Genomic DNA, 57,671 nt, shown 5'->3' with positions numbered 1-57,671 from the left:
AAACCCGCGGCGATATCCTGACCATCGGCGCGGTGCTCGCGGTCTACTTCGCCTCCAACGGCGTCGAGGCGCTGCGGGTGGCGCTGAACCGTGCCTACGCCGTGATCGAGCCGCGGCGCTGGTACTGGCTGCGGCTGGAGTCGATCGGCTACACGCTGGTCGCGGCGTTCACCTCGCTCGCGATGGCTTTCCTGATCGTGCTCGGACCGCTGATCATCGAGGCGGCGCGGCGCTATATCCCGTTCTTCGTCGAATCGAACGAGAGCCTGCTCAACACCGCCCGTTACGGCGTCACGATCCTGGCGCTGGTCGTCGCGCTTTTCATCCTGCACGCCTGGCTGCCGGCGGGCCGTCGCAGCTTCACGCAAATCCTGCCCGGCATCATCTTCACCATGGTGGCCTCGCTGCTCTCGGGCATCGGCTTCGGCATGTACCTCGCACGCTTCGCCAACAACTACGTCACGATGTATGCGGGGCTGGCCTCGGTGGTGATCGCACTGGTGTTCCTGTATTTCATCGCCGCGATCTTCGTGTTCGGCGGCGAGTTGAACGCGGCGATCATCAAGTCGCGGTTGCCGCACGGCGTGTCGCTTCATGCAGCGCAGTCGCGAGCGCCCGCGGGGACACAGGCTTGACCAGGAAGCCGTCGGCGCCGGCAGCGCGCGCTGCGGCCTCGTCCTCGGCCCGGCCGGAAATCCCGACAATCACGATGCGGCCGTGCGGCGGCGGCAGCGCGCGGATGCGCTTGATCGCCTCGATGCCGCCGATGCCGGGCAGCACCATGTCCATCAGCACGGCGTCGAAGGCGCCCTGCACGAGCCGGTCGGGCGCGGCCTCGCCCTGACCGACGAATTCGGCGTGGTGACCGAGTTCGGTCAGGATCGTGTTGAGCACGACGCGGCCGAACGGATTGTCCTCGACACTGAGCAGCCGCAGCCCTTGCGACAGCAGCGCCGCCGCGCTCTCGCCGGAGGCGGTGCCGGCCGGCCCTTCGGCGGGCGCCAGTTCCACCTTGAGCGTGAAGGTGGTGCCCCCGCCGGCGCGCCGGTCCGCGACGATGTCGCCGCCCATGGCGCGCGCGAGCTGCCTGACGGACGACAGGCCGAGCCCGGCGCCGCCGAACCGCGCGGCGATCGAGACGTTGGCCTGCGAGAACGGCCGGAACAGGCGCTTGACCTCCGATAGCGTCAGGCCGATCCCGCTGTCGGAGATCGCGAACGCGACGCCGATCTTGTCGCCGGACCTTCCCTTCACCGTGCCCACCGGAACGATACGCAGCTCAATGCTGCCCTGCTCGGTGAACTTCACCGCGTTGTCGATCAGATTTTCCAGCGCCGCGCGCAGGCGGACGGGATCGCCGACCGCGAAGGCAGGCAACTGGTCGGAGACCTCGACGGAAGCCTGCAGCCCCTTGGCCGCCGCGCGGCCGGCGAGCGAATCCGCTGCGTGACGCGCCAGCGTGCGCAGGTCGAAGAAATCCTGCCGGATCTCGAGCCCCGGCCCCTCGCTCCGGGCGGCGTCGACGAACAGGGTCGCAAGGCTCGCCAGATGCTCGGCGCCGGCCTTGATGGTATCGACCCAGCGCCGCTCGCGCTCGCCGAGATCGGATGTCGCGAGCAGATTGCTGATCGCAAGGATTCCGGTGAGCGGCGTCCGCACCTCATGGGCAAAGGCGGCAAGTGCAGTATCGACCATGCCGGGACCGGCCTTCGGGGCCGGCTTCGGCACGGCCCGCTTGCGGCGCGGCCTGGCGGCCACCTTGGCGGCGCGGGCCTTGGCCGTTCGCGTCTTGGCGGCACCTGTCTTGGCAGTTCGTGTTTTGGCAGTTCGTGTCTTGGCAGCACGCGGTTTGGCGGCGCGCGCCTTCGGCGGCGTCCTTTTGGATGGCCGCTTGCTGCGCCGTGCGCGCGATTTTGACGCCATGGTCTCCGTGATCCCCGCCCCGGTCAACAACATGGCATGCCAGGCGGGCCGGAGTCACGGCGACGTTTACGGCGCGCCTGCGCAAAACGCCATGATGCGATCAAATGGCCAAAATCTACTGCAAACCGACCAGGCGGCGGATATCGGCCGGGCTCGCCCCAGCCGCCCGCAATTCGCGCAGTCCGGTCGCCTGGGTCGATTTCGACAGCTTTTGGCCGGCCGCGTCTCGGATCAGCCGGTGGTGCCGGTAGTTTGGCGCGGGCAGGCCGAGCAGTTCCTGCAACAGCCGATGCACGCTGGTCGACCAGAACAGGTCAACGCCCCTGACGACATCGGTAACGCCCTGCAGGGCGTCATCGATCACGACCGAGAGATGGTAGCTGGTTGGGGTCTCCTTGCGCGCCAGGATCACGTCGCCCCAGGCCTCAGGCCGGGCCACGACGTCTCCGCTCTCGCCAGCCGGCCCCTCGCCCGCTTCCAGCCAGCGCAGCTCGCCGGCGTGCGCGCGGGCTGAGGCCATGTCGAGCCGTAACGCGAACGGCGCGCCCTGCCCGATCAGCCGGTCGCGCGCCTCGGCCGACAGCGATTTGGCTAGCCCCGGATAAAGCGGCGCGCCGTCCGGATCGCGCGGCCACGCGCCCCCGGCCTCGCGCTCCGCGACCAGCCGCGCGATCTCGGCCCGGCTTTCGAAGCTCGGGTAGACCAGCCGCTGGGCCGACAGGCGGTCGAGCGCCGCGCCATAGGCGGCGAAATGCTCTGACTGCCGCCGCACCGGGGTCTCCCAGGCGATGCCTAGCCAAGCCAGATCCTCGTAGATCGCCTGCTCGAATTCCGGCCGGCAGCGCGTCGCGTCGATGTCCTCGATCCGCAGCAGCAAGCGTCCGCCGGACTGCCGCGCGAGGTCGTGGTTGAGCAGCGCCGAATAGGCGTGGCCGAGATGCAGGTAGCCGTTCGGACTCGGCGCGAAGCGGAAAACGGGTGGCATGGTCATCGGTCACGCGTCATTGCCGGACTTACCCCGGCGACTCTGGTTCATGCGCCCGGACAAGACTCTGTTACGATAGGAGATCGATGCGCGGGTCAAGCCCGCGCCTGACAAGCCGATGCAGACCCCGCAAATGCTGATTCACCTCGAAACCCAGGCCGACCTCGACGACGCGATCCACAAGCTGGTCGACCAGGACCGCCGCCTGCGCCCGATCCTGGAGCTGACCGGCATGCCGGCGATCCGGCAGCGCGAGCCCGGATTTGCCGGGCTTGCCGCGATCATCTGCGGCCAGCAGCTCTCGACCGCGAGTGCGGCGGCGATCTGGGGGCGCGTCAGCACGGCATTCGACCCGTTCCACCATGACGCGATCCGCAAGGCGCGGACCGACCGGCTCGGCCGGCTCGGGCTGTCGGCGGCCAAGATCAAGACGCTGAAGCACATCGCGCGCGAGCTCGCCGAGGAGCGGCTGAACCTCGACGTCCTTGCCAATGAGGAGGCCGATGCGGCGCACAACACGCTGACCGCGCTGCCCGGGATCGGCCCGTGGACCGCCGATGTCTATCTGCTGTTCTGCCTCGGCCATGGCGATGCCTGGCCCGCGGGCGACCTCGCCGTGCAGGAAGCGGTCAAGATCGGGCTCGGCTTGAAGGAGCGGCCGACGCCGAAGCAGATGGCGCCGCTTGCCGAGCCATGGCGTCCGCTGCGCGGCGCCGCAGCGCATCTGTGGTGGGCGTATTATCGCGTGCTCAGAAATCGCGAGGGCGTGATCGCCGGTGCAAAGTAGTCGTCGAGAAAAACACACCAACTGCGTGATCGCGTGATATAGAATCAGCAGCGATATAGTTTTTCAATTTGCCGGCCTCGCCCATTTTGCACGCGCAGCACGTCCTTATTGCAAGGAGACGGACCTGATTTCTCTCCGTATCCCGCTGACGCTTCTCTCGATATCCCTGGGCGCGATCGCCGCGGTGTGGTGGTGGCTCGGCATCCCGGTCAACCTCCCGCGCGCGCCGATCGATCCGAACGACAAGGTGCAATGCATCTCGTACGCGCCGTTCCGTAACAATCAGACATCACTTTCGCCGGCGACGCAGGTCTCGCCGGAACAGATCGCGGAAGACCTCGCGCAACTCGCGAAGATATCCGACTGCATCCGCACCTATGCGACCGATCTTGGTCTCGATCAGATTCCCGCACTCGCGGCCAAGGCTGGGCTGAAGGTCATCCAGGGCATCTTCCTCGATCGGGACCGCAAGAAGAATGCAACGCAGGTCGCCACCGCGATCCGCCTCGCCCAGGAATATCCGGAAACCATCATCGCGCTCGTGGTCGGCAACGAGGTCTTGCTGCGCAAGGAAATGTCGGCTTCCGACCTTGCCGCCACGATCCGCTCGATCAAGGCGCAGGTCTCCGTGCCCGTCACCTACGCCGACGTCTGGGAATTCTGGCTGAGCAATCGCGAGCTTTCCGACGCCGTCGACTTCGTCACGGTTCACATCCTGCCCTATTGGGAAAATGTTCCAATCCGGGCGGAAGATGCCGCTGCTCATGCCGACGAGATGCGCCGGCAGATCGCGGCGGCTTTTCCAGGCAAGGAAATCTTTATCGGAGAAATCGGCTGGCCCAGCGAGGGGCGCATGCGCGAGTCCGCGCTGCCGTCGCGTATCAATCAGGCGCGAGTGGTTTCGGAGGTCCTCGACCTTGCCCGGCGCGAGCATTTCCGCGTTAACCTGTTCGAGGCCTATGACGAAGGATGGAAGCGGGAGATCGAGGGCACAGTCGGCGGCTCCTGGGGCCTGTTCGATTCCGAGCAGCGCATGCCGAAATATCCGCCGGGCCAGCCGGTCAGCAATTTTCCGCTCTGGAAGCTGCAAATGTGCAGCGGAATGGCGCTGGCGATCCTGGTATTCGGCGCGGCATGGCTGACCTTGCGCCGCAAGCCGAGAAAACCCGCATTCGCGTCATGGCTTGCGGTCGCGCTATCGGCGACCACAGCCGGAATCCTGTTTGGCGTCGCCGAGCAAAGATTGGTCTATGAAAGCTACGGAACGGGAGGCTGGCTGGTCTGGGGCTCGCTTCTGATGGCGGCCACGGCTTCGCCGGTGTTGAGCGCCAACGCCCTGATGTCGGGCCGCGCACCGCCCAGCTTTTTCGAAGTGTTGGGTCCGAAGGGTCACCACACTGAATCGGTGCTGGTGACCCTGCACGGACTGGCCTTGATGATCACCGTCGTGATCGGCACGGCGACCGCAATCGGTCTCGTGTTCGACCCGCGCTTCATTGACTTCCCCTTTGCGCCTCTCACCATGGCGGCGGTGCCCTTTGCGGCCGTGACGCTGCTCAATCCTCCCACCAAGGGAATCCGCCCACTGGCGGAGTCGATCTTTGCCGGCATTTTCATTGCAACGGCGATCTACACAGGATTCAACGAAGGGGCGGAGAACTGGCAGTCGCTGTGGACCTGCGCGGCCTTCCTTCTACTCGCGGTGACGCTGTTGCGGGCGCGTGCCTGACAACGCGACCTAGAGCGTTTCCCGTTCCGATGGAATCGGAACGGCGCTCTAGATTCTTGTTTTGACGCGTTTTCTTCACGCGAACCAGTATCCACTTCGCTCGAAAACGCTCTAGCCGCGCAGCCTGACGCGATCCTCGCGCGCGCAGTCGGTGACGAAGCCGATGACGGCGCGCACCGCGGGAAGCTCGACCAGATCGGGATGGGCGAGCAGCCAGAGATCGGAAAGGCTCGAGAGCTTTTGCGGCGCGACCCGCACCAGATCGGGGTAGTCGGCCCCGACCAGGCAGGACAGCGCGCAAATCCCGAGCCCGGCCCGCGCCGCCGCGAGCATGTCGCCCTGCGATGAACAGCGCATCACCAGCGTGCCCTGTCGGGTGATGACGTCGCTCCAGCGCGCCAGATGCGCGTTCGAGGCCTGGTCGGCAAAGCCGATCACATGGTGGCCCCGCCACTCGTCCCGCCGCTCCGGCAGCTTGCGGCCTGCCGCATAGTCGCGGGAAGCGTAGAAGCCGGTGCCGAGCCGCCCGATCTTGCGCCCGATCAGGTTCTCCTCGCCCGCATCGACCGGCCTTAGCACCACGTCGGCCTCGCGGCGGCGCACGCTGGCCGGGAACGGGTGGGTGATGATCTCGAGCTGGATGTTGACGTGATCGCGCAGGAACGGGCCGAGGCGCGGCATCAGCCAATGCGCGGCCAGCGTCGCGCCGATCGACAGCTTCACGACGCCGCGCGCCTGCCCGCCGGTAGCGGACGCGGCCGCCTCCGCGCGCAAAGCCGCCGCGGCCATCGCTTCGGCATGCTCGCGGAATTTGCGGCCCTGCGATGTCAGCGACAGACCGTCATTGGAACGCGCGAACAGGCGTGTGCCGAGTTGCTGCTCGAGCGCCGCGACGTTGCGACCGACGGTGGGGTGGCTGATGCGCAGCCGCCTTGCCGCCCCGGCGAGGCTGCGTGTCTCCGCCACCGCGACGAATGTCTTGCAAAGCTCCCAGTCCATGCCGCTCCCCTTTCTGCGACATCGTTCATTTCTGGTCGATCCGATGTTCAATATTGAACGCCATGACCGAGCCGTCCAGCCTTATATTGCCGCGCCAAGATATTGCCGCGCCAAGAGAGCCGCCGCTCCAGTCATCATAACAAATCGCGATCCGCCCCGACCGCCGGCCGGGCGACGCGCATGGAGGATCCGAAAATGTCGCTGCCCGCTTCGCTCGCCAACAAGCTTGAACTGCCGGTCGTCGGCTCCCCGCTGTTCATCGTCTCGGGGCCCGAGCTCGTGATCGCGCAGTGCAAGGCCGGCATCGTCGGCTCGTTCCCGGCGCTGAACGCCCGCCCGGCCGAAAAGCTCGACGAATGGCTGACCCAGATCGAGAACGAGCTCGGCGAGTACCAGGCGCTGCATCCGGAGACGAAGGTCGCGCCCTACGCCGTCAACCAAATCTGCCACGCCTCCAACGACCGCCTGATGCGCGACATGGAAACCTGCGTGAAGCACAAGGTGCCCGTGATCATCACCTCGCTGCGCCCGCCGTCCGAAATCGTCGAGGCCGCGCACTCCTATGGCGGCGTGGTGTTCCACGACGTCATCAATGTAAAGCACGCGCGCAAGGCCGCCGAGCAGGGCGTCGACGGCCTGATCCTGGTCTGCGCCGGCGCGGGCGGCCATGCCGGCACGCTGTCGCCGTTCGCGCTGGTGCGCGAGGTCAAGCAATGGTTCAAGGGCACGATCCTGCTGTCGGGCGCGATCTCCGACGGCTGGAGCATCGCATCCGCGCTCGCGCTCGGCGCCGACCTCGCCTATATCGGCACCCGCTTCATCGCGACCGCGGAAGCCAACGCGGATATCAGGTACAAGCAGGCGCTGACCGAATACGCCGCGCACGACATCATCTATTCGAACCTGTTCACCGGCGTGCACGGCAACTATCTCGGACCGTCGATCGCGGCGGCAGGCCTCGATCCGGGCAACCTGCCGGTCGCCGACAAATCCAGCATGAACTTCGGCTCCGGCGGCAACATGAAGGCCAAGGCTTGGCGCGACATCTGGGGCTCGGGCCAGGGCATCGGCCAGATCACCGACGCCCCGCCGGTCGCCGAACTGGTGGCGCGGCTCAAGTCCGAGTTCGCCGCGGCGCGCAGCGACTTTCTGCGCACCAGCGCCTGACGCTGTTTCACAAAGTCCGGGAGTGAACCATGAAACGAGCGCAACACGCGCTGGCAGCCGCGCTTGCGGTCTGCGCGATCGCCGGCACGGCCGCCGCCGACAACGGCAACGAAGCGATCCGAATCGGCCAGACGCTGCCCTATAGCGGACCGGTCTCCGGCTTCGGCACCATCGGCCGCGCCCAGGAAGCGTTTTTCGCGAAGGTCAACGCGGAGGGCGGCATCAACGGCCGGCAGGTGAAATTCATCACGTTGGACGACGCCTATTCGCCGCCGAAGACCGTCGAGCAGACCCGCAAGCTGGTGGAGCAGGAGGAGGTGCTGATGATGTTCGGCTCGCTCGGAACCGCCACCAACAACGCCGTGCACCGCTATCTCAACAGCAAGAAGATCCCGCAATTGTTCGTGCTGAGCGGCGCGACCAAATGGGCCGACCCGAAGACCTATCCGTGGACCATGCCAGGCATGGCGTCCTACGAATCTGAGGGCGTGGTCTATGCCAAATATGTGCTGCAGGCCAAGCCCGACGCAAAGATCGCGATCCTTGCGCAGAACGACGATTTCGGCCGCGACTATGTCGCCGGCTTCAAGCGTGCGCTCGGCGGCAAGGCCGCGAGCATGATCGTCGCGGAAGCGAGCTACGAGACCTCAGCGCCCACCATCAGCTCGCAGCTCGCGACCCTGAAGGCGTCCGGTGCCGATGTGCTGTTCGGTGTCGTGCTCGGCAAGTTCACGCCGCAGATGATCAAGGGCGTGGCCGAGATCGGCTGGAGGCCGGACCTGTTCTTCGTGCCGACCTCCGCGTCGTCGATCTCGTTCCTGGAGCCCGCCGGGCTCGAGAACGCGGTCGGCCTGATCTCGTCCAGCAACCAGAAGGACACGATGGATGCGCAATGGGCCGATGATCCCGCCGTGAAGGACTATCTTGCCTTCATGAAGCAGTACCTGCCCAATGCGGACCTCAGCAACTCGAACTACTCGGCGGGCTATCATTATGCGACATTGCTGATGGCCGTGCTGAAGGCCTGCAAGAACGATTTCAGCCGCGAAAACATCATGCGCCAGGCGGCGTCATTGCGCGACGTTCCGCTGCCGCTATTGTTGCCGGGCATGACGGTATCGACCGGGCCGGACGACTACCTGCCGTTCCAGCAGTTGCGGCTGCGCCGGTTCAACGGCAAGAGCTGGATCAGCTTCGGCGAGATCCTGGACGATCGCTAGAAGACGAGGCGCGACATGATCATCAGCGGCGAAAGACAGATCAGCTACGGCGACATTCACGCCCGCATCGCGCGGGCGGCCAGCGGCTTCCGGGCGCTCGGCGTGCAGGGCGGCAAGCCGGTCGGCATGATGCTGCGCAACGATTTCGCGCTGTTCGAGGTGGTCGCGGCTTCGGCCGCGCTCGGCAGCCCGGTGGTGCCGATCAACTGGCATCTGAAGGCCGACGAGGTCGCCTACATCCTGTCCGACAGCGGCGCCGACACGCTGGTCTGCCACGCCGATCTGCTGCCGCAGATCCGCGACGGGCTGCCGCCGGCAATCAAGCTGCTGGTGGTGACGACGCCGCCGGAGATCGCCGCGGCCTATGGCGTGGCGCCGGCGCTCACCCGCGTGCCCGACGGCATGACCGACTGGGACGTCTGGCGGGAGACGCACCAACCACTGACCGACGCACCGATCGGCGCGGCGCCGATGTTCTACACGTCGGGCACCACCGGACTGCCGAAGGGCGTCAAGCGCAAGCCGATACGGCCCGAGCAGCAGGCGGCGGCCGCGCGCGTCGGCGCCATCACCTATGGCGTCAAGCCGAACGAGGATCAGGTGATCCTGATGAACGGCCCGATGTATCATTCGGCGCCGCACTCCTATGGAATGCTCGCGTTCCGCAACGGCTGTGTGATCGTGCTCGAGCCGCGCTTCGATCCGGAGGATCTGCTGCAACTGATCGAGCGCCACCATGTCACGCACATGCATATGGTGCCGACGATGTTCGTGCGGCTGTTGCGGCTGCCCGAGGAGACGCGGCGCCGCTACGACCTGTCGTCGCTGCGCTTCATCGTCCATGGCGCGGCGCCCTGCCCTGTCGACGTCAAGCGCGCGATGATCGAGTGGTGGGGACCGGTCATCAACGAATATCTCGGCTCGACCGAGACCGGCATCCCGGTCTGGCATTCGTCAGCCGAAGCGCTGGCCAAGCCCGGCACCGTCGGCCGCGCGATCGAAGGCGGCATCGTCAAGATCTTCCGGCCCGACGGGACGCAATGCGACGTCGGCGAGCCCGGCGAGATCTTCATGCGTCAGACGTTGATCTCGGACTTCGACTATCACGGCAACGCCAAGGCGCGCGCCGAGGCCGATCACGACGGACTGATCAGCGTCGGCGATGTCGGCTATCTCGACGCGGACGGCTATCTGTTCCTGTGCGACCGCAAGCGCGACATGGTGATCTCGGGCGGCGTCAACATCTATCCCGCCGAGATCGAGAATGCCCTTATCGGCATGGCAGGCGTCCGCGACTGCGCGGTGTTCGGCGTTCCCGACGACGAATACGGCGAGCGGCTGTTCGCCTGCGTCGAGCCGGAAGCAGGCATCACGCTTTCGGTTGCGGCGATCCAGGATTTCCTGCGCGACAAGCTCGCCAATTTCAAGGTGCCGAAGGATATCCGCTTCATGGACGCGTTGCCGCGGGAAGCCACCGGCAAGATCTTCAAGCGCAAGCTGCGCGACCTCTACCGCGAAGGACAGCTCGGCTGAACGATCTGACGGCGAAGCGAACGGCGTTTGAAACTTAGTTGCTGTTGCAAACGGCCGGCAATCGACGCAACGATGCCGGCACATCCTGAGCCCGGATCACCGCCATGAACTCGACCGACTTCATCGTCATCCGCAACGATCTGCAGCAGTGCAAGGTGATCGAGACGCAGTTGCCCGATGCCGCGGCGCTGCCGGCCGATGCGCTGCTGGTGAAGGTGACCCGCTTCGCCTTCACCGCCAACAACATCACCTACGCCGTGATCGGCGAGCAGCTGAAATACTGGCAGCTGTTCCCGGCGCCCGAAGGCTACGGCATCATCCCGGTGTGGGGCTTCGGCGAGGTGCTGGCATCGAAACATCCGATGATCGCAGCCGGCGAAACGCTGTTCGGCTATTTCCCGATGGCGACCCATCTGGTGATCGAGGCTACCGACGTCAGCAAGCGCGGCCTGCGCGACGGCGCCGCGCACCGGCAGGAGGTCTCGCCGGTCTACAACGCTTACGCCCGCGTCTCCGGCGATCCGACCTATGCCGGCCGGCAGGGCGATTTCCGCGCGCTGCTGCTGCCGCTGTTCATGCTGTCCTTCCTGGTCGACGACTTCCTGGCCGAGAATGCGTTCTACGGCGCACGCCGCGTCATCCTGTCGTCGGCCTCGAGCAAGACCGCGTTCGGGCTCGCCCATCTCGTGCACAAGCGGGGTATCCCGGTGATCGGGCTGACCTCCAGGGGCAATGTCGATTTCGTCAGCTCGCTCGGCTGCTACGACGAGGTCGTCACTTATGATCAGGTCACTGCTATGCCGTCGGCCGAGCCGACGGCCTATGTCGACATGGCCGGCAACAGTGCGCTCCGCGAGGCCCTGCACCGGCACTTCGGCGCGCAGATGGTCTATTCCGGCCGGGTCGGGCTGACGCATCGCGCCAGCGAGGCGGAGGAGCCGACGCTGCCCAGCGCCAAGCCGGTATGGTTCTTCGCCCCGGACCAGATCCGCAAGCGCGCCAAGGAATGGGGACCGGGCGGCATCGACCAGCGTTTTGGCGCCGCCTGGGCCGAGCTCGTGCCGCATTTGCCGAATTGGCTTGACGTGGTTGAGCTGCGCGGCCCGGCCGCGGTGCGCGAGGCCTATCTCGATACCCTGCAAGGCCGCGTTCCGCCGGATCAAGGCCTGATCCTGTCGCTGGCCGAATAGGCGCTATCTCGTCGCGCCCTTTCTGCGTGCCTTCGAATAGGTATAGGCTTTGCGGAAAGGGAACGCCGCCACGAAAATATCAGCAAGGCGGCCGATGGCGAGAAACGCTCAATGCTCGACAAGACGGACGATATTTCGGTCGCCGCCGACAATTGGCTTGTGCAGTTCGAAGATGCGCTGGCGAGCCCGGACGATGTGCTGCTGAAGCCACTGTTCCATCCCGACAGCTACTGGCGCGACGTGCTGGCGCTGAGCTGGAACATCCAGACCGTCAACCGGGCCTTCGCAATCATCGAGGAGCTGCCGGCGCATGCGCGTCACAGCGCGCCGCATGACTTCCGCATCGATGCCGATCGCGCCCCGCCCCGACGGGTGACGCGCGCTGGTACCCATGCGATCGAGGCGATCTTCAAATTCGAGACGGCGGTTGGCCGCGGCCACGGCATCGTGCGGCTGATCCCCGATGCCGCCGACGACGATCGCCTGAAGGCCTGGACCTTGCTGACGGCGCTCGAGGAGCTGAAGGGTTTTGAGGAGCAGCAGGGCCACACCAGGCCGCGCGGGCAGTCCTATTCGCGCGACTTCCGCGGCCCCAACTGGCTCGACCTGCGCAAGGCATCCGCCGAATATGCCGACCGCAACCCTGATGTGCTGGTGGTCGGCGGCGGACAGGCCGGGCTTGCGATCGCCGCGCGGCTGCAGCAGCTCAAGATCGACGCGCTGATCGTCGACCGCGAGGCGCGCGTCGGCGACAATTGGCGCAAGCGCTATCACGCGCTGACCCTGCACAACCAGGTACAGGTCAATCACCTGCCCTACATGCCATTCCCGCCGAACTGGCCGACCTACATCCCGAAGGACAAGCTCGCCAACTGGTTCGAATCCTATGTTGATGCGATGGAGCTGAACTTCTGGACCGGCACGGAATTTGTCGGCGGCAGCTATGACGACGCAACGGGGCGTTGGACCGTCGAGTTGCGCCGCGCCGACGGCACGACCCGCAAGATGCAGCCGCGCCATGTCGTGATGGCAACCGGCGTCAGCGGCATCCCCAATCTGCCCGATATCCCCGGTTTGAAGAATTTTTCCGGCAAGGTCATGCATTCCAGCCGCTACGAGGACGGCGAGAACTGGACCGGCAAGCGCGCGCTCGTGATCGGCACCGGCAACAGCGGCCACGACATCGCGCAGGACCTGCATTCCTCGGGCGCCGAGGTCACGCTGGTACAGCGCTCCTCGACGCTGATCACCAATATCGAGCCGTCGGCGCAGTTGGCCTATGCCGCCTACAATGAAGGTACGCTCGAGGACAATGATCTGATCGCGACCTCGATGCCGCTCGTGCTCGCCAAACGCAGCCATGTGCTGATGACCGAGCAGTCGAAAGAGCTCGACAAGCCGCTGCTCGACGGCCTCACGCGCAAGGGCTTCAAGCTTGATTTCGGCGATGGCGGCACCGGCTGGCAGTTCAAGTACCTGACCCGCGGCGGCGGCTATTACTTCAACGTCGGCTGCTCCGATCTCGTCGCGAGCGGCGCGGTCGCCCTGCAGCAATTCACCGACATCGACACCTTCGTGAGCGAGGGCGCGCGGCTGAAGAACGGCGAGATCGTTGCCGCCGACCTGATCGTGCTCGCGACCGGCTACCGGCCGCAGGAAGAGCTGGTCAAGAAACTGTTCGGCGAGGCGATGGCCGCGCGCGTCGGCCCGATCTGGGGCTTTGGCGACGGCCAGGAGCTGCGCAACATGTACACCCGCACGCCGCAGCCCGGCCTGTGGTTCATCGCCGGCAGCCTCGCGCAATGCCGCATCAACTCGCGCTATCTCGCATTGCAGATCAAGGCGATCGAGGAAGGCCTGTTGACGCGCGATGTCGGGCCACGGGCGGATCTTTCGTAGAAACCTGCCGTCGTTCCGGGATGCGCGAAGCGCAGACCCGGAACCTCGAGATTCCGGGTTCGATGCTGCGCATCGCCCCGGAATGACGATCTTGGGGAGACATCTTATGCCAACCACCCTCGGCACCGGCGAACACCGCTATCGCGTGGTGGAGAACTTCGCAAAACTCCCCGACGGCTGGAGCCTGACCGATGTTGCCTCCGTCGCGGTCGACAGCAAGGACCGCGTCTACGTTTTCAACCGCGGCGACCATCCGATGGTGGTGCTCGACCGCGATGGGAATTTCATCAAGAGCTGGGGCGAAGGCGTGTTCTCGCGTGCCCACGGCCTGCATATCGACGCCGACGACAATCTCTATTGCACCGATGACGGCGACCACACCGTGCGCAAATGCTCGACCGACGGCAAGGTGCTGCTGACGATCGGCATCCCGAACAAGCCGGCGCCGTTCATGAGCGGCGAGCCGTTCCACCGCTGCACCCATACCGCGCTGTCGCCGAAGGGCGAGATCTATGTCTCCGATGGCTACGGCAATGCCTGCGTCCACAAATACACGCCGGACGGCAAGCTGATCAAAACCTGGGGCGAGCCCGGCACCGACCCCGGCCAGTTCAACATCGTGCACAACATCGCGACCGACGCCGATGGCTGGGTCTATGTCGCCGACCGCGAGAACCACCGCGTCCAGGTGTTCGACGGCAACGGTAAATACGAGACGCAGTGGAACAACCTGCACCGGCCCTGCGCGCTGTGCTGCTGCGGCGGTGGCAAGCAGCCGAACTTCGTGATCGGCGAGCTCGGCCCTGGCATGGCGGTGAATCGCAAGGTGCCCAATCTCGGCCCGCGGCTGTCGATCGTGGATCACACCGGTAAGCGCATCGCGCGCCTCGGCGGCGAGCAAGGCCCCGGCGTCGAGACCGGAAAATTCCTGGCGCCGCACGGCATCGCGCTGGATTCCCGCGGCGACATCTATGTCGGCGAGGTTGGCGTCACCGACTGGAACACCAGCTTTCCCGACACCGAGATGCCGGCTGCGGTGCGCGTGACGCGGTGCCTGCAGAAACTGGAGAAGGTTTAGATTCAGTCTCCCACCGTCACTCCATCACCGTCACCCTAAGGAGCGCGCATCGCGCGCGTCTCGAAGGGTCGACGGCCCCCGGCTGGTGGCCGTGCATCCTTCGAGACGCCGCTTCGCGGCTCCTCAGGATGACGGGTCGAAAAGCGTTCCCGCGCAATCAAATCTCGCCGATCACCTCGCGGCGGCGCTGCTCGGATTCTTCCGCGTAGCGCCGCATCGCGTGCGCTTCGGTGAGCAGGCCGATCGGCCGCCGGTCGCCGTCGCCTTCGACCACGGCGAGCGATTCCGCTTCGGCCGCGTCGAACACCGCGATCGCCTCCTGCACATTCATGCCGGGATGCAGCACCACGTCGGCGTAGCGCAAGATGGCAGCAAGCCCCTTGTCGGCCTCGAGATCCGGCGCGTGCGCTTCGGCGACCAGCGCAAGCCCGGCGTAATGCCCCTCGCCGTCGACCGCGACGACCTGGGTCTTCGAGCCCGGGGGGAATTCCTCGCGGAACGCCTCGATCGGCATCGCGGCGTTCACCGTCGTCATGTCCTGCCGCATCATCTTGCCGACCGTGAGATCGCGGATCCAGCCGATATCGGCGGCGCTGCGGATGGTCTCGCCGCGCAGATGCAAACGCCAGGTCGCGAACGAATAGCCGAACAGCTCGCGCGTGATCGTGGTCGAGATGATGACCGCGACCAGCACCGCGGTCGTGAGCCAGAGGTTGCCGGTGGATTCCAGCGCGATGAACGACATCGTGAGCGGACCGCCGATCACCGAGGCCGACAGCGCGCTCATGCCGATCACCGCATAGGCGTTGGGGTCGAGGTTCAGACCCGGCCACACGATGTCGACGCCGGCGGCGAACAGCCGGCCGCCGAGCGCGCCCATGAACAGCGTGGCGAAGAACAATCCGCCGCGAAAGCCGGAGCCAAGCGAGATGATCGAGGCAACCGCCTTCAGCGCGAACACGCCGGCGATGAAGGCAAGCGGCATCGCCACGATGCCGGCGAAGCGCAGCGCGCCGTGGCCCGACGACATCACCTGCGGCGTCAATAGCGCCATCGCGCCGACCGCAAGCCCGCCGAGCGCCGGCCGCAGCGGCGGCCAGAGCCGGCTCTTGGCGAGCAGCGCCTCGCACAGCGTCACCCCGCGCATGATCGCAATGCCGGTCAGGGCCGCGACCATGCCGAGCAGCGCTGCAATCGCAAGATCCCGTCCGAGCACATCGCCGACGGTTCCGACGCCGACGCCGAGCGGCAGCGGTTCGAAGGCATGGGCAACGAAGTAGCCGGTCACCGCCGCCACGCCGACCGGGGTCAGGCTGGCCGGCGTATAGCCGCCGATCACAAGCTCGAAAGCGTAGAACGCACCCGCAAGCGGCGCGCTGAAGGCGCCGGCGATCGCCGCCGCCGCACCGCAGCCCACCATGATTCGCTGGTCGTTGCGGCGGAGGTGAAAGCCGCGCCCGAGCGAGGCGGCGAGGCCGCTGGAGAGCTGGGTGTAGCCGGCCTCGAGCCCGACCGAGCCGCCGACGCCGCTTGACCAGATCGTCTGCAGCGCCACGATCACGCTGCCGCGGAACGACATCCGCCCGCCATAAAGCGCGTTGGCCTCGATCGGGTCGATTTCGCGGGCCGGCCGGACCCGGAGCAACAGAAGGAATGCAAATCCCAGCAGCAGGCCGCCGATCGTGGGAACCACGAGCGCGCGCACGGGATCGATGCTGGGCTGGCTCGACAACCGGTCGCCGAGCGGCAGATTGAACAGCACCGAATGCAGCACCGTGACGAGGCCGCTCATGACCGCCACCACGAGGCCGCCAATGGCGCCGATCAGCACCGCCAGCACCACAAGGCTCGTCTCGTGCGCGCGCACGAACGCGCGCAACCGGCGCGGCGCCTCGAGATAGCTTGAGGTCGTGGTCATCGGCAGGGTCCGTCACTGGCCGACAGGGCCTTGCGGCTCCCTTTACGGGCCTCGCGGGCGGGAGGCAATCGGGGCAGGAACATGGCAGGGCGCGGCGGATAAGCCGCTCATTGCTCTTCACAATCCCGTCACGCTGCCTGTAGTATGTGAGTGCATGCTGCTTCGCAGCTAGTGGGAGTCAGGAGCGTTATTTGAACGCACATGTCTCGCAAGGCGGTTGGCCGGTGCTGGTCTTGAATGCGGACTTCCGGCCGCTGAGTTATTACCCGCTGTCGCTCTGGTCCTGGCAGGACGCGATCAAGGCGGTGTTCCTCGATCGTGTCAACATCGTCGAATATTACGACCGGGCGGTACGAAGTCCTTCCTTCGAAATCCAGCTGCCGAGCGTCGTATCCCTCAAGTCCTTCGTCAAGCCGACCACCCACCCCGCCTTCACCCGGTTCAACGTTTTCCTGCGCGACCGATTCAGCTGCCAGTATTGCCTGTCGGGCGACGATCTCACCTTCGATCACATCATTCCGCGCAGCAAGGGTGGCCAGACCACCTGGGAGAACGTCGTCGCCGCCTGCTCGCCCTGCAATTTGCGCAAAGGCAATCTGACGCCGCAGCAGGCCAAGATGTTTCCGAAGCAGACGCCCTACGCCCCGACCGTGCATCAGCTGCATCGCAACGGCCGGCTGTTTCCGCCGAACTATCTGCACGAGAGCTGGCTCGATTATCTCTACTGGGATACTGAGCTCGATCCGTAGAGCGCGCTGGCGCGCATCGTCGTCACATCGAATGCAAGCCGTACTGCTGTGATTTGGATCAGGCGGGTCGCTTGGTGAGGGCCGCCTCGCCCTCCTCGCGTCCGGGAACGCTGACGTGGACCTCGTGCCCCATCCTGATCGCTAGTGCTGCGGCGGCCGCCGCCGATTCGAATGCAGCTTCCTTGGTGGCGTATCCGCCGTTGAGATTGCCGTCGTGCAGGACGCCCCACTCCTCGCCGGCCGCAATCACCGCATATTGAGCCAATCCCATCGTCTCCTCCTTGCGCCAGCGGCGCGGCGTCAGGTCTCATTCCGCTTGTATCGCTCGCGGATGACCTCCTCGCCGGCCTGCACCGCGCGCCTGCTGCGAAAATGGCGTTGAAGCACGCCGAAGATCAAAGCGGTCAGCAGCACGAGCGCTCCGATGCCGTAGATGATCTCAAGGCCCATATCCATTCTGTCTCTCCAAGCCTTGTTCCCAAAGCCTTGCTCTTAAAGCCTTGCTCTCTTGCCGCCCGCCGGGGCGGCATCGTTCATCCGCTCTTCGCGGCGCTGTCGATGCTTTCGCGGTGAATTTCGCGCGCGTCGCTGCCGATCACCGAGATGAAGTAGCCGCGTCCCAGATATTCCTGTCGCGTCTCGGCAAGGTCGATGGCGAGCCGCTTGGCGACGGCAATGGCTTCATCGCGGTCGGTAACCGGCTGACCGGTTGCATCGATCACACGCTCATCATTCACGATCGCGAAGTGAAAGGCGGACATTCACTATCTCCGCGCATCAATGCGTGTTCGATTCATGCCACTTTTCCAGGTCCGGCTGCTCGTCTCCGGAGTCCTTCGCGTCTCCTGAGCGCCTCGCATCTCCGGAGCGCTGCTCCTTCTCCGGGTTTCCCTTCCACGGCTTATCGGTCTGCGCGTGGGAACCCCAGTCGCTCGAGCGCCCAGAATCCTGCGTTACCGGCTTTCTGTTCATCACAATCTCCTCAAGAACAGAAGCATCTGTATCCCGATGTGTTCCTAACCCGCCGCGCTCAAGGTCCGCCCGCAACCGAGCATAACCAGCGCATCGAGGTCGATCCCGCAGCAGTATTGACGCTTCCTCACGCAGGATCGCATTCGCGTGATCGTCCGCGATGTTCGCAGTATATCATTGCATCCTAATAGTTCGCATCCTATCTAATTTGCATGCCGCCTTCGCAGCCCCATATCCACGCCGAGATCGGCCGCCTGGTGACCAGGCTGGCCCGGATCTGGCGTCGCGAGTCGGATCAGGCCTTGTCCGACCACGGACTGTCCTACGCGACGGCGATTCCGCTGCTGGTGTTGTCACGCCAGGGAGAGAACGTCCGGCAAGGCGTGCTGGCCGATGAACTGGGGATCGAAGGGCCTTCAATGGTGCGGTTGATCGATCTGCTGCAGTCTGAAGGCCTCGTCGAGCGTCGCGAGGACCCGACCGACCGGCGCGCCAAGACGCTGCATCTCACCGCGACCGGCGGAGCCAAGGTCGAGGAGATCAACCGGGTGCTGCGCCGCGTGCGGGCCAGCCTGCTGAAGGATATCGGCAGCGCCGAACTTGCGGTAACCTTCGAGACGCTGCAGCTCATCGAGCAGCGGGCGAGCCGCCTGCAGGACGCCAGGACTACGCCAGCCAGGACTGCTCCAGAGGCGAAATAGTCATGCGCGCGGAAGAGCCGTTCCTGGTCCGCCACGCGGATCTCATCTTCGCGTTGAAGACGTTCGCGGCGTCGATGCTGGCGCTTGTCATCGCCCTGGCGATCGATCTGCCGCGTCCCTATTGGGCGATGGCGACGGTCTACATCACCTCGCAGCCGCTGGCCGGCGCGACCAGCTCGAAGGCGTTTTTCCGCGTGATCGGTACGCTGGTCGGCGCGAGCGTCACGGTCGCCCTGGTGCCGAACCTGGTCAATGCACCGGAGCTACTGTGCCTCGCGATCGCGCTCTGGGTCGGGCTCTGTCTCTATTTATCGCTGCTCGACGGCACGCCGCGCAGCTATGTCTTCATGCTGGGCGGATATACCGTCGCGCTGATCGGCTTTCCGTCGGTGGCCGAACCGGGCAGCATCTTCGATGTAGCGCTGGCACGAGTCGAGGAGATCTCGCTCGGCATCATCTGTGCGAGCCTGGTGTCGACGGTGGTGTTTCCCCGCAGCGTCGCGCCGGCGGTCGGCGGCCGCATCAGGAGTTGGCTGTCGGATGCGCGCCGTCTGTCCCGCGACGTGCTGCTTGACCGCGGGACCGGCGAGACGCGCCGGGCCCAACGCCTCCGTCTTGCGACCGACATTGTCGAGATCGATACGCTGGCGACCCATGTCGCCTATGACCGGCTGGCCGACGCCGGCACTGTGCGTGGCCTCGGCGAGGTCCGGCTGCGCATGCTGATGCTGTTGCCGATCATCACGTCGATCGAAGACCGGCTTACCGCACTTGGCGAAGCGGCGCTGCAACGGCAACCGGAGCTGCAACGCCTGATCGGCGATCTCGCCGCATGGATCGTGGACGAGGACCGCCAGCGGCAATCCGGCGAGCAGATCCGCACCGCAATCGCCGAGCGGCAATCTGCGCTCGACGGCATCGCGCCGCGGGAACGCATCATCACGATCAGCCTGCTGCTCCGGCTGCGCGAGCTTGTCGATATCTCCGCCGACTGCCGCGCGCTGGGCGATGCGATCACCGCGGGCCAGGATATCTCCACCGTCCCGCTGGCGTTCCACCCGGAGTCGGGGGCCGCACCGGTCCGTCATCGCGACCACGGCATGGCGCTGTGGTCGGCCGCGGGCGCGGCGGTCGCCATCCTGATCTGCTGCGTCCTCTGGATTGCGACCGGCTGGGCCGATGGCGCCTCGGCGCCGATGATGGCGGCGGTCGCCTGCTCGTTCTTCGCCGCGCAGGACGAGCCAGCGCGCAGCATCCGGGCCTTCGGCCTGTTTTCACTGGTCGCGATCGTCATCGTCGCGATCTATCAGTTCGCGCTGGTGCCGGGCATCTCCCATGTCGAGGTCCTGATCGCGGCGCTGGCGCCGACCTTCCTCCTATACGGCTTTTTGATCGCGCGGCCCAAGACCGCGCCGATCGGCATGGCGCTCGCCGCCAACACCGCGACGCTGCTCGCACTGCAGTCGACCTACAGCGCGGATTTCGCCAGTTTCGCCAACACGTCCGTCGCCTTCTTCCTCGGTGTTGTCATCGCGGAGATCGTGACGCGGATCGCGCGCGGCGTCGGCGCCGAATGGATCGCCAAGCGGCTGATGACGTCGAGTTGGCAGGCGCTCGCGGTCGCGGCCGAGCGGCGCGGCCACGGCGATCGCGCGCAGTTTGCCGGCCTGATGCTGCATCGGCTCGGACTATTGGTCCAGCGCATCGCCTTCATCTCCGAGAGCGACCGCCGCGATGCCGACAGCTTGGTCCAGCTCCGCATCGGGCTCAACATCATCGACCTCCGGCGGGCCCGCTACGGCCTCGCCGCAGTGACCGTGCGTGCCATCGACGACATGCTGGACGACCTCGCGGCGGCGTTTCGCGCCCGTGCGGACCAGGCAATGCCGGCCGAACTGTTGTCATGCATCGATGCGGCGCTGACCGCGGTCGTCAAGGACCCCAATGAGCGCGCGCGGGACGATGCGTTGCTCGGCCTCGTCGGCATCCGCCGCGGCCTGTTTCCGGATGCACCCGCGTATCGATCGCAGCCCGAGGAGAGCTTTGCCGCATGAGATATGAGCTCGACATTTACGGCGTGCTCGTTCCGGCGCTGCTGCTGTGGCTGATCGTTGCCTATGCATTGAGCGCAGTGGCGAGCCGGATCATGCAGCGCTTCGGGTTCTACCGGCTGGTGTGGCATCGCGCGTTGTTCAATTTCGCCCTGTATGTATGCCTGCTCGGCGTCGTGGTTTATCTTTCGGAGTTTCTGCCATGAAAGCGAATTTCGCCTGGCTCGGCCGGGTTGCGCTGACCGCGGTCGCCGTCATCGCTGCACTCGCTGTCGCTCGCGCGCTCTGGGTCTACTATATGGAATCGCCGTGGACCCGCGACGGCAGGGTTCGCGCCGACGTGATCCAGGTGGCTCCCGACGTCTCCGGCTTCGTCACCGACGTGCTGGTCAGGGACAATCAGCCGGTGCGTCGCGGCGACATCCTGTTCCGGATCGATCGCGCCCGCTTTGCCCTGGCGCTGAAGCAGGCCGATGCTGCGGTCGCCGGCCATCGCGCGACGCTGGATCAGGCCGACGCCGACCTCAAACGCTACAGCTCGCTGACCACCGATGCGGTGTCGCAGCAGAAGCAGGAGCAGGTTCTGGCGACGCAGCTGCAGGCCAAGGCGGCCTATGACCAGGCGGTCGCCGACCGCGCCGTCGCGCAGCTCAATCTGGATCGCAGCGAGGTGCACGCTTCGGTGAACGGCACCATCACCAATATGGACCTGCGGCCGGGCGCTTACGTCACCGCAGGCAAGGGCGTGATGGCGCTGGTCGACACCGACACGCTGCATGTGGAGGGCTATTTCGAGGAGACCAAGCTCGCGCGCATTCGCGTCGGCGACAAGGCGCAGATCCGGCTGATGGGCGAGCCGGTGCGGCTCACCGGACATGTCGAGAGCATTGCGGCCGGCATCGAGGATCGCGACCGCGCGGCAGGCGCGAGCCTGCTCGCAAATGTCAATCCAACCTTCAGCTGGGTTCGGCTCGCACAGCGCATCCCCGTGCGCATCGCGCTGGACCACCTGCCAGATCGCATCGCGCTGGTCGCCGGCCGTTCGGCGACGGTCGAGATCATGGACTAGCCGGCTGGCCGGGGCGCATCCGCGGCGACAGCATCGAGCCGGTGCACCTTACTGCGGCTCGTCGACCACTCGCCTATCGCACGCCGTAGCGTGTGAAATCGTCGCCGATGCTGCCCTGGATTGCCTTGGCCGCCGCCATGTCGGTATTGCCGCCGGCCTTGTCACCCTGCTTCAACTTCGCCAGGCCGCGACCATAAAGTGCGCTTGCGAGCTTGGGATCGATGCGAAGTGCGGAGCTGTAGTCGGCGATCGCCGCGCCGAGCTCGCCGGTCTTCAGATAGATAAGGGCACGCGAGTCATACGTCGCGGCGTTGGCAGACGCCAATTGAAGGGCCTTGTTGCAATCCTCCAGCGCCGCCTGCAATTCGCCGAGGATGGCCCGGCTCCAGCAGCGTCCGTTCCACACCCCGTCCAGTTTCGGCTCGAGGCGAATGGCCTCATCGTAGTCCTGCGCCGCGCGCGCATAATCGTTCTTCTTCAAATAGGCGCCGGCGCGGTTGGCGAAGGCCTCGCCGTAGTTCGGGTTGAGCCTGATGGCCTCATCGAAGGCGTCGGTTGCGCGATCATATTCGCGCTTCCTGAGATAGGCCACGCCGCGGTTGTTGAACGGCTTGGTGTAGGTCGGATTGAGTTCGATCGATCGATCGAAATCCCGGATGGCGCCGTCGTAGTCTCCCTTGGCGGCGTAGGCGTTGCCACGGTTGTTGTAGGCGATCGCGAGGCCAGCCTGGGTCATGTCCTGCCCCGCATCGATCAGCGCCGTGCAGGCAGCAATGCGCGCATCGGCCGGCGTGCGATCGAGGCCGCTGCACAATCCGATAGTGCGGAGATAGCTATCCTTCTTCGGGTTCTGCGCGACCGCCGGCAACACGGGGAGCGTCGCAACGAGAAGCGATATCAGGCTGACAATTGCGCCGGCGCTTGCACGAAATTTCATATCGGGCCTTGCTTGCACGAAACGGGCTGCGCCTGGCCTAGCACCCTCGACAGATGTTGGGATTGAACTTGTGGAGGGTGTTTTGCTCAGGTTGCTGCGGCGTTCGTGTCCCGACCTTCCTGACCTTGCTCTTGCCCTCTTCAACGAGCGTGGCGAACCTCACCGTTCCATCGTCCGATATCTCGATGCGTGGCGTGGTGCCTCGAATGCCCATCGTTGCCACGGGGGTGTCGATCTTCATGTCGCCGGTCTTCGCAATGTTGCCGGCAACGAAGGTGAACGTCCCATTGGTCAGTTTGAGCAAGGTCGAGTTCGACTTGCCGTTCGGGTCGTACACGAACTCGGTCATCGCCATCTTGGCGTTGCTCGACAGATTGAACGAAGTGCCGTCGGAGAAATTGATCCCGACGCGTCCGTCAGTTCCAGTCTGCACCACGTCGCCAAGATAAACGGGGTCGCCAACCTGCGCCTGAGGCAATTTGCCAGGCAGCCCTGCCTGAACGACGACTGCATTCGGATGCTCGATCGTGACCGAACCGGTGGCGGCTACGACCCTTCCGATGAATTTCAATTGGATATTGTCCGGTTCGGTTTGCGCCTGGACCTGGCCGGACGTGAGCGTTGCGAGCGCCAGGACGAAGCTTGCAAGCAATTGAACAATCAAATGGATGCGCACGATCCCCTCCACGAGAAGATCTTGTCGTGTCGTGGCTCGATGGTGATCGGGACCACCGGGCCGAGACCGCAGGACCTTGAGTGCCAAACGAGTTGTCGCAGACAGGCCTAAATGCCTGACGCAGTTCGACTAAAAATTAATAAGTGGACAATTTGCATGGTAATCATACTATTAATTTTGCGGGGCTGCACGCGCGATAAAGGACAGCTGTTCTGACCTTTTCGTAAGGCTCCCCCGCAGTATTGGAATTCCATTTTTACTGCCGAATTTGGTTTCAATCAGGACGTTTCAGCGGACAAGCCTATGGCTGACGGCGCGGGGTTTTTCGCCGCGTGGCCGAACCAAGCCAAAATAAAAAAACTGCGGCGCCACTTTCCGCTCGAACTGCCTAACAGGCAAAAAGCCAATGTCAGTTGCGTCCGGCGTAGAGTTCGGGGACGCGTGCATGGCCGTTTTGGGCCAGCCGCCCCGTGTAGTTGGCACTGTTCGGACGGCGATCGGCTGCGGCACAATCGCGCGTGCCCGCGGCATACCGATTCAAATCGTAGCTGGCGATCCCGTTCGCCAGGGTGACGTCATCGAGGTCGGAGCCGGCGGGCGGATCGAAATCCGCCTGGTCGATGGCAGAGTGCTCAATTTGCCGGCCGGCACCCGGCTGGAGTTGGACATCGCGCAAGACCCCGGCGAGGGCTTGCGGCCGGGCCTGTTCGCGAAAACCAGAAGCCTCTTCCGCCTCATCGGCAGCCGGCTCGCAGGGTCTGGCGTCCTGACGGCGGACACACCGGTTGGCACCATCAGCGCCAGCGGCCTCGGCATGCTGTCGTTGGCCGCCCTGACCTTCTCGCTGCTGGAGGACGCCCGGGCCGCGGAGCCGAACGTCACGTTCCTGGACGACGACAACATCAAATACAAGGACCTCCACCACGGCGTGTTCGAACTCGTCACCAAAGAGGCGATCCCCCGTCACATCATCGTCGAGGATCCCGAAGAGACGATCATCCTGAGCAGAAGAGGCTCCTCCGTCGGCGTGAACCATGCCACGAATTCCCCTTCGCACATGGAGGAATTACGGGAGGCCCAACAGGAGACCCTTGCCTATTTCGAGAAAGGACCGGCATCGAAAGGGTCCGGCATGCCTGCTCTCGAAGGCGGACAACTGCTGCTGCCGATCAATTTTATTCAGCAGTCCCCGCTGTCGCCGGTGCAAGATACGCTCGGGCCGCTGCCGGTAGCGACCTTCGCGAAAAATGATCTCTTCAAGCTGCCGCCGGTTCCGCCGAAGCTGAACCTCGGAGCGGGGCCGACTGAAATCGATACGGTGATATTTGACGACTTCAATGCGGCGAGCGGGACCTTTTCCGCGAGCAGCATCAAGGGCGGCGCACTGAAATTCGGCATCAGCGGAGGCGCCACAGGCGATACGGTGCTGGGACAGGCGACATACGACGTGTCGAGCGTCGGTACTTTTGGCACGCTCTATCTCAACAGCGCGACCGGAAGCTACACCTTCGTTCCGAACAATACCGCAATCAACGCGCTGAAGGCCAACACGACCCAGAGCTTCGTGATCACGGTCTCGGACGGCGCGCTTTCGGCCAGCGAGAGCTTCGACATCAGCATCCTGGGCGCCGACGACGCCTCCATCATCTCCGGCACCATGGCCGGCTCGGTGGTGGGTGCGGTCGGCGTCAGTCATGCCTCGCCCGGCCTGCTCATCGCAAAGGGCACGCTCACCGACACCGATGTCGACGATCCCGCCAATACCTTCACCGCCGTGAACGCGCCGACGACAAGCGCAGGTGGCTACGGCTCATTCACGCTCACAACGGCCGGCGTGTGGACCTATACGCTCGACAACGCCAACAGCTCCGTGCAAGCCCTCCATGTCGGCAACACGCTGACCGACAGCTTCACGGTGACCACGATCGGCGGAACCCCGCAGACGATGACACTCACCATCCACGGCCCGCTGATCGAGGTTCGGACCGCGCCATCGCTGACGTTGAGCGAGACCCATCTGACAGCGACGACGCTGGACGACAACATCGCCGGCTCGGCACCGGACGCCGCGCTGACGACGACATCAGGCGAGTTCTCGGCGGCATTCGTCACCGAACCGGGTCTGACGGTCAGCTACGCACTGTCGATCACCGACGGCAACGGTACGGCGTCAGGATTGATCGATTCGCATACCGGCCTCGCTGACCTGCTGGTTCTGAACGGCAACACCATCGAAGGCCATGTCGGCACGGCAAGCGGGGCGCTCGCGTTTACCATCACGGTTGACCCGGCGACGGGCCGCGTGACCTTCGTCGAACACCGCGCGGTCGAACAATCGTCGGGCACCAGCCCTGACAGCGGCGAAGGGATCGCGCTGGGGACCGGCCTCGTCAACCTGATCTCGACGGTCACGGAGAGCGACGGCCAGTACCAGGATCTAAGCATCGATCTCGGCAAGCAGCTGACAATCACGGACGACGGCCCGCGCATCGAGGCGGCGGGCACAGCCCCATCGCTGACGCTGAGCGAGACGCATCTGACGGCAACGGCGCTGGACGACCACATCGCCGGCTCGGCGCCGGACGCGGCGCTGACGACGTCTTCCGCCGATTTCTCGACGGCGTTCACTTCGGTGCAAGGGGCCGATGGCGCGACCATCCGCTACGCGCTGACCATCACCGGCGGCAACGGCACGGCATCGGGGCTGATCGACTCGCATACCGGCCTCGCTGACCTGCTGGTTCTGAACGGCAACACGATCGAAGGCCGCGTCGGCGCGACCAACGGCACGCTGGCATTCACCATCACGCTCGATCCGGCCACGGGACGCGTGACCTTCACCGACTACCGGCCGGTGGAGCAACCGCTCGGCACCAGCCCGGACAGCGGCGAAGCCGTATCGCTGGCCGCGGGCATCGTGAGCCTGAACGCCACGATCACGGACAGGGACGGCGACTTCCAGAGCGCCGGCCTCGACCTCGGCAGCAGGCTGACCATCAGCGACGATGGCCCCTGCATCCGGGCCAATTGCACCGCTCCGGCGCTGACGCTGAGCGAGACGCACCTGACGGCAACGGCACTGGACGACTATGTCGCGGGCTCGGCACCGGACGCCGCGCTGACGAAAATTTCTGCCGATTTCTCGACGGCGTTCACCTCGCTCCAGGGCGCCGACGGCGCGACGACTCACTATGCACTGTCGATCAACGGAGGTGACTGCACCCCATCCGGTCTGATCGATTCGCGTACCGGCTGCTCCGACGTGCTGGTTCTGAACGGCAACACCATCGAAGGCCATGTTGGCACAGCAAGTGGCGCGCTGGCATTCACCATCGCGGTTGATCCGGCCACGGGATGCGTCACCTTCACCGAATATCGCGCGGTGACGCATCCGGCCTGCGCCGGCCCTGACAGCGGCGAAGCCGTGTCGCTGACCGCCGGCGTCGTAAGCCTGGTTGCCACCATCACGGACAAGGACGGCGACTTCCAGAGCGCCTGCATCGACTTCGGCAAGCAACTGACGATCACGGACGATCACCCGACCATTTGCGGCTTCCCGGAGACCTTCGTCGCCGCTCAGGATCATCAGACTGCGACAGGTACCTACGATATCAATTTCGGCGCGGATGGCGATGCCGCGATGTTCGTTGCCGTCCACAACGGTCCGGTCGGCTGCACGGGATATGATCTGGCCACATCATGCCTGGGCAACGGCATCACCGCGGTGCACGTCACCGGACATGGCGATGATTACAACTTCTACTATACGACCCATGAGGTGGGCGGCGGCGTCGAGCTCGACGCGTATCTTACCGATTGCGGCGGTAGGTTGGACGATCCTTATTTCAAGTTGCTGATCAATCCGGATGGAACATTCTGCTTTGATCTCGAGCACGCCGGGCCGTCGAAGGACGTCACCGTCCATGGCTCCGATTTTGATGCCCCGATCTGCGGCACGCCGTCATTGACGGCTCCGGACGGACAACTGGTTATTACCGGGTCGGACTGCGCCGGCCAGCCGCTCGATGTCAAGGCATCGGACTGCGGTATTGCGGTCGGCGACAGTGGACTGCAGATGGACCCGGCCGAGCAGTTGAATCTCGCGTTCACCGAGAAGCAGTCGCAGGTCGGCTTCAATCTCACGGAATGGCAGGGCTACGGCACCGCCGGTGTGATCCTCAAGGTTCTTGATGGCAGCGCCGACGTTCACGACTTCTGCATCGATGTTCCCAGGCCGCTCTGCGGCAGTGCCGGCTTCGTGGTGCAGGAGACATCGGATGCTTCGCTGATCGACACCTACACCTTTGATGCCACGACGACGACGTATACGCTTTACGTTGACAGGTCGTTCGATCAAGTCCAGGTCGACTACGATCGGGTGGAAGCCGGGTGTCCCACCTTCGCGATCAACAACATCAGCTATACCGAAAAGACGAGCATCAATGCGGATCTGCTGTTCGATGTGACGGCGGTCGATGCGGACGGCGATTCGGCCACGAGCAGCCTTCAGGTCGATATTCAGTGCCACACGGCGGGGATGGACACCTTCATATTCGCCGCCAGCCAGGACAGCCCCGCGCCGCCGGTCGGCGCCAGCGCTCCCGCACCCGATGTTAGTCCGATGTCAACGAGTAGCCACGAGGACGCGGCGTTGTCTCAGGCAATATTGCCCTTTGTAGACGGCGGAACGTCGGGAACGACCGAGCAGTCCTTTCATTTCGCGGAGCCTTCGAGCCTTGAACAGCAGGGAGCTTCGTCCCCTCCACAGTTTGATCAAAGCCTCGCGTGGTTCGGCCGCCACGACGATTCCGCCGGATTTCAGCTGGCGCAAGGAGTTGCAACTGGTGGAACGCCGGCAATGGGGCCGGCTGTCCCGGAGCACCAAACAGATTTCTTCCCGGACCATACGCCGGACGCCGTCGTGACCCATCCGCTACACGATCTGATCATGTAGCGATCGCTTCTTGTAGCGATCCCTTCGTCTAGCGATCCCTTGGGCGCGTGGCCGGCACTCCGGCCCGCGTCGGACGTTGACGCGGGCGGCCGGCAGCGTTTCTCGTGTCAGTGCCAGCCCTCGCCGGCCTTCAGCGCCGCCGAGAGGCTGCGCACCGGGCGCGTCACCAGCGGGTCGAGGTCGAAGCGCTTTTCAAGCATCTTGAGGATCGACGTGGTGTCGAAGTCCTCGTGCGCGACGCCCGACTTGTTGAAGCGCTTGGCGATCAGGAGCGCCGGAATGCGGGTGCCCGGGCCCCACTGGTCCGCAGCCTTGGCTTCGGCACCATGGCGGTTGAACGGCGGCGGGGGAACGTGATCCCACTGCCCGCCGAACTCGTCATAGGTGATGACGATCAGCGTGTCCTTGCCATCCGGCCCCTCGACGATCGCCTTGACGAGATCGACGAGATGCTGGCTGCCTTCGGACTCGCTGGTGTAGCCCGGATGCTCGTTTTCCTCGCCGATCGGCTTGATGAAGCTGACCTGCTTCAGCCGGCCGGTCTTCGCCGCCTGGATGAACTCCGCCTCGTCCTTCAGGCGATCTTTGCGGGCCTGCGTTCCGGGCGCGTAGTTGGCGAAGTAGTTGAACGCCTGATGGTGGTACTGGAAATCCACGTCCGGGCAGTTCGGGAACACCGCCGTGGAAACATGGTTCGGGTCGGTGCAGGTCGTACCGTTGCCGTTGGTCCAGCCCGAAGCGCCGACGTCGCCGTTGGCGTTCGACCAGCCGCCCGAATACCAGGCCCAATCGACGCGCTTTGCCGACAGCCGATCGCCGATGTTCGGCGTGTGCAGCGGCGGCAGGCGCTTGATGTCGGCAGTGCCCGGGGAATAGGGCTGATAGAACGGCTGCGTGGTGTTGACCGCGTAGTCGCCGCAGGCGAGGCCCGCCGGCAGGCCGGCCTGATTGCACTTCGCCGTCAGCTGCGCATCCTTCACAGTCGAGAGCGGCGTGTAGAGCGGCGTGCTGGTCGGCATGCCGTTGGCATCGACGATCGAGTGGAAGTCGTTGGCGCTGCCGTCATTCAGGGCACCGACGAACTGGGGCGCCGCGGCGGCGACCAGGAACTGGTGGTTGAGGAACGAACCGCCGAAGGCACCCTGGAAGAAGCTGTCGGCAATGATGTAGTTCGGCGCGCCGTTGCCGTGGAGATAGGTGTAGATGGGTAGCTTCTTGGTGTCGTAATAGCCCATCACCAGACCGGCCGCATCACTGCCGGTCATGTAGCGGTTTTGCCGGCCGCCGTTGAGCTGGTACTGCTCGCTGTAGAAGCGGTGCACGATGTCCGCGGTGCAGCCGCCGGGCGCGCCGGTGCCGTTGAGGAAACCGTGAGCCGCGAAAGCGCCGAGCGGCTTCGGGCAGGTCGTGGCCGAGGTCGGAATGAATTCATTGATCTCGAACGGCTTGTTCTTGAAGGCGCTCAGGATCGCGACCGTGCCCGTGTTGTCGGTGCAGCTCGTCGGTTGCGGCGACGGAGAAGTCAGGTTGACGTCGTTCTGCAGCAGACAAGCATAGACGGTCTGGTTGTCCTGCCGAACCTGCAGGGTGTGCGCCTGATCGGCATAGGATGTGCCGTTGATCCGGTCGCGGCCGACGTCGCCCCAGTGACCGTAGAGGTTATCGAAGCTGTGGTTCTCCTGATAGATGACGACGATGTGCTTGTACTGGTGCACGCCTTCATGGCCACGATCCCGCAGGTCGCGCAGCTCGTCCTTGATCTCGTGCTTGAACTCATCAACGATCTTTTCGACCAAATTCTCTGCGTTTGCTACCGGCGAGATGGCAACGGCGCCAGCAACAACCGCGAGCGCCGGAATGGCTCCCCAAAGCCGCATAGTGCTCTCCTGATTTAGAAAGAAATAGAAATGGAGCTACACGCTATGCAAAACACATTTCGCTGGGATGACTGTTTTTCGACGCGCGCGCAAACGCGCGGAAAGATGCTCGCGCACCAACAGACTTTCATCATGTCAAACGCAGACTGCGTTGCGCTTCGCTGATCGCGCGTCATCAAACCGCAATCAAAATTCGTCTATCCAGTCAGATCGTCATTGATCCTGCCGACAGGAAACTGTCACCTCCGTGACATCTTCCGACGCACGGCAGCGCATATGCATTTGTGACAGGGGCGTTTTCGCGCGATGGCTTGGGATATTCTGGCGTCCGGCTCCGGAAAACATCGTGCGACAGCCGCCGATCGCGGCGTCAGACCGGCACGGGTCGCGTGGCTGGTGCTCGTCGTTGCCCTGCTCCCGTTGCGCGCGACGGCGTTCCCGCTCGGCGGCGACCAGACCGTGCTGCCGGCCGGCACTGAATTTTCCGAGGAGGCGCTGGCGCGGCCGCGCGAACTCTTTCATTCCGAAGCCGTCGGCGGGCGAAAGTCCTTTTTGGTCAATCTCGGCGATCTCGCGTTCAACTCGCCTTCCATCCTGGGCGGCAAGGCGCGTCAGGCCGAGATGAGCTGTGGCACCTGTCACGTCAACGGCGCATCGAACCCGAAACTGTTCGTTCCGGGCGCATCCTCCCGCCCCGGCACCTTCGATACGACCAGCCTTGCCTTCAACGCGAAGACGTTCAACAGCATCCTCGATCCGGTCAGGATTCCGAGCCTGCGCGGCGCCCGCTTCCTCGCCCCCTACGGACATGACGGGCGCATCACCTCGCTGCGCGACTTCGTCTATAATGTCATCGTCAATGAATTTTCCGGTCCGAGGCCGCGCGACGAGGTTCTCGACGGCCTCGTCGCCTATATCAACGATATCGATTTTCTCCCCAATCCGAAGATTGCACCCGGCGGCAGGCTTGCCGCGCAGGCGAGCCTGGCCGAGCGCCGCGGCGAGGCGCTGTTCTTCAAGCCGTTCCCGAAGCAGGCCGAGCTGAGCTGCGCCGGTTGTCATGTTCCGGGTGGTACCTTCAACGACCAGATGCGCCACGACGTCGGATCCGGTGGACTGGTCAAGACCCCGACTTTGCTGAACGCCAACTTCAACGCCCCGTATTTCCACGATGGCCGCTACGACAGCTATGAACAGGTGGTCGATCATTTCGATCGTGTGTTCGACCTCGAACTGTCGACCCAGGACACCCAGGACCTCGTGGCCTATCTGAATGCGGTCGGCGACGGCGAACGCCCGTTCGACAAGGACGGCGTCATGCTCCGGATGAAAGAGGTGCTCGAGCTCTCGAGCGTCCTCGAGGTCGCGATCCCGGCTGCCGACACCGCGGTGGTGTCACTGGCCGTGACCGGGGTCGGGGCCGAACTGCGCGAACTGACCGAGCGCATCCCGGACATCAGGAACACCTCGATCGGTGGCAAGGACGAGCGGCTGGCGGCGCGCGCGATCCTGAAGGACCTCGTTCTCACCCTGCGCCGCATCGATCTCGACATCGCCGCCGGCCGTATCGACGATGCGATGGCCGAATATCGCAACTTTGCGCAGCTGGTGCACTTCGACGTACCCGTCGCCCTGAAAAAGGCCGAACCCTGGTCGCTGTTCAACAGCAACGTGCATCAGTCGCACTACACTGCGCTCGGCCGGATCCTGCCGGTAACAAGCCAGCAGTCGCAGTAACGGACGGCGTGCTCACTCCGAAGCCGGCGGCTCAACCCATGCGTCACTCTGCTGGATCCGACGGATCAGCGCTTGCGGGTCGAACTTGCGCAAGCCTGCGGGGATTTCAAACGTCTGCGCCGGCTGCGGCTCGTCGCGGATGTGATCGGCAGCGATCACCGTCCCATCCGCGGTCTTGATCCGTACCGGAAATCTGCGCGCGCGGTCGATCCAGCCGACAAAGCTCAAACCGGACGGCGCGGCGATTCGAAAGACGTCTGTGTCGTGCCCCGCGATGGTTTCCGTTCCATCGCGCCGGCAGTGCGACGTCGCGAGGTCGATCGGCGCGGACAGCTGCGCCATCGCCAGCCATTGCCGGCAGGGATCATCCGGATCAACCGGAATGAACATCCGGGTGAGCGGGCTCGATTGCCGCGCGTCCATGTAAACCCGTGCCGCCGGACGGACGAAATAGGCTGCGGGCTTGCCCGTATCGATCAGGAAGAAGCCGTCGGGCAGCGCGCTTGTCTCGATCCGTGCTTTTCCGCCCGAGACCCGCAAGGCTCCCATGGCGGTTGCCGTGTCGTCCTTGTTCGCGACGAGGTCGGCGGAAAACTGCTGTGCCGCGGCCGGGATCGCCGTGCCGGCCAGGATGGCAACGGCAAGCAGGCCGGCCGCGACGCTGGCGCTGATCGAGCACGTCTTCTCGTTGCGTTTCATCGCGTGTCTCCGGTCGATCAGGTGGGGACAGAACATGACGGCGCCGACCGAACCATTGGTTCGATCGGCGCCGGCCTCGGATGGAGTCAAAACCTCGCCGTGGGCGAGAGCTTGATCACTCGGTGTAGGACAACGTGACCGGCTTGCTGAAGTCGAACGCGTCGAACATGTCAGACAATGCCGGGCTGTTGGTCGGAACGTACTCGTTGTTCTTCGAGTAGGTCGGGTTCGGCAAGTTGTCGCGGCTGCGGTTCGTGAGCGGCTGGAGAGCCCAGTTGCGCTCGATGAACTTCAGCAGCGAAACGTGGTCGGCGTAGTTGTGGTTGACCTTGCCGCCCGTCGAATAGGGCGAAAGGATCAGGGTCGGAATGCGCGGTCCGTCGCCGAAGAAGTCGATGGACTGCTGGTAGCCGGAGTCCCAATAGCCGCCGGCCTCGTCCCAGGTGATGAAGACCGCGGTTTCAGCCTTCAGCTCCGGATTGTTGTCCAGCGAGTTGAGCACGTTGAGGACATAGGCCTCGAACAGATCAACCTTCGAGCTCTGCGGATGACCGTCGAGCAGGCCGTCCGGCTTGCCGAACGACACCGCAGGCAGCGTGTTGTTCTGGATCGCCGTGATCAGATCGGCAGTGTCCTTCATGTGAGCCTGACGCACGGCCGGGTTGGCCATGATCGAGGTCGCATACTGGAACGGATTGCAGATCTGGCAGTAGGCAACACCGAGCGCGTGCGCCGGATCGGCGACCGCAGCGGCGCTGAGGTTGGGGTTCGACGGATTGGCGGCAACCGCGGCGTTGGAAAGCGCCACGGCGTCGTTGAACGCGCCACCATAGAACGCCCAGGAGACGTTCTTCTCCATGAGCGCATCGCCGATCGTGCGAACCGACGACGGCGGCACGTTGTTACCGCCCGACAGCGCGCCGTTCGGCAGATAACCCGGGTTGACGTTGTTGAGCATGTAGTAGTGGTTGGGCTTGCAGTTCGGCTCCGCCGCGTACGGCAGATTGTTGAGGTAGGTGACGATCGGCTTGACGCCGGGCTGGAAGACATCAGAGCAATTGCTCCAATTGCCATCGACGGTGTAGCGGTTGACCGAACCCGCGACCGGATTCGGATTGGCGATCAGGTTGGCCGGCGGCGTCACCGGATTGCCCTTGCCGTCGCTCCAGAAGGCCGCGTCGCCGGTACCGAGCATGAAGTGGTTCGCGCCGGTGCCGCCATGGAACGACTGGTGGAAGTTGTCGCTCAGGGTGAAGCGGTCGGCCAGCATCTTCAGGACCGGAGCCTGACCCTGCTGGGCGTTGTAGTAGCCCATCGAGTTGGCCATGCTCTTGTTGGACGCCGAATAGGTCGCCATCACGAACGGGAACAGATCGTTCAGGCAGCCCGAATTGTTCTTCTTGGTGGCGTTGGCGGCGCTGCAGTCTTCCTGCTGCCAATCCTGGTAGAAGCGATGCGTCGAGTCGCCGGTGTAGTCGTCGTCGCTGATCTGCTCACCCTGCAACTGGAACGGTCCGTTCAGACCGCCGGCGCCGGGAATGCGGGTATCCAGCACACCGGTCGGCAGGCCGCTGAAGCCGGTGGTGAGGATATCGAGATCGGCCGGGTCCATGTCCTTCTCGACGCTGGCTTCGGCGATCGTCTTGAACGGGGGCGCGGTGTCGCTCTGCGCGGTCGGCGTGCCGGCCGTGTTCGGCTGCGGCATCGGGTTGGTCGCGTTGTAGGGCGACTTCGCGATGGTCGGTGCGCCGATATAGTACAAGGGCTGGCCCACGACCGAGGACTGCTGCGCCTGCGCAAAGTTCGGTCCCGGCGTTCCATCCTCGTTGACGATGCCCTTCGACAACAGGTTGGAGATGGTCTGTCCCTTGCCCTTCGGCTTGTAGATACCAAAGGTGTGATCGAGACCGCGGTTCTCACCGATCAGGATGATGACGTGCTTGATCGGCGACGCGGTCTTCACGCCGTGATCGCCGTCACCATGATGGCCATGGTTCTCATGGTTCGCACGATCGCCCTCTTCGTGCGCCTGGTGATTGCGATGCGGACGCTTGTCCCAATCACTGCGGCCGCCCGGATAGTGAGCAGCATATGCGGCTGTTGCGACGAGCACCGTTGACGCGATGCAGAGCGCGGTGCTGGTTCGCCAGTGCTTTTTGTAATTCAAACTCATTGTCGACCTCAGGGTGTTTGCGGTTAGCAACACACACTGCTTAGTGCGACAATATGACGCATGGTTTTCGCTTACATGAAAGCGCGCAAGAAATTTCGAAACGTTCAAATATTTTCTGAGGAGACATCTGCCGCCGCGGCGGTGCATCTCCACGATTCAACTATGCAACCAATGATCGAAAATTGCTCACGCATCCGCGCCGCAGCGCAGATCGCAAAATCACTTCAATACAACGCAATCAATGCGAAAGGTGCTTGGAGCGCATCACCTGGCGAAGCGCAGCGTAATGTTGGTCATGCACGCCTTGATTGAATAGCGACCACGGCTCGGCGCTGGCCAACAGCGCAGGCACTGCAGCAGCCATCAGATTGCGATAATTCCTGAACTCGGTTGCGGCATCCGCGTTGCGCCCTGCCGCAACCGCCATCTCGATTCGCCGCAGCGTGAGCACGAGCTCCTTGAGGCCGTTGCGCGCAAGTACGCGCTGCTGCTCGCCGCCCGAGACGCTGGTGTTCTTGCGGTCGGGATATTGCTCGGTCAACTCGCGCAACTCGCGGCCGATCGTATCGACCGCCAGCGCGACGATGTCCTTGTCACCGGACGGAATCGCGGTCGCGAGCACCGTCGAGAAATCGTTGATCTCCTTCAGCGTTGCCCCGGCGCCGTCGCGCTCATAGGGCTGAACGCCATCGCCGACTGCCGTGAGATAGGCGACGAGGTCGCCCTTGTCCTGCGCCGAGAGCTCGAGCTGAAAGGTCCGGTCGAAATAATCGACGACCTGGTCGTAATTGTCGAAGCGGCCGTCGTGAAAGTACGGCGCGTTGAAATCGGCATTGCGCAGCGTCGGCGTCTTGAACAGTCCGCCCGAACCGACATCGTGCTGCTGGTGATCGACAAAGCCGGACGACGGAACGTGGCAGCCCGCGCAGCTCAGCGCGGGATCGTGCGGGAACGGCTTTGCGAACAGCACCTCGCCGCGGCGCTCCGCGTCGCTGATCTTGCCGGCCAGCCGTCCGGCGGGACCAAGGCTCGGATTGGGCAGGAAGTCGATGTCGTGAATATACGCCACGATCGCATCGAGCGTTGCCGGCGACGGCTCGGGACCTGCGAACTCGTTGGTGATGACGTTGTGGACGAAGTCGCGCAGCGAGGCGAATCGGCCGTCGGCGCCGTAGGGCGCTAGATAACGGGCGCCGCGCAGGCTCGGGATCCGCACTGGATCGAACGCCAGATTGTTGGCCTTCGGATTGAACAGCGGACCGGTGGTGTCGAACGTGCCGGGCCGGCTCGACATCTTCGGCATGAAGAATTTGGCGTTGTTCGCGCCATTGACGTGGCAGGTGCCGCAGCTCACGCCGGCCTGCCGCGCCACGTCACCGAGCAGCCCGGGCGAATTGAATGCGAGATCGCCGAGATTCACCAGATACGACTTGGCTCCGGTCCGCTCGGACTGGAACACCTCGCGCGGCTTGTCGAGCGCATCCTCGTTCAGTTCGGTCGCGACAGGCAGCACGGTCTTGTCACCGTCGACCGGAAACGCCACCGCACGCCCAAGCAGTGCCAGGGCGATGACACCGGAGAGCAGCGTGGCCAGACGCAGGTGAAGCGATGTCATCGCGCCTGGGCCTCCAGGGTCGGCCGCTGCAGCCCGAGCTTTGCCGAGGCGCTCTGCAGCGCAACCACCAGTTCCTCACTGGTCTGGCGCAGTTCGGCAATGTTGACATGCGGCAGGTCGGGCGTGGCGACAATCGCTTCGAGCTGTTCGATCCGGTTGGTTACCATCTCGTCGAGCTTGCCGTCGACCGTGTTGAGCGCGGCCGAAAAGATCGTGTGGTAGGCGAAGTCGATGCCGGCGATGTTGTTGCGCATGTCGTCCAGCGAGGTGCCGCTGATGCGCGACTCGCCGCCATCCGCCTTGCTCTCTCCGACTTCGTAGGCGAGCCGCACCGTGCCATCCAGAAGGCCCTGCGGCGTCAGCTTGATATCCCTGAGCTTGCCGTGGAGATCGTTCAGATGCTCGACAAGGCCGGTCGCATCGGTGGCAACGTCGGTGCTGGCAGCTCCGAACAGTTTCGCCTCGATGGCGTGGAACCCGCTGTCCGCGTTGGGCCAGGCGTCGATCTGCGCGTCGAGCTCAGGCACGAACCCCGCGGTGAACACCTCCGAGCGCTCCCAGCCGGCGCGCGCCGACAGCCAGGCCTTCTTCGCTCCGGGCAAATCCGCCGCTGCGGCGCGCTCGCGCAGTGCACGCGCGCCTGTCAGCGCACTGGCGACGCCCTCGATCAAATATGGCCGGTAGCGCTCGGCGCCCTCCTCGAGAGCGCCGGCATTCGCGGCGCGCACGCCTGCGAACGCTGCCAGCAAAGCAAGGCACGCCGCCACTTGCATCTTGTGCATAGTCAACCCACTCGTCTGCCACGAAGGGCTCGCGGCATGTAGCGGGGCGAACTATTGTCGGTATCCTATGCGGATTTGTGACAGCGCAGACTTTTTGTCGCATCTTTTCTGCTTCGCGATCGTCGATGACGATCACAATCTCGCAAACTCGTTCGCGCTGCTGCAGACGGATTGAAATTGGACTGTTCAACGCGCGTGAGTTGTTGCAACACAACGTTCGCACCCGTCACACTTGTCCGTCGTCATGCAGATTGATCGCGAAGCTCTCTATTTTATCGGATCTTACGGCGCGCTTTGCATGCTTTGCTGCGCGGTCGCGCTGATCGATCTTCGCCACGGCATCATCCCCAATTGGCTGAACCTTGCGATCGCGGCGCTCGGTCTCGCCAACGTCGTCGTCACCGAAGGCACGATGGCCGCCTTCACCGCCATGGCGATTGCGGTCCTGGTCGGCATCGTGTTCCTTCTACTGCAGCGTCTTTTCTTCGCCTTGCGGCAAGTCGACGGATTGGGACTTGGCGACGTCAAGTTTCTTGCCGCCGCGGCGATCTGGGTCGGCGCGACAGGCATTCCGACCTTGCTGCTGATCGCGGCACTCGCGGCGCTCGGTGTTGCCGGCGGTCTGAAACTCGCCGGTCACGAGATGAAGCGTCAGACCTCGATCCCGTTCGGCCCGTTTCTGGCGCTCGGGCTTCTCGTGACGCCGGCCCTTCAGAGCTGGCTCGCGTTGAACTAGCATCTCGGTCCGACGCGCAATCACATCTGGCGCCGCGCGGCCAAGGGCTTCCTTTCCGTGCTGACCGGAACCAAGCGGACATCGCCGCTCTCGTCGCCACCGGGCTGGGGCAATGTGAGCACGGCCCCCTGATCGTCCTTCTGCATCGTGACTTCGCGTCCATTGATGGACCGCAGCTTCCATCCCTGGAAGTCGTCGCCGATCTTCAGCCGCAGCGCCGTCTTGGTCGACTGATCGAGAAAGATCCCGAAGCTTTCGTCATCTCCCGCGATGGTGCCGACCAGCGACAGCGGCGGTGGCTCGATCGCGACCTTGCGCGGCGGCGGCGGCGCTGGCTTGCTGACCTCCGGTTCCGCAACGACGGCAGGCGGAGGCCGCCGCGACGGCGAGAACACCGGCCGGTCGCGCGTGTTGGACAGCGTCTTGAGCGGGATGCCCCACAACGGATTGGCGCTGAGCGGCCGGGGCGTCGGTGCCGGCGACGGGGCCACCCGGACCGGCGTCACCGGTTCGGACGGCGGCGGTGAACTCAGCACCGGTCCGCCGAGACGGGTATCGTCGAGCATCCCGGCGTCCAATGCATCGCCGGACGAGGCAGGCACCGCAGCCGGCGCCGAATAGGCCGACACCGCCAACAGCACGATGGTCGCAGCGAAGCGTCGCATCATTTGGCTCCTCGCCATTGTCCGGAGACGCCGAGCAGCACGCGCAGCTTGCCGGGATCGGCGCCCTTGGCGGCCTCGTCGGCGACGGGTTGCACGACCAGTTGGTCGATGAACAAAAACGGCATGCCGGCTTCCAGATCGTAGAGCACCTGCTGCAATTGCGCCTGCTCGATCTCGCTGCTCGCGACCATGCTGATGAAGCCGGCCTTGGCCGGCGCGTTCGGAACATCGAGCTGCGTCGACAGCACGTTGCCGCCGGCCTTGATCACCGCACCCGACACCCGTTGCAGCAAGGTGGCGCCGGCCACCGTGACGGTCGCCCCCTCGAGATAGGCCGAGCCGGTCGGCATCGCCGGTTGACCGGGCGCGGCATTCGCCCTGGATCTCCCCTCCAGTTGCTCGAGCATTCCGGCCGCTGCCGCGACATCGCTGCGCAGGCCGATGATGTCGGAGAGTGACGAGATGACGACAAAGAGCAGCAGCACGAACAGGCCGAGATAGCTCGCGGTCGCGACCATTGGCGAGGTGCTGACAGCGGTCAGCGATCGGGATGCTGCGCTCATGAGCCGGACCCAAAATAAGCAGTGATGTTGGCCTCGACATGGAACCGCTCGGCCGATTCATTTGCCGCACGCGTCGTCGGCGCGAAGAACGTCGCGCGGGTGAATTGCGGCGACTGCTCCAGCAACCGGATCAGGGGTGGCGCATCCTGGGTCAGTCCGACCACCTGCACCTTGTTGCCCTCGATGCGAAGCTCCGTCACGTAGGTCGTGTCGGGCAGTACGCGCGAGACCGCTTCCAGGACCATGACGCTCGACGGCGTCGTCTGCTTGCGCTTGGCCAGCAGGCCGAGCCCGGACGAGTCGCCATTGGCATCGAGACGCAGCGCGGCGCGGCGCTGCGCGATCCGGTGTTGCAGATCGTCCTGCTCGGATTGCAGCCACCCGCCGAGATAGATGTTCAGCAGCAGCGAGCCCGCGGCCGCGGCCGCTGTCGAGACCAGGCCGACGCGCAACAGGCGCGGAACCGAAGGCCCGGCAAGGCCGCGCAGCGACTTGTCGAGCAGCGTCACCTGCTGCGCGGCGCCGTCGCCGCCAACCGCCGGCGCGAAGACCGCGACGGAGGCGGCGCCGAGCATCCTCGCCATCCGGATCAACGGATCGACCTTCGCCGCCGCGGTCGCGCCGAACGCGACTTCAATGCGGTCATTGGCGATCGGTTGCGGCGAACTCCAGCCAAACACGGCATCGGCAGCGCTCCATGGTGTCAGCCGGTCGACCTGTGCGCGGATCATGCCGTCGAGGAAGTCGCTTGCCTGGCTCGGGAAATCGAGCACGCGGCTGACGATTTGATCCGATCGCAAACGCACCTCGATGCGGCTGCCGTCGAACGCGGTCTTCCACTCCGCCGGCAGCGGAGGCTGCGGCGCATCGTGATCGAGCCGGAACGAAACCGGCATCGAAGGCGAGCCATCCCTCGAGACCGCGAGGCGGGCAGTGAACGTGCCGTCGCCATTCTCGTCGAGCTCGATGCTGCGCCGGCGCATGAACCTGCCCGCGACGCCGTCGACGGCGGTCGCGACCGCGCCGATCCATTGCTCGAACCATTGCCGTGCTTCGGCAAGCATTGCCATCATCCTCTCTTGCGCAGCAGAACCGGGTTTCGTGGCTCGACATCGTTTTGCCAGGACAACACCCGATAGGGCTCGACCTTGTCGCCGAGCGCGATCACCGCCTCGGACGTGGTACGGTGACCGTTGCGGAAGCGGATCGAGATTGCGATCCGGTAGCACGGGCTCTGCGCCGTCGATGCCGCGCTCTGCTGGCTTGGGGCCTGCGTTCCGGCAGCGATTCCGTTCGGCGAAGCCGGACGCGCCCCGAAGCCGTCCTGGTCCTTCCCCGACACCTTATCGACGGCGAGAGCGACTTCCGGCGCGGCGACGGTCGGATCAACATCCGGACCGCCGTTGAACACCGTCACGAAAGGCAACACGCGATCGACAAACGCTTCGGGGATGCCGGCGACCAGCGCCAGCTCGTTGACATGGGTGAACAGCCCCTGCCGCGGCGAATAGCCAAGCGCGTTGTAGCGCGCCGCCTCCACATTCTCGCTGCCCGGCGCGGGCCGGGTTCGCCAGCCGACGATCCGGTCGGCATATTCGGCGGCGGCGTCCTTGCGGGCACCGAGCACGACGAACAGGCCGATCAGCATCTCCTTCGATGCATAATTCAGATCAAGGCGGCCGGCCTCCGACGTGAAGGTGACATCGACGCTGGCATCGTCGAGACCGAAATGAAACGTCCCCTGCTGCGGCCTCGTCTTGTCGTCCGTCAGCGTCAGCTGATAGGCGGTGAGCTCAACCCCGGCCGACACCAGCGCCTCGGTCTGCAACGACAGATCGCTGGCCGCCAGCGCGCGCGCCGACGCGGCCAGATAGGCCGAGAAGATGATCGCCAGCGACGACAGCGCCAGCAGGATCCAGAGCACCGCAACGATGACGAAACCGCGATTGGCCGGCGATCGGCCGATCTTGCCGGACGCGCCCATCACGTCTTCCCCTGATCGGTGGCACTGCCGGAACTCTGCTTGTCGCCGCAATTGCCGTCCGGCTTGGTGCAGTCGCTCGGAATCTGGACATGGACCGGCGCGATGGTCGAAACCGACAGGACGCGCTGGCTCGCCGCATCGCGCACGGTCAGCCGGATCATCGCCGGCAGTCTGTCCGCGTCCCTCCAGGCGCTCTTCCAGGCCCGGTCAGCACCGGCATAGGCGAACGACAGCCGGTAGGGCGCGCGCAGCAGCACCACCGGGCTGCCGAGATGGACCTGCTCCGACAGCGACACCCCGTCCGCCAGCGGCGTGAACCGCGTCTGCGTGCGAACCGTGACGAACTCGCCGCGATCGCGCGTCTCGCCAAGGCGCACCACGTCGAGCCCCGGCCCGGCATTCGGTCCCACCGACGTGCGCACGAACATCAGCGACAATTCCGATCCGTCGAACAGCGGCTTGTGGCTGTCGCGGTTGGCGGCAACGAACTCGGCGGCAGCAAGATCGGCGCCGATCCGCTCCAGTGCGATCCCGATCAATTCGCTGCGCTGGATCCGGTCGAGCCCTCTGTTCCAGCTCGGCAGCCACTGCGCCGTGATGCTGGCGAGCGCCGATAGCAACAGCCCCATCAGCGCCAGCGCGACGATGGTCTCGATCAGCGTGAAGCCGCGCTCGCCCGTTCGCTGGTCTGCCCATGCCCGGGTCATTCCAACGACCTCGGCATCAGGCGCACGGTGCGAATGTCGGACAGCGCACCGCCCGGAGATTTGACGCGAATCCGCACCAGCTCCGGAGCCCAGGGCACATTGCCCTCGGGCACTTTCCAGTCGCCACCGAGCGGACTGACATCAATCGTCCAGCGGTAGCCCTCCGCCTGCCCCGTCGAGGTGCCCGACTGCAATTCCGCGCGGGGCGGGATGCCGACCGTCATCAAGGTGCGCACCGCCTGCATCAGCGCCACGTGCTGCTCCAGCGCCCGCACGCCGCGCGTCTTGACGCCCATGACGGCGCCGATCGCAACGATCGAGACGGCCACCAGCGCCAGCGCCACCAGCACCTCGATGATGGTGAACCCCGCATCAGTGCGGTTAGTTGGCGGCGACGTCGCGAGCAACGGTTTCAACCCTTCCGGTAAGCCAGTTGACGCGGACCTCATATCCCGCATCGAGCCGCGTCAGCGCGATGGAGCCGCCGCAGGAACCGCCATTGGCGAAGAAGCGGATCGTCGACAGTGCGGCGCGGCGCTGACAGCTCTGCGGCAGCACGGCATCGAACCGCACGTCTTCGGGGATCCGCACCGTCATGCGCGACGCGCCGGAGTGGATCACCCGGCTCGGCGCATCGACCAGCGTCGCAACACTGGTGCTGCGCTCGATGGCGGCATTCCGATCGGCCTTCAGCAGCGTCGCGGTCTGCAATGCATAGGCCTGCAGGCGCGATCGCGAGGTCTGGTGCGGAATGAACGGAAGCAGCACGGCCGCCAGCAGCGCGATGATGGCGAGCACGCACACCATCTCGAGCAGGGTGAAACCGCGCTGCGTCGCGTCACTCATGCTTGCGATGCATCCTTACTGGTCGTTGTTGTTGGCGGCGGTGGTCTTCTCGAGCGAGATATCGGCCGAGGTGCCGCTGCCGCCCTCCTGACCATCGGAGCCGTAGGAGACGATGTCATAGGGTCCGTGCTCGCCGGGCGAGCGATAGAGATAGGGGTGGTTCCAGGGATCGTTCGGCACGTTGCCGCCCTTCAGATACGGGCCGTTCCAGGCCGCGACCCCCGGCGTGCGCCGCACCAGCGCGGCAAGCCCCTCAGCCGTGGACGGGAAGCGCCCGGCGTCGAGATAGAACAGGTCGAGCGCGCTAGAGAAGCTCTGCAACTGAATGCGCGCGGTCTTGACCTTGGATTCGCTGAGATAGTTGAGCACGCGCGGGCCGATCAGCCCCATGATCAGGCCGATGATCGCGATCACCACCAGCATCTCGACCAGCGTGAAGCCCTCCTGCCCCGAACGCCTCTGGCTTTGCAACGGCGTGCGAGCGCGCTCCGCTCGCGTGGCGAATGCCCTTATGATGGTGTTGCGCGATATCATGGCCGATGACCCCTGCTCTAACCGACTAACTGCGTGACCGAGAGCAGCGCCGTCATGACCGACACGATCAACCCACCGACGACGGTGCTGATCGTGATGATCGCGAGCGGACCGACGATGCCGACGACCCGGTCCAGGCTGCGCTGCAATTTTGCTTCGTAGAATTCCGCGACCCGCCCGGCCAGCACCGGCAGCTGCCCGGTCTCTTCACCGAGCCGCAGCATGCGAACCGCCATCGGCGGCAGGCTGTCCGCCACGGCGAGTGCTTCCGATAATTTGCCGCCATGGCGGACGCGGTCGGCGGCGGCGGTCCAGTTCGCCTCGCTTCCGGTTACTGACATGATGTCGACCAGGATGCGCAGCGCGGCGGTGAGGTTGACGCCGCTGCCGAGCAGGACGCCGAGATTGCGGCAGAACAGGCTGGCCCGATAGAACTGGAAGGCGCTGCTGATGCCCGGCACACGCGAGATGGCGTTGACCAGCGCGGCGCGGACGCGCGCCTGCCGCAGCAGCCACCATGCGAGCGCAATGGTGGCCGCGCTGATCAGGCTCGCCGCAGTGGCATTGGCGCGCAGGAAATCCGACACTGCGATGAAGCTCGCGAGCGCCGTGTCCGACTTGCCGCCGAAATCGCCGAGCACGGTCGAGAATTGCGGCAGCACGAACAGCAGGAAGAACAGCATCACGCCCGATGCCGCGACCAGCACGAAGGCCGGATATTGCATGGCGTCGGTCAGCTTTCGCCGCATCTGCTCGGAACGCGCGCGCTCGGTGCCCAGCATCTCCAGCACGGAATCGAGCGTGCCGGAGATTTCTCCCACCCGGACCAGGGCGATGTACATCGGCTGGAACAGGGTTGGATGATCGGCGACCGCATCGGCAAAGCTCTCGCCGGTGAGCAGCGCGGCGCGAATCTTCGCCACCACCGGACGCATCCGGCCCACGTCCGCGTCGCCCGACAGCAGCTCCAAGGCATCGTCGAGCCGCGCACCGGCCTTGAGCAGCAGTGCGAGATCACGCGTGAACGTGGTGACCTCGGCCGCGCTCGGCCCGCCGAACAGGCTGCGGCCACCGGCGGCGCCGGATGCGCGCTTGTCCTCGGTGGTTTCGATCGGCAGCAGCTTGAGATATTCGATCCGCCGCGCCACCTCGGCCGCCGTCGGGGCGGAGATCGTGCCGTTCACGATCTCGCCGGCCTGGGTCAGAGCGCGATAGCGATAATTCGGCACGGCGTCACCGCACCGTCGCGACGCGGAGGATCTCGGCGGGCGAGGTCAATCCGGCGCGGCATTTCGCGACCCCGTCGTCGAGCATCGTGGTCATGCCCGAGCGGATCGCCATCGTATCGATCTTCAGCCCGTCGGTTCGCTCCCCGATCAGTTCGCGCAGTTCATTGGACAGTTCGAGCAGCTCGAACACGCCGAGGCGGCCGCGATAGCCGGTCCCGCCGCAGCGCTCGCAGCCACATGGCTCCTGAATGATTTCGTCGGCCTTGAAGCCGAGCGCGGCGAGCCGGGGGTCCTCGGCGAAATCAGCTGTTGCAAGCGGCCGCGCCGTCTTGCAGCGCTCGCAGAGTTGCCGGACCAGACGCTGCGCGATCACGCCGCGCAGCACCGAACGCAACAGATAGCCTTCGACCCCGAGGTCGAGCAGACGCGGCACCGCGGCAGCCGCGGTCTCGGTGTGCAAGGTCGTGAGCACCAGATGCCCGGTCAGCGCCGCATGAACCGCGACATGCGCGGTCTCGGAATCTCTGACTTCGCCGACCATGATCACATCCGGGTCCTGGCGAACGAACGACCGCAGCGCGGTGGCGAAGGTCAGGCCGATCGCGGGCTTGATTTGGGACTGGTTGACGCCGGGAAGCTCGTATTCGACCGGATCCTCGATGGTCAGTATCTTGCGGCTCGGCTCATTGAGGATCGACAGGATCGTCGCCAGCGTCGTGGTCTTGCCGCTGCCGGTCGGCCCCGTGATCACGACCATGCCGTGCGGCAGCTTCAAGAGCCGCCGCAGCTTGGCTTCGTCGGGCTCCGAGAACCCGAGCTTTTCGACCACCAGCAGGCCGCGATCCTTGGGCAGGATACGGATGACACAGGATTCGCCGTGTTGCGTCGGCATGATCGCGACGCGGATATCGATGTCGGTGCGACCGGCCCGCAGCCGCGCCGCGCCGTCCTGCGGCAGGCGGCGCTCGGCGATATTGAGATTGGCGATGATCTTGATGCGGGAGACCACCGCCTGGGGCAGCACGCCCGACAGCGCGGCGACCGGCCGGAGCAGACCATCGATCCGTAAGCGCACCATGAGCCCGCCGGAAAACGGCTCGATATGGATGTCGCTGGCGCGAAGCTCGACCGCCTTCTCGATGAGATCGTTGACTGCGCGCACCACCGGCGCGCCGCTGGCGAGATCGCGCAGGCTCTCGATGTCGTCTTCGCGGGGCAGCGCCGCGGCGCTATCGGCGGCCTCGGCCTCCTCGGCGCTGGAAGAGTTGTTCAGCGCGATGGCGACGTCTTCCGACGATGCCACCTTCACATGGATGCCGGTGCCAAGCACGATCTGTGCCGCCCGCAGCGTCGCCTGATCGGTCGGGTCGACGACCGCGAGCACCGTGGTCCCGTCGGCCGCCCGGCACGGATAGACCATGGTCTCGCGCAGGAAGCGCGGCGAGAACGCCCCGACCAGCGGCTCGGCCGACGTCATCTCCTGGAGCGTCAGGCGGCCGAACGCAAAGAAGCGCGCCGCTTCGTCGGCGAATTCGGTCGGGGAGAGGCTGGTGATCTCCCACAGCTTCAATTGCCTGACGTCGGCGCCCTGCCCGGTCCGCTCAGCCGGTCCATCGCTCGGCGCCAGGTGATTGTTCTGACGCAGATAATCCACGAACCGAACGGACAGGTCGTTGGCCATTCTCGATATCCCGCCACACTATCCCGGATCAGTTCGTGCCAAGTGCCGCTGCGTGCCGTCGCGTCCGGCTCCCGGCAATTGTGCGGTTATCGATCCGAAGTGTGACAGCTGTGCGAAGTCACATCATTCGTCCCGCTCAAGAAACTTTGAGGGTGGCATCGCGGACACAAGCAGCGCGCCGGCTGCACAGTTTAGGTGCGATGCGATGGGCAGGTCGCGAACGACAATCATGTAACCAATTTATTTCTGTCATGTTCGATCGCTAAGAGTCCCTCCGGGGTAGGACCGATCGTCGCAAGCAATCGAAATATCAGTTAGTCAAAGCGAAGGGCCTTCATGCAACGCGTAGGCACAGTGGGCCGCTGCCCGACGATCCGTGGCGGCCTCGCAGCCATTTTTGCCTTGACGTCATTGGGGCTGTTGGCGTCCTGCAATTCCGCGACGGTCGGCGAGAGCGTGGACGCATCCCAACTCGACGTCACCGACAAGGTGCGCTCGCTGGACCTGGCGCAGCGCCAGCCGCAACCGGTGAACGCACTGGCGACGACGGGCGGCAGCCAGAGCGGCAGCGTCCGCGCGGCGATGTATGACGGAAGCGAAGTGACGGCGGTCGCGGAAGCGCGGCCGCAACCGGCGTCGAACGGCAACGGCTTCGATCTGAATTTCGAGAGCACGCCGGTGGCGACCGTCGCCAAGGTAGTGCTCGGCGACATCCTGCATGTCGGCTACACCATCGACCCGCGGGTGCAGGGCACGGTCAGCCTGGTCTCGGTCCGTCCGGTGCCGAAGTCCGACATGGTCTTCGTGCTTGAAAACGCACTCCGCCTGAGCGGCGTCGTGCTGCTCAAGGATACGGCAGGCTATCGCCTGACGCCGCTCGGCGACGCCGTCGGCGGCGGCCGCGTCGATGCCGCGGCGGCCAATCCGGAACCCGGATTCGGCATCTCGGTGGTCCCCCTGCAATATGTGTCGGCGCAGACCCTCATGAAGCTGACCGACGGCTTCGCCACCAGGGCCGGCGCGATCCGCGCCGACACGACGCGCAATCTGCTGCTGATCCAGGGCACCGGCGCCGAGCGCCGCACCGCGGTCGATACCGTGCTCAGCTTCGACGTCGACTGGATGCGCGGCCAATCCGTCGGCATCTTCCCGATCTCGAGCGGCTCGCCCGCGCCTGTCATTGCCGAGCTGGAGAAGATCGTCGATTCCGGCGAGAACGGCCTCAGCCAGAATGTCATCAAGTTCATGCCGATCGCGCGCCTGAACGCGATTTTGGTGGTGACCAAGAAGCCCGACATGCTGCACACGGCCGCGACCTGGATCAAGCGCCTCGACCGCAACGACACGGCGCGCACCTCGGTCCATGTCTACCGCGTCAAATACGGCGATGCGCGCCAGATTGCGCGGGTCCTGACCGACATGTTCCTTGGCGGATCGTCCGGCAACCTGCTCGACAGTGCCGACAGCCAGCTCGCGCCCGGCTCCGGCACCTCGTCGACCTCAAGCGTCGCCGACCGTCTGTCGCTCAACAACAACAACGGCGCGAATTCAGGCATGAGCGGCTTCGCATCCCGCGGCACGTCGGGGACAGGCGCAACAGGCCTGGGCCAGGGATTCGGCGCCGGCGGGCAAGCGAACAATCCCAACAATCCGGGCCAGGGCAACAATGCCGCGCTGGATGCCGGACGCGGTGCCGGCGGCGGCAACGGGCAGCCCGTCATGCAGGACGTCCGCATCACGCCCGATGTCGTGAACAACAATCTCCTGATCTATGCCGACCAGGCCAACTACCGCATCATCGAGTCGACCCTGCTGCAGATCGACGAGCCGCAGCTCCAGGTCGCGATCGACGCGACGATCGCCGAGGTCACGCTCAACAACACCTTGTCCTATGGCGTGCAGACCTATCTCACCAGCCAGAACCTCGGCCTGAAGCCGAACACCGGCTCGATCCTCGGAACCCAGGCCACTTCCGCGCCCGCGACCACCACGGACGCAACCACCGGCGCGGTCTCGGTCGCGGGATCGCTCACCAATGCCTTCATCAACCAGAGCTTCCCGGGCTTCAACTTCCTGATCGGAAATGCAACGCAGCCGAGCCTGATCCTGGATGCGCTGCACGCCGTCACCAGCGTCAAGGTGCTGTCCAATCCCTCACTGGTGGTGATCAACAACCAGGTCGCGACCCTGCAGGTCGGCGACGTCGTCCCGGTCTCGACCGGCAGCGCGACGGTGCTGACCACGAGCAACACGGTGGTCAACACCATCGACTATCGCAACACCGGCATCATCCTGAAGGTCTCGCCACGCGTCAGCGTGAACGGCACCGTGCGGCTCGACGTCGAGCAGGAGATCAGTAATGTTCCCCAAAGCAGCGGCAGCACGGTCAACCTGACGCCGACGGTCTCGGAACGACGGGTCAAGAGCCAGATCTCGGTGGCCAACGGTCAGACCGTGCTGCTGGCCGGCCTGATCAGCGAACAGCAGAGCGGTGCCCGCAACGCGCTTCCGGTGCTCGACCAGATTCCGGGCCTCGGTGACGCCTTCGGACATCAGAGCAACGGCACCCAGCGTACCGAGCTGATCATCTTCATCCGTCCGCAGATCATCCGCAACGGCTCCGACGCCCAGACCGTGGCCGAGGAGCTTCGATCGAAATTGCGCGGCAGCATCGCCACGACATCGACCAATGCGCCGATCACCACCAGCTATCACTGAGCCGGGCAGCAGGATGCACCGCGTTCTCGCACAACGGACGGGCCTCTCGGCTTCGCTTGCGATCGCGCTTTGGGCGATGACCGCCTCTGTCGCGAGCGCCGACAGCGTCGCGCGCGGATCGGCCGCCTTCCATCGCGGCGACTATGTCCGGGCGGCTCGGGAGCTCGCGCCGGCCGCCGAGCGCGGCAATGCGCGCGCCCTCGGCATGCTCGGCTTCTTGTATGAGCACGGCTTCGGCGTGCCGCAGGCCTACGCAGCCGCCGCCGACTGCTACTATCGCGGCGCCGTGCAGGGCGACCCGTTCGCGCAGGCCCAGCTCGGCCTGATGTACGACAAGGGTCACGGCGTTCCGACGGATTTCGTGCTGGCCTACAAATGGCTCAATCTGGCCGCGGCCCGCTCGAACGGGCGGCAGCGCGATGCCTATCTCCGGTTTCGCGATGCGGTCGCATCCAAGCTTTCGACCTATGAGATCATTGCCGGACAGCGGTTCGCACTGGAATGGGCACCCGATCGGCCGGCGCCGGACGTGCACCTGACCGTCAAGTAATCGCGGCTTACGGGGGTGTGCGCACGAGGCTCGCCGATACGCGCCTGCCTCGTACCTTCCGCCGCCGCAACCGGCGCCACCCGATCACGATCCCGCTGATCGAGATAATCGTACCAGCCGCCGATAGCAGCCACACCACGACGTCGCGCGCCGGCCAGATGCGCAGCAGCAGCGGGACATCGAGGCTGTGCAGCGCGTTGAACAGCCAGCGGTAGGACCGGCGGCTGTCGTCGCTGCGCTCGAGGATCTCGCCGGTGACGGGGGAGATGTGCAGCCAGGTGCGGGCGGGATCGTCGAACCCGATCCGCAATACCGGAAGCTCGCGCGCCTGGTGCAGCGTGTACCAATAGGCGTCGGGTTCATCGAGCTGCCGCGCTGATGTCATCGCAGCGCCGGGCATTGCGTGTCGGGCGGCAGCGATGACCTCGTCGCGCGAGAGGGTCATCCGCGCACCGGTCACAGGATCGGCGATGCTGCGGCCGCCGTTGCCGTCGTCGAGCAACATTAACCGGTGTCCGCCGATCCAGACGAAGCAGGCCTCCACCGCAGGCATCGATGGCGACGACTGGAAGCCAGCGACGATGTCGGCCGTGTCATGGCCGCTATAGCCGATCGCGATCTCGCGGGTGACGCCGCGGCCGGAGAACGCGCCGCCGGGATTGAGCGACAGCCAGCCGCTAAACATCCAGGTCAAGACGCAGATGCCGCCGATCAGGCCGGCGATGTGATGCCAGGCCATCCAGCCGCGATAGGGCGAGACGGCGCCATCAGCGTAGCGGCGCATCAGCCGCAGGCGGAGGACGCCGATCCAGAAGCCGGTGACCGCGACGACAAGACAGACACCCGAGATCCACAGCACCACATCCCGCCACAGCGGGCCGTCCTTGCGCAACACGGTCGGATAGATCCAGTGCGGGATCGAGCCGAGCCAATTCCAGATCCGCTCGCAACGTGTGGTGTCGAGCGCGATCTCGCCGGTGCGCGAGGAAACGTAGAGTTCGGTGCCATCGGCGTCCCCGAGGCCGATCCGATAGAGCGGCCGCAACGGATCGAAGCGCGCGGTCACCGACCATTGGTCGCGCGTGATCGTTTCGATCAAGCGAGGCTGCACGGCATGCGGATGATGAGCGGCAATGGCCAGCGCCTGGTCCGGCGTGATCCGGTCGATCACGCTGCCGTCGGTCGCCGAAATGGTGATCGTCCCTGCCTTCCAGGCGGTCACCCGATAGACGGGCGTGTCGTCCATCATCGAAAGCCGCAGGTCACGCGGATAACGCTCGACACCCGCGATCGCCATCGCGCGATCAGGCGTGACCCGCACCTTGCTCCATGGAATGACAGGAAGCGCGGCGAGGCGCTCGCTGTCGGTAAGGCGCGGAAAGGCCACGTACATCATGACAAGGCCGGAGATGAACCACATCGCGAACAGGAGACACGTCGCAATGCCGATCCAGCGGTGGACGATATAGAGCCACCGCCGCCCGCGCCGGATCAGAGCGTTGCGCATGGTCAGAACTTCACGTTGACGGACAATTCGGCGGTGCGCGGCATGCCGAGCAGCCACTGCCCGGTGCCGTTCGAGGTCACCGCGTAAGCCTTGTCGAACAGATTGTAGAGGCGGAACGCGACCGTGGTGCGGTCGTCCGGCTTCCACCTGACGCCGCCATTGACCACGTTGTAGCCCGGACGCAGCTGGGTGTTGGCAAGATCGGAGTACATCGCACCGACGATCTGCACGCCGCCATAGGCCGACCAGTTGGGCGCGAAGTCCCAGGTCAGCCAGACGTTCGAGACCTGCTGCGGCACGTTGACCGGGACATTGCCGTTGAAGCTGACGATCTTGCCGCCGACCACCTGGCTGTTGTTGTCGTATCTGGCGCGCAACAGCGCAAGATTGGCGTCGACGCGCCAGCCGTCGCTCATCGCGAGCCCGATCGATCCTTCGACCCCGCGGGATGATTGCTGGCCGATCTGCAATGCCAGGCCGCCGGTGGGGTTGCCGGGATCGGGAATCGTGAGCCCGGTCTTGACGATCTCGTAGGCAGCCAGCGTCCACTCGCCGCGGCCGCCCCAGAACGACTGCTTGACCCCGATCTCGGTCTGCTTGCCGGTCGCAAGCTGGAACGTTTTCTGCGTGGTCGACAGTGAGATCAGATTGCTGACCGGATCGACGCCGACCGCGTACTGACCATAGAACGCGAGGTTCTTGATCGGCTCGTAAACGAGGCCAGCGCGCCAGCTGGTGCCCGATAGCGTCGTCTCAAAACTGTTCGCCGGCGTCTTGTAGTCGGTGCGATCGACCTCGGGACGATCATACCTGACCCCGGTCACCAGCGACAACTGATCGGTCAGCGAGAGACGATCCTCGGCGAACAGCGCGTATTGATTGGCGATCGCGTGGAAGCCCGGCGTGGTCGCCGTCGTCGTGGCGAAGAACGATCCCGGATCGAACACGTAAGGATTGACCGACGACGCGCCGCCATAGGGCGAGTTGTTGGTGTGGGTGAAGTCGATCCGGTTGACGTCGAACCCGGCAACGAACTGGTTGGCAAGTCCGAACACGTGACCGCTCAAGGTCGCGTCCATCCGGTTGCCGAGCTGCTTCTGGTCGTGGAAGATCTCGATATAGCTGGAGCGATCGATCAGCCGGCTCTTCGGATTCCAGGTGTAGTTTTCGATGTCGCGCCAGTGCCGCTCGCTGGTCAGGTAGTACAGCGTGTTGTTGACCTTGATGCCGTCGGCGACGTCCCACTCGGTCTTGAACTGGGTCCAGCTGTCCTGGTAGCGAATGGTGCTGTCGAGCGCATTGTAGTTCTTGAAGCGCAGCGCGTCCTGGATCGCGCCGTTGATCAGCGGCGTGCCGAAATAGCGCGACGGGCTGCGATCGCCGTAATCTTCCGAGAGCGTGAAGGCGAGATTGTCCGACGCCTGCACCCGCACCGCAGCGGAGACCACCGCGTTCGAGGTCTTGTCGCGATCGACCCAGCCGTCCGACATGTTGCCGGTAGCGTTGACGCGGTACGACACATTGGGATTGATCGGCCCGGTGCTGTCCACCGAGAGCCGCCGCGTCATGTTGCTGTCGAGCGAAACTTCGGCCTCGTTGTAGGGCGTACTGAGCGGTTTCTTCGGGATCACGTTGATGACGCCGCCGATCGCGCCTTCGCCGTACAGCACCGAGGCCGGGCCGCGCAGCACTTCGATGCGCTGCGTCGACCAGGTGTCGTAGGGGAACGTCAGCGTGCCGGAGCCGATATAGAAGCGCGTGCCGTCATACAGCGTCATCACCGAGTTGCTGCCGGCAAAGCCGCGGGTGCTGAACGACAGGCCGCCATTGCCGGGTGCCGGCGTTGCGATGAAGCCAGCCGCGTCCTGGGTGACGGCATCGAGCACATTATGCTGGCCGCGTTCAGCGATGGTCTGCGCCGTGATGACCTCGACGCTGGCCGGCGTCTGCAGCGGCGTCAGATTGAGACGACTGCCGGTGCCGCCCTGCGTGGTGGCATTGAGCGTCGGCGATGCCGATCCCCGTACGCCCGACGCTGCGACGCGCGGCGTGTTGCCGGTTGTTGCGATCGTCGCGGGCCTCGGCCGCGCCGCGGCGGCCACGGCACGGCTTCGCGCCGCGGGCTTCGGCCTTGCCACAGCGGAAGGCGCGACCTCAATCGGATCGAGCGTGGTTGGTGGAGGCGTTTGTGCCGAGCCTTCGGCCGGCAACAGCAGCGATGACAGGGAGCAGAGAAGACCGAGGCGCCATTTGCGCGCAACGGGAGAGGACGGAGACATGAAAAGGACTCGCGGTAACGTGGCACGTCACCGCGAACGCGGACTGGCGCATTGCCCAAAAGGCAGTGCTCCGATCCCACCAGGACGCCCCCGCCCGATGTGCTCGCGTGTGACCACGACTGACGGCAGGTCTCCTGGCTCACGGGTCATCGCCTGTCGGCGCCTTCCCGGGCCGATGGCCCAGTGGCAATTTGACGAAAGGCTCGCCGTTTACAGTTGCGGGGACAGCTGCGGCATTGGGGTTACCCTCGCACCGCATTCCCTTTTGATCCCCGAAGGGAACCGTCGGCAAAAACGATAGGTGCTGGCTGCAGGGCTGTCAATTCGATGCGATTGTCGCACACATGCTTTGCGAGATGCTGCTGCGGCGATGACACAGCGGCATCTGCGGGTGCCGCGGAGCTCCCTCTAATCCCGTCATCCTGAGGAGCCGCGAAGCGGCGTCTCGAAGGATGCACGGCCACAGCCGGGCCGTCCATCCTTCGAGGCTCGCTCTGCTCGCGCCTCAGGATGACGGAAACATAAGCTCACATCACTCAATGTCGACACATCCCTGCATCACCTCATCAATCTCCGCGCGCGACAGCGCACCCATCTCGGCGATGAACACGATGCGCGTGCGCGGCACGCCGGGCGACGGCACGCCGCCCGCAGCCAAGGTCGCGCGGCCGCCGGCGAGTTGAAACACGGTCAGCCGCCCGGGCTGCTCCACCGTCTCGAACAATCCCTTCGCCCGCGCCAGCTTCGGCGCCAATCTGCCGATCGCCTGTTGCAGGCGCGGCAGCACGACGGGCCGCTCCGAGGTCCAGCTCAGCGTCTCGAAGCGATCGGACGCCGGCCGTCGCGGCGCGGTCTCGCGCGGCGCCGGCACATGATCGAGGTCCGCCGGAAACACCAGCGCGGCCGGCACCTCGCCATGCAGCACCTCGACCACCACCGCCGCCGGGCGCACCGCACGCACGGCGTCGCGGATCGCGGCGCACGCGGCGGCGTCGGCCAGATCGACCTTGCTCAGCGCCACCACGTCCGCCGCCCGGAGCTGCGAGCGCAGCAGCGCATCGTTCAGCATCGCCGCAGGTTGCGTCGCGTCGACCACGCACAGCACCGTCTCCAGCGGCGCCTCCTTCCAGATCACGGGATCCATCAGGTTGCGCACGATGTCGGCGGGATCGGCGATTCCGCTGGTCTCGATCACGATGAATTCGGGACGCGGATCACGCCGCAGCAACGTGGCGAGTGTGCGCAGCAGGTCGCCCTCCAGCGTACAGCAGATGCAGCCATTGCTCAGGCTGACCACGCCGTCGCCGGCGCCGGCGATCAGCTCGGCGTCGATATTGATCGCACCGAAATCGTTGACCACCGCGGCGATGCGCCGTCCTTGCGCATGCGCCAGCAGATGGTTGACGACCGTGGTCTTGCCCGCCCCGAGGAAGCCCGCGACCAGCAGGATCGGGACCGGCACCTCAGCCCCCCGTGATAGGCCGGCGCACCGGCCGGCCGGGACGCGCCGCGACATCGAGGACACCATCGCTGATCAGCGGCTGGCCGCTGACCACGAGATGCCGCACGCCCTCCGCCGGACGATTCATCGCCGAGAAGGTCGCGCGATCGCTCAGCGTCTCGTAGTCGAACACCACGACATCGGCGTCGGCGCCGACCTGCAGCCTGCCTTTGGCGCGCATCGCCGGCGTGCTCGCCGACAGGATCTCGGCCGGGATCAGCGCGCATTTGCGGATGCCCTCGAGCAGCGACACTTTCTTGCGCTCGCGCACCCATTCGCGGATGAAGCGGGTGAAGCAGCCCGCCGAGCGCGGATGCGAGGTGGCATCGTCGGGCAGCGGCCAGGCGTCGCCGCTGTAGGGGCGGCCGTCCGACAGCGTCCACGGCATCGCGTCGGAGGCGATCGCGCCGCCCGGATACAGCACCGCCATATCGAGCAGATCGCGATGATGCGCGTTGTTCTCGATGTCGAGCACATGCCACAGCACCAAGGTCGAGGGCTCTTCGGCCTGTGCCGCCAGCAATTCCTCGCGGCTGCCGAAGCGGTGACCGTCGGTCACGCGCTGCACCGAATCGTAGCCGAGGCCGTTGCGCTCCTCGAATTTCGGATCGCTGAAGAAGGTCGCCGCCAGCACGGTCGAGCCGGTGCCGTAGGGATAGGCCTCCACCGTGATCGGCAGGCCCTGCGCCTGCGCTTTCGCGATCAGCCCAACACAGCGTTCGATATCGGTCTTGCTCGACGAGTTGAAGTGGCAGATGTGCATATGCGCGCCGGTGGCGCCGGCATAGCCGATCAGGCGGATATAGGCCTCGGCCGCGCTCTCGGGATCGATCCGCGACATGTAGGCGACGTGGGTGAAGGTCGGCACCGCATGATTCGCCGCGAGCTGGCACACCGCGGTCAATTCCTGCACGCCGGCGCCCGGCGCATAAGCGTTGAGAATGCCGATGCCGATACCGCCCTCGTTCAGGCCGATCGCGAGGCGCTCCAGGATGCCGCCGACCTCGCCTTCGGTCGCCACGTTTTCGATCCAGCGGCGATCGCGCATCGCGGCACCAAACGATTCCAGCGAGCTTTCCGAATTCGAACCGGTCATCGCGCCGATGCGCGCGAAGGCCCAGTTGGCGGCGGCGCCGTAGTTCAGCACCCTGCCCTTCTCGGCCTGGCGCTTGTACCAGGACGCGACCGGCAACACGCCGGCCTCGAGGTCGAGCGAGGTCGTCACCCCGTCGAACGCCTGCATGCGGTCGGCCGGTATGGTCTGGCCATGCGCGTGCAGGTCGATGAAGCCCGGCGCCACCACGAGCCCGGTCGCGTCGATCTGCCGTTCGGAACCGCCGAGGCCGGTGCCGACCGCGGCGATCTTGCCGTCGACGACGGCGACATCGCCGATCGCGTCCATCCCGCTGGCCGGATCCACCACCCGGCCGCCGCTGATCACCAAGCCACCCATCTCGCCACTCCTCGCATTCCGAAACCGACCGGTCTCCTGTCGAGCACAGAGAAGCGCATCGCACTGATCGCAGCAAGCCGGCCAGGGTTGTGGCGACATGCTGTGACGGAATATCCGCCGCGCTGCGACGGCGATTGCAGGGTGAGGCCCTTCCTACGTTCCGGTTGCGCGCCGCGACGGCAGCCCGCGCCAGAGATCGGGGCCGGGCTTCACGCGGCTCGCCACGAGTTTCGGCGGCGTGCGGTCCCTGGCGATCGCCGCTTCGACCGCACGCTTGAGCCTGACATTGTCGATCTGCGCCAGGAACCGCCGGATGACGGCATCCTGATCCGCGCCCTGACCGGAGATCGCCGCGCACAGCTCCGCGGTCGTCCTGCGGAAGAAGTGGAAGGCGTCATCGGCCGCGCCGCCCAGCCGGTCGACCTCGCCGGCCACACCGAGCGCGTGCATCCGATCATCGTCGTCGAGCGTCACTGCGAAGCGCAGCATGGCAAGCTGCCAGGCACGGAGCAGCTTGCTCTCCGGTTCGGTCGCATTCTCGCGCATCAGTCGAACACCCCGCGCGCCTGACTTCCTTCAGCTGTCGAGCGAGGTCGGACGCGGCGCGACTATCCTTGCGCGGGAATAGGTTTTCGAGGGGAGCGCGCGCCTGATCGCATAGGAATCGCATAGGCGGAGCGCGCCGAGGCCGAGTTCGTTCAGATTCCCTCGAATTGCAGCCGGGCCAGCCGGGCGTAGAGGCCGCCCGCGGCGACCAGTTCGGCGTGGGTGCCCTGCTCGACGATCCTGCCCTGTTCCATCACCAGGATGCGGTCGCAGGACAGAACGGTCGCCAGCCGATGCGCGATCACCAGCGTGGTGCGGTGGCGCATCAGTTCCTCCAGCGCGGTCTGCACCAGCGTCTCGCTCTCGGCGTCGAGCGCCGAGGTCGCCTCGTCGAGCAGCAGCAGCGGCGCATCGCGCAGGATCGCGCGCGCGATCGCGATGCGCTGGCGCTGGCCGCCTGACAGCGTCACGCCACGCTCGCCAAGCTGGGCGTCGAAGCCTTCGGGCAGGCGGCGCAGGAATTCGCTGGCATGGGCGAGATCGGCGGCACGCTCGACCTCGGCGTCGGTCGCATCGGGCCGGCCGAACCGGATGTTCTCGCGGGCGCTGGCGGCGAACACCACGGAATCCTGCGGCACCAGCGCGATGCGCGCGCGCACCTCGGCCGGATCGGCCTGCCGGATCGGCACACCGTCGAGCGAGATGGTGCCGGACTTCGGATCGTAGAAGCGCAGCAGCAGATGGAACAGCGT

50 protein-coding genes and 1 riboswitch (2 of these 51 only partly in view) are annotated in these 57,671 nt (G+C 65.1%); of the genes, 19 read left to right on the top strand and 31 right to left on the bottom strand.

Features of this window, described 5'->3' with window-relative positions:
* Positions 1–635, top strand: the 3' portion of a protein-coding gene (locus tag ACVIYL_RS13710) for a YihY/virulence factor BrkB family protein (protein WP_456781822.1). 226 nt of this gene lie to the left of the window's left edge; the window shows 635 of its 861 coding nt (coding positions 227–861); its start codon lies beyond the left edge, outside the window; it ends in the stop codon at positions 633–635.
* On the opposite strand, the gene ACVIYL_RS13705 is transcribed toward ACVIYL_RS13710, so the two are convergent.
* The gene (locus ACVIYL_RS13705; protein ID WP_456778832.1) at positions 562–1,923 is read right to left on the bottom strand and encodes an ATP-binding protein; all 1,362 of its coding nucleotides are present in this window, start codon (positions 1,921–1,923) and stop codon (positions 562–564) included. The two genes, ACVIYL_RS13710 and ACVIYL_RS13705, sit on opposite strands and share 74 nt — an antisense overlap.
* A 115-nt stretch (positions 1,924–2,038) precedes the next feature.
* A complete protein-coding gene (gluQRS, locus tag ACVIYL_RS13700; protein ID WP_456781821.1) occupies positions 2,039–2,908 on the bottom strand; it encodes a tRNA glutamyl-Q(34) synthetase GluQRS in 870 nt (289 codons plus the stop codon).
* Positions 2,909–3,041: 133 nt separating this feature from the next.
* On the opposite strand from gluQRS, the gene ACVIYL_RS13695 reads away from it, so the two are divergent.
* Positions 3,042–3,695 (top strand): DNA-3-methyladenine glycosylase family protein, encoded by a 654-nt coding sequence (locus ACVIYL_RS13695; protein WP_456781820.1) that lies wholly within the window; start codon positions 3,042–3,044, stop codon positions 3,693–3,695.
* Between the two features lie 166 nt (positions 3,696–3,861).
* Positions 3,862–5,424 (top strand): glycoside hydrolase family 17 protein, encoded by a 1,563-nt coding sequence (locus tag ACVIYL_RS13690; protein WP_456781819.1) that lies wholly within the window; start codon positions 3,862–3,864, stop codon positions 5,422–5,424.
* A 111-nt stretch (positions 5,425–5,535) separates the two neighbouring features.
* Here the strand turns inward: ACVIYL_RS13690 and ACVIYL_RS13685 are convergent, their stop codons facing one another.
* Positions 5,536–6,423 (bottom strand): LysR family transcriptional regulator, encoded by an 888-nt coding sequence (locus ACVIYL_RS13685; protein WP_456778831.1) that lies wholly within the window; start codon positions 6,421–6,423, stop codon positions 5,536–5,538.
* A gap of 195 nt (positions 6,424–6,618) precedes the next feature.
* Here ACVIYL_RS13685 and ACVIYL_RS13680 point away from each other — a divergent pair, with 195 nt between their 5' ends.
* The 6 genes from ACVIYL_RS13680 to ACVIYL_RS13655 all read left to right on the top strand — a co-directional run bounded on the left by ACVIYL_RS13680 (position 6,619) and on the right by ACVIYL_RS13655 (position 14,510).
* Positions 6,619–7,590 (top strand): NAD(P)H-dependent flavin oxidoreductase, encoded by a 972-nt coding sequence (locus ACVIYL_RS13680; protein ID WP_253606625.1) that lies wholly within the window; start codon positions 6,619–6,621, stop codon positions 7,588–7,590.
* Positions 7,591–7,619: 29 nt separating this feature from the next.
* A complete protein-coding gene (locus tag ACVIYL_RS13675; RefSeq protein WP_456778830.1) occupies positions 7,620–8,810 on the top strand; it encodes an ABC transporter substrate-binding protein in 1,191 nt (396 codons plus the stop codon).
* Between the two features lie 15 nt (positions 8,811–8,825).
* Entirely contained in the window at positions 8,826–10,343 is a 1,518-nt protein-coding gene (locus ACVIYL_RS13670; RefSeq protein ID WP_456778829.1) for an acyl-CoA synthetase, read from the top strand.
* Positions 10,344–10,447: 104 nt separating this feature from the next.
* Complete coding sequence (locus ACVIYL_RS13665) at positions 10,448–11,533, top strand: DUF2855 family protein (RefSeq protein WP_456778828.1); 1,086 nt, start codon at positions 10,448–10,450, stop codon at positions 11,531–11,533.
* A 111-nt stretch (positions 11,534–11,644) separates the two neighbouring features.
* On the top strand, positions 11,645–13,432 hold the full coding sequence (locus ACVIYL_RS13660) for a flavin-containing monooxygenase (RefSeq protein ID WP_456778827.1): 1,788 nt from the start codon (positions 11,645–11,647) through the stop codon (positions 13,430–13,432).
* Positions 13,433–13,538: 106 nt separating this feature from the next.
* On the top strand, positions 13,539–14,510 hold the full coding sequence (locus ACVIYL_RS13655) for a peptidyl-alpha-hydroxyglycine alpha-amidating lyase family protein (protein ID WP_456778826.1): 972 nt from the start codon (positions 13,539–13,541) through the stop codon (positions 14,508–14,510).
* A 157-nt stretch (positions 14,511–14,667) separates the two neighbouring features.
* On the opposite strand, the gene ACVIYL_RS13650 is transcribed toward ACVIYL_RS13655, so the two are convergent.
* Positions 14,668–16,428 carry a chloride channel protein gene (locus tag ACVIYL_RS13650; RefSeq protein WP_456778825.1) on the bottom strand — a complete coding sequence of 587 codons (1,761 nt, stop codon included), beginning with the start codon at positions 16,426–16,428 and terminating at the stop codon, positions 14,668–14,670.
* Between the two features lie 191 nt (positions 16,429–16,619).
* Between ACVIYL_RS13650 and ACVIYL_RS13645 the strand changes: the two genes are divergently transcribed.
* Positions 16,620–17,177 (top strand): HNH endonuclease, encoded by a 558-nt coding sequence (locus ACVIYL_RS13645; protein WP_016845270.1) that lies wholly within the window; start codon positions 16,620–16,622, stop codon positions 17,175–17,177.
* Between the two features lie 58 nt (positions 17,178–17,235).
* Here the strand turns inward: ACVIYL_RS13645 and ACVIYL_RS13640 are convergent, their stop codons facing one another.
* The 4 genes from ACVIYL_RS13640 to ACVIYL_RS13625 all read right to left on the bottom strand — a co-directional run bounded on the left by ACVIYL_RS13640 (position 17,236) and on the right by ACVIYL_RS13625 (position 18,149).
* The gene (locus ACVIYL_RS13640) at positions 17,236–17,448 is read right to left on the bottom strand and encodes a hypothetical protein (RefSeq protein ID WP_028333636.1); all 213 of its coding nucleotides are present in this window, start codon (positions 17,446–17,448) and stop codon (positions 17,236–17,238) included.
* 29 nt (positions 17,449–17,477) lie between these two features.
* Positions 17,478–17,633 carry a hypothetical protein gene (locus tag ACVIYL_RS13635; protein WP_456778824.1) on the bottom strand — a complete coding sequence of 52 codons (156 nt, stop codon included), beginning with the start codon at positions 17,631–17,633 and terminating at the stop codon, positions 17,478–17,480.
* A gap of 77 nt (positions 17,634–17,710) precedes the next feature.
* The gene (locus ACVIYL_RS13630; RefSeq protein ID WP_092080482.1) at positions 17,711–17,938 is read right to left on the bottom strand and encodes a DUF6894 family protein; all 228 of its coding nucleotides are present in this window, start codon (positions 17,936–17,938) and stop codon (positions 17,711–17,713) included.
* Between the two features lie 16 nt (positions 17,939–17,954).
* Positions 17,955–18,149 carry a hypothetical protein gene (locus tag ACVIYL_RS13625; protein WP_456778823.1) on the bottom strand — a complete coding sequence of 65 codons (195 nt, stop codon included), beginning with the start codon at positions 18,147–18,149 and terminating at the stop codon, positions 17,955–17,957.
* Between the two features lie 212 nt (positions 18,150–18,361).
* On the opposite strand from ACVIYL_RS13625, the gene ACVIYL_RS13620 reads away from it, so the two are divergent.
* Genes ACVIYL_RS13620 through ACVIYL_RS13605 form a run of 4 tightly spaced genes read left to right on the top strand, consistent with a single transcriptional unit; the run spans position 18,362 to position 21,970 of the window.
* Entirely contained in the window at positions 18,362–18,850 is a 489-nt protein-coding gene (locus ACVIYL_RS13620; RefSeq protein WP_456778822.1) for a MarR family winged helix-turn-helix transcriptional regulator, read from the top strand.
* 2 nt (positions 18,851–18,852) lie between these two features.
* On the top strand, positions 18,853–20,904 hold the full coding sequence (locus tag ACVIYL_RS13615; RefSeq protein ID WP_456778821.1) for an FUSC family protein: 2,052 nt from the start codon (positions 18,853–18,855) through the stop codon (positions 20,902–20,904).
* Positions 20,901–21,107 (top strand): DUF1656 domain-containing protein, encoded by a 207-nt coding sequence (locus ACVIYL_RS13610; RefSeq protein ID WP_092080457.1) that lies wholly within the window; start codon positions 20,901–20,903, stop codon positions 21,105–21,107. The genes ACVIYL_RS13615 and ACVIYL_RS13610 overlap by 4 nt, the downstream gene beginning before the upstream one ends.
* Positions 21,104–21,970: an efflux RND transporter periplasmic adaptor subunit gene (locus tag ACVIYL_RS13605; RefSeq protein ID WP_456778820.1), complete on the top strand. Its 867-nt coding sequence runs from the start codon at positions 21,104–21,106 to the stop codon at positions 21,968–21,970. The genes ACVIYL_RS13610 and ACVIYL_RS13605 overlap by 4 nt, the downstream gene beginning before the upstream one ends.
* Positions 21,971–22,043: 73 nt before the next feature.
* On the opposite strand, the gene ACVIYL_RS13600 is transcribed toward ACVIYL_RS13605, so the two are convergent.
* Together ACVIYL_RS13600 and ACVIYL_RS13595 are read right to left on the bottom strand one after the other, a co-directional pair.
* Entirely contained in the window at positions 22,044–22,907 is an 864-nt protein-coding gene (locus ACVIYL_RS13600) for a tetratricopeptide repeat protein (protein ID WP_456778819.1), read from the bottom strand.
* 37 nt (positions 22,908–22,944) lie between these two features.
* A complete protein-coding gene (locus tag ACVIYL_RS13595) occupies positions 22,945–23,583 on the bottom strand; it encodes a FecR family protein (RefSeq protein WP_430640607.1) in 639 nt (212 codons plus the stop codon).
* 445 nt (positions 23,584–24,028) lie between these two features.
* Between ACVIYL_RS13595 and ACVIYL_RS13590 the strand changes: the two genes are divergently transcribed.
* Positions 24,029–28,537, top strand: coding sequence for a DUF5801 repeats-in-toxin domain-containing protein (locus tag ACVIYL_RS13590; protein WP_456778818.1), 4,509 nt, complete (start codon positions 24,029–24,031; stop codon positions 28,535–28,537).
* A 107-nt stretch (positions 28,538–28,644) separates the two neighbouring features.
* On the opposite strand, the gene ACVIYL_RS13585 is transcribed toward ACVIYL_RS13590, so the two are convergent.
* Complete coding sequence (locus tag ACVIYL_RS13585) at positions 28,645–30,414, bottom strand: alkaline phosphatase family protein (protein ID WP_253606596.1); 1,770 nt, start codon at positions 30,412–30,414, stop codon at positions 28,645–28,647.
* Positions 30,415–30,720: 306 nt separating this feature from the next.
* Between ACVIYL_RS13585 and ACVIYL_RS13580 the strand changes: the two genes are divergently transcribed.
* The gene (locus tag ACVIYL_RS13580) at positions 30,721–32,151 is read left to right on the top strand and encodes a cytochrome c peroxidase (protein WP_456778817.1); all 1,431 of its coding nucleotides are present in this window, start codon (positions 30,721–30,723) and stop codon (positions 32,149–32,151) included.
* Between the two features lie 12 nt (positions 32,152–32,163).
* Here the strand turns inward: ACVIYL_RS13580 and ACVIYL_RS13575 are convergent, their stop codons facing one another.
* The 4 genes from ACVIYL_RS13575 to ACVIYL_RS13560 all read right to left on the bottom strand — a co-directional run bounded on the left by ACVIYL_RS13575 (position 32,164) and on the right by ACVIYL_RS13560 (position 37,420).
* Positions 32,164–32,850 carry a hypothetical protein gene (locus ACVIYL_RS13575; RefSeq protein WP_456778816.1) on the bottom strand — a complete coding sequence of 229 codons (687 nt, stop codon included), beginning with the start codon at positions 32,848–32,850 and terminating at the stop codon, positions 32,164–32,166.
* Positions 32,851–32,965: 115 nt separating this feature from the next.
* The gene (locus ACVIYL_RS13570; protein WP_456781818.1) at positions 32,966–35,017 is read right to left on the bottom strand and encodes an alkaline phosphatase family protein; all 2,052 of its coding nucleotides are present in this window, start codon (positions 35,015–35,017) and stop codon (positions 32,966–32,968) included.
* Positions 35,018–35,261: 244 nt separating this feature from the next.
* Positions 35,262–36,638, bottom strand: a complete 1,377-nt coding sequence (locus tag ACVIYL_RS13565) for a cytochrome c peroxidase (protein WP_456778815.1) — start codon at positions 36,636–36,638, stop codon at positions 35,262–35,264.
* Positions 36,635–37,420 (bottom strand): EfeM/EfeO family lipoprotein, encoded by a 786-nt coding sequence (locus ACVIYL_RS13560; protein WP_456778814.1) that lies wholly within the window; start codon positions 37,418–37,420, stop codon positions 36,635–36,637. The genes ACVIYL_RS13565 and ACVIYL_RS13560 overlap by 4 nt, the downstream gene beginning before the upstream one ends.
* 298 nt (positions 37,421–37,718) lie before the next feature.
* Between ACVIYL_RS13560 and ACVIYL_RS13555 the strand changes: the two genes are divergently transcribed.
* Positions 37,719–38,156: a prepilin peptidase gene (locus ACVIYL_RS13555; RefSeq protein ID WP_456778813.1), complete on the top strand. Its 438-nt coding sequence runs from the start codon at positions 37,719–37,721 to the stop codon at positions 38,154–38,156.
* 20 nt (positions 38,157–38,176) lie between these two features.
* Here ACVIYL_RS13555 and ACVIYL_RS13550 read toward each other — a convergent pair whose 3' ends face one another.
* Genes ACVIYL_RS13550 through ACVIYL_RS13505 form a run of 10 tightly spaced genes read right to left on the bottom strand, consistent with a single transcriptional unit; the run spans position 38,177 to position 46,365 of the window.
* Positions 38,177–38,821: a hypothetical protein gene (locus ACVIYL_RS13550; RefSeq protein WP_456778812.1), complete on the bottom strand. Its 645-nt coding sequence runs from the start codon at positions 38,819–38,821 to the stop codon at positions 38,177–38,179.
* A complete protein-coding gene (gene gspM / locus ACVIYL_RS13545; protein ID WP_456778811.1) occupies positions 38,821–39,384 on the bottom strand; it encodes a type II secretion system protein GspM in 564 nt (187 codons plus the stop codon). The genes ACVIYL_RS13550 and gspM overlap by 1 nt, the downstream gene beginning before the upstream one ends.
* Positions 39,381–40,454 (bottom strand): PilN domain-containing protein, encoded by a 1,074-nt coding sequence (locus tag ACVIYL_RS13540; RefSeq protein WP_456778810.1) that lies wholly within the window; start codon positions 40,452–40,454, stop codon positions 39,381–39,383. The genes gspM and ACVIYL_RS13540 overlap by 4 nt, the downstream gene beginning before the upstream one ends.
* Positions 40,454–41,368: a general secretion pathway protein GspK gene (locus ACVIYL_RS13535; RefSeq protein ID WP_456778809.1), complete on the bottom strand. Its 915-nt coding sequence runs from the start codon at positions 41,366–41,368 to the stop codon at positions 40,454–40,456. The genes ACVIYL_RS13540 and ACVIYL_RS13535 overlap by 1 nt, the downstream gene beginning before the upstream one ends.
* Positions 41,368–42,075: a PulJ/GspJ family protein gene (locus ACVIYL_RS13530; protein WP_456778808.1), complete on the bottom strand. Its 708-nt coding sequence runs from the start codon at positions 42,073–42,075 to the stop codon at positions 41,368–41,370. The genes ACVIYL_RS13535 and ACVIYL_RS13530 overlap by 1 nt, the downstream gene beginning before the upstream one ends.
* A complete protein-coding gene (locus tag ACVIYL_RS13525; protein ID WP_456778807.1) occupies positions 42,072–42,482 on the bottom strand; it encodes a prepilin-type N-terminal cleavage/methylation domain-containing protein in 411 nt (136 codons plus the stop codon). The genes ACVIYL_RS13530 and ACVIYL_RS13525 overlap by 4 nt, the downstream gene beginning before the upstream one ends.
* Entirely contained in the window at positions 42,457–42,921 is a 465-nt protein-coding gene (locus tag ACVIYL_RS13520) for a pilus assembly FimT family protein (RefSeq protein WP_456778806.1), read from the bottom strand. The genes ACVIYL_RS13525 and ACVIYL_RS13520 overlap by 26 nt, the downstream gene beginning before the upstream one ends.
* Before the next feature lie 15 nt (positions 42,922–42,936).
* Positions 42,937–43,455: a type II secretion system major pseudopilin GspG gene (gspG, locus tag ACVIYL_RS13515; protein ID WP_456778805.1), complete on the bottom strand. Its 519-nt coding sequence runs from the start codon at positions 43,453–43,455 to the stop codon at positions 42,937–42,939.
* Between the two features lie 17 nt (positions 43,456–43,472).
* Positions 43,473–44,684: a type II secretion system F family protein gene (locus ACVIYL_RS13510; RefSeq protein WP_028340295.1), complete on the bottom strand. Its 1,212-nt coding sequence runs from the start codon at positions 44,682–44,684 to the stop codon at positions 43,473–43,475.
* Positions 44,685–44,688: 4 nt separating this feature from the next.
* The gene (locus ACVIYL_RS13505; protein ID WP_456778804.1) at positions 44,689–46,365 is read right to left on the bottom strand and encodes a GspE/PulE family protein; all 1,677 of its coding nucleotides are present in this window, start codon (positions 46,363–46,365) and stop codon (positions 44,689–44,691) included.
* A gap of 336 nt (positions 46,366–46,701) precedes the next feature.
* Here ACVIYL_RS13505 and gspD point away from each other — a divergent pair, with 336 nt between their 5' ends.
* Positions 46,702–49,083 carry a type II secretion system secretin GspD gene (gspD, locus tag ACVIYL_RS13500; protein ID WP_456778803.1) on the top strand — a complete coding sequence of 794 codons (2,382 nt, stop codon included), beginning with the start codon at positions 46,702–46,704 and terminating at the stop codon, positions 49,081–49,083.
* Between the two features lie 76 nt (positions 49,084–49,159).
* The gene (locus tag ACVIYL_RS13495; RefSeq protein ID WP_028340292.1) at positions 49,160–49,633 is read left to right on the top strand and encodes a tetratricopeptide repeat protein; all 474 of its coding nucleotides are present in this window, start codon (positions 49,160–49,162) and stop codon (positions 49,631–49,633) included.
* 7 nt (positions 49,634–49,640) lie between these two features.
* Here the strand turns inward: ACVIYL_RS13495 and ACVIYL_RS13490 are convergent, their stop codons facing one another.
* From ACVIYL_RS13490 to ACVIYL_RS13465, 6 genes are all read right to left on the bottom strand, one after another.
* On the bottom strand, positions 49,641–51,140 hold the full coding sequence (locus tag ACVIYL_RS13490; protein WP_456778802.1) for a PepSY domain-containing protein: 1,500 nt from the start codon (positions 51,138–51,140) through the stop codon (positions 49,641–49,643).
* Positions 51,141–51,142: 2 nt separating this feature from the next.
* On the bottom strand, positions 51,143–53,419 hold the full coding sequence (locus ACVIYL_RS13485) for a TonB-dependent receptor (RefSeq protein ID WP_456778801.1): 2,277 nt from the start codon (positions 53,417–53,419) through the stop codon (positions 51,143–51,145).
* Between the two features lie 107 nt (positions 53,420–53,526).
* A riboswitch (cobalamin riboswitch) is annotated at positions 53,527–53,721 on the bottom strand.
* Positions 53,722–53,951: 230 nt separating this feature from the next.
* A complete protein-coding gene (locus ACVIYL_RS13480) occupies positions 53,952–54,881 on the bottom strand; it encodes a CobW family GTP-binding protein (protein WP_456778800.1) in 930 nt (309 codons plus the stop codon).
* Between the two features lies 1 nt (position 54,882).
* Complete coding sequence (locus ACVIYL_RS13475) at positions 54,883–56,373, bottom strand: amidohydrolase family protein (protein ID WP_225162732.1); 1,491 nt, start codon at positions 56,371–56,373, stop codon at positions 54,883–54,885.
* Between the two features lie 153 nt (positions 56,374–56,526).
* Positions 56,527–56,919, bottom strand: coding sequence for a hypothetical protein (locus ACVIYL_RS13470; RefSeq protein WP_310881236.1), 393 nt, complete (start codon positions 56,917–56,919; stop codon positions 56,527–56,529).
* A 152-nt stretch (positions 56,920–57,071) separates the two neighbouring features.
* Positions 57,072–57,671 carry the end of an ABC transporter ATP-binding protein/permease gene (locus tag ACVIYL_RS13465; RefSeq protein ID WP_456778799.1) on the bottom strand. Its footprint extends 1,257 nt past the window's final position, so only the last 600 of its 1,857 coding nucleotides appear in the window; its start codon lies off the right edge, out of view; its stop codon occupies positions 57,072–57,074.

The organism is Bradyrhizobium sp. USDA 3315 (assembly GCF_054056795.1).
This window is presented reverse-complemented; position numbering and strand designations above follow the sequence as displayed.

Coding starts and splice junctions, on each gene's coding strand:
- ACVIYL_RS13705 (WP_456778832.1), bottom strand. CDS start 1,923: ATGGCGTCAAAATCGCGCGCACGGCGCAGCAAGCGGCCATCCAAAAGG.
- gluQRS (WP_456781821.1), bottom strand. CDS start 2,908: ATGCCACCCGTTTTCCGCTTCGCGCCGAGTCCGAACGGCTACCTGCAT.
- ACVIYL_RS13695 (WP_456781820.1), top strand. CDS start 3,042: ATGCTGATTCACCTCGAAACCCAGGCCGACCTCGACGACGCGATCCAC.
- ACVIYL_RS13685 (WP_456778831.1), bottom strand. CDS start 6,423: ATGGACTGGGAGCTTTGCAAGACATTCGTCGCGGTGGCGGAGACACGC.
- ACVIYL_RS13680 (WP_253606625.1), top strand. CDS start 6,619: ATGTCGCTGCCCGCTTCGCTCGCCAACAAGCTTGAACTGCCGGTCGTC.
- ACVIYL_RS13675 (WP_456778830.1), top strand. CDS start 7,620: ATGAAACGAGCGCAACACGCGCTGGCAGCCGCGCTTGCGGTCTGCGCG.
- ACVIYL_RS13670 (WP_456778829.1), top strand. CDS start 8,826: ATGATCATCAGCGGCGAAAGACAGATCAGCTACGGCGACATTCACGCC.
- ACVIYL_RS13665 (WP_456778828.1), top strand. CDS start 10,448: ATGAACTCGACCGACTTCATCGTCATCCGCAACGATCTGCAGCAGTGC.
- ACVIYL_RS13660 (WP_456778827.1), top strand. CDS start 11,645: ATGCTCGACAAGACGGACGATATTTCGGTCGCCGCCGACAATTGGCTT.
- ACVIYL_RS13655 (WP_456778826.1), top strand. CDS start 13,539: ATGCCAACCACCCTCGGCACCGGCGAACACCGCTATCGCGTGGTGGAG.
- ACVIYL_RS13650 (WP_456778825.1), bottom strand. CDS start 16,428: ATGACCACGACCTCAAGCTATCTCGAGGCGCCGCGCCGGTTGCGCGCG.
- ACVIYL_RS13640 (WP_028333636.1), bottom strand. CDS start 17,448: ATGGGATTGGCTCAATATGCGGTGATTGCGGCCGGCGAGGAGTGGGGC.
- ACVIYL_RS13635 (WP_456778824.1), bottom strand. CDS start 17,633: ATGGATATGGGCCTTGAGATCATCTACGGCATCGGAGCGCTCGTGCTG.
- ACVIYL_RS13630 (WP_092080482.1), bottom strand. CDS start 17,938: ATGTCCGCCTTTCACTTCGCGATCGTGAATGATGAGCGTGTGATCGAT.
- ACVIYL_RS13625 (WP_456778823.1), bottom strand. CDS start 18,149: ATGAACAGAAAGCCGGTAACGCAGGATTCTGGGCGCTCGAGCGACTGG.
- ACVIYL_RS13620 (WP_456778822.1), top strand. CDS start 18,362: ATGCCGCCTTCGCAGCCCCATATCCACGCCGAGATCGGCCGCCTGGTG.
- ACVIYL_RS13615 (WP_456778821.1), top strand. CDS start 18,853: ATGCGCGCGGAAGAGCCGTTCCTGGTCCGCCACGCGGATCTCATCTTC.
- ACVIYL_RS13610 (WP_092080457.1), top strand. CDS start 20,901: ATGAGATATGAGCTCGACATTTACGGCGTGCTCGTTCCGGCGCTGCTG.
- ACVIYL_RS13605 (WP_456778820.1), top strand. CDS start 21,104: ATGAAAGCGAATTTCGCCTGGCTCGGCCGGGTTGCGCTGACCGCGGTC.
- ACVIYL_RS13600 (WP_456778819.1), bottom strand. CDS start 22,907: ATGAAATTTCGTGCAAGCGCCGGCGCAATTGTCAGCCTGATATCGCTT.
- ACVIYL_RS13590 (WP_456778818.1), top strand. CDS start 24,029: ATGGCCGTTTTGGGCCAGCCGCCCCGTGTAGTTGGCACTGTTCGGACG.
- ACVIYL_RS13585 (WP_253606596.1), bottom strand. CDS start 30,414: ATGCGGCTTTGGGGAGCCATTCCGGCGCTCGCGGTTGTTGCTGGCGCC.
- ACVIYL_RS13580 (WP_456778817.1), top strand. CDS start 30,721: ATGGCTTGGGATATTCTGGCGTCCGGCTCCGGAAAACATCGTGCGACA.
- ACVIYL_RS13575 (WP_456778816.1), bottom strand. CDS start 32,850: ATGAAACGCAACGAGAAGACGTGCTCGATCAGCGCCAGCGTCGCGGCC.
- ACVIYL_RS13565 (WP_456778815.1), bottom strand. CDS start 36,638: ATGACATCGCTTCACCTGCGTCTGGCCACGCTGCTCTCCGGTGTCATC.
- ACVIYL_RS13560 (WP_456778814.1), bottom strand. CDS start 37,420: ATGCACAAGATGCAAGTGGCGGCGTGCCTTGCTTTGCTGGCAGCGTTC.
- ACVIYL_RS13555 (WP_456778813.1), top strand. CDS start 37,719: ATGCTTTGCTGCGCGGTCGCGCTGATCGATCTTCGCCACGGCATCATC.
- ACVIYL_RS13550 (WP_456778812.1), bottom strand. CDS start 38,821: ATGCGACGCTTCGCTGCGACCATCGTGCTGTTGGCGGTGTCGGCCTAT.
- gspM (WP_456778811.1), bottom strand. CDS start 39,384: ATGAGCGCAGCATCCCGATCGCTGACCGCTGTCAGCACCTCGCCAATG.
- ACVIYL_RS13540 (WP_456778810.1), bottom strand. CDS start 40,454: ATGGCAATGCTTGCCGAAGCACGGCAATGGTTCGAGCAATGGATCGGC.
- ACVIYL_RS13535 (WP_456778809.1), bottom strand. CDS start 41,368: ATGGGCGCGTCCGGCAAGATCGGCCGATCGCCGGCCAATCGCGGTTTC.
- ACVIYL_RS13530 (WP_456778808.1), bottom strand. CDS start 42,075: ATGACCCGGGCATGGGCAGACCAGCGAACGGGCGAGCGCGGCTTCACG.
- ACVIYL_RS13520 (WP_456778806.1), bottom strand. CDS start 42,921: ATGAGTGACGCGACGCAGCGCGGTTTCACCCTGCTCGAGATGGTGTGC.
- gspG (WP_456778805.1), bottom strand. CDS start 43,455: ATGATATCGCGCAACACCATCATAAGGGCATTCGCCACGCGAGCGGAG.
- ACVIYL_RS13505 (WP_456778804.1), bottom strand. CDS start 46,365: ATGGCCAACGACCTGTCCGTTCGGTTCGTGGATTATCTGCGTCAGAAC.
- gspD (WP_456778803.1), top strand. CDS start 46,702: ATGCAACGCGTAGGCACAGTGGGCCGCTGCCCGACGATCCGTGGCGGC.
- ACVIYL_RS13495 (WP_028340292.1), top strand. CDS start 49,160: ATGACCGCCTCTGTCGCGAGCGCCGACAGCGTCGCGCGCGGATCGGCC.
- ACVIYL_RS13490 (WP_456778802.1), bottom strand. CDS start 51,140: ATGCGCAACGCTCTGATCCGGCGCGGGCGGCGGTGGCTCTATATCGTC.
- ACVIYL_RS13485 (WP_456778801.1), bottom strand. CDS start 53,419: ATGTCTCCGTCCTCTCCCGTTGCGCGCAAATGGCGCCTCGGTCTTCTC.
- ACVIYL_RS13475 (WP_225162732.1), bottom strand. CDS start 56,373: ATGGGTGGCTTGGTGATCAGCGGCGGCCGGGTGGTGGATCCGGCCAGC.
- ACVIYL_RS13470 (WP_310881236.1), bottom strand. CDS start 56,919: ATGCGCGAGAATGCGACCGAACCGGAGAGCAAGCTGCTCCGTGCCTGG.